We start from the raw sequence: 56,409 nt of genomic DNA, 5'->3' as shown, positions 1-56,409 counted from the left end.
GTTCTCATAATCCATTTCAATGCGCGGCCTGTCCATTGGCATGGGGAGGTGCGGGGCGCACCTTCGCGAGGGGCATGCCGCCGCCGCGCGGCACGGGAGGAGGTTGCATGCGCACGCAGGTCGCGATCATCGGAGCGGGGCCGGCCGGGCTGACGCTCGGCAGGATTCTCGAACGGGCGGGTGTGGACGCCGTCGTCATCGAGCGGCGCAGCGCCGATTACGTCCTCGGGCGCATCCGCGCCGGCGTTCTGGAGCAGGGCTCGGTGGATCTGCTCCGCCGCCTCGGGGTGGGCGAGCGCATGGACCGCGAGGGCAGCGCCCATGATGGGGCCGAACTCTCGTTCGATGGCGAACGGCTGCGCATCGATTTTCACGAACTCGTCGCGCGGCGCGTCACGGTCTATGGCCAGACGGAGGTGACGCGAGACCTGATGGAGGCCCGCGAAGCGTCCGGGGCGCTCACCGTCTATGGGGCCGAGGACGTCGCCCTGCACGATTTCGACGGCGAGCGACCGCGCGTCACCTACCGCAAGGATGGCGCGAGCCATGAAATCCGCTGCGACTTCATCGCCGGCTGCGACGGCTTTCACGGGGTATCGCGCGCCAGCGTGCCGCACGGCGCCCTCTCGGTTTTCGAACGGGTCTATCCCTTCGGCTGGCTCGGTGTCCTGGTGGACGAACCGCCCGTGGCCGAGGAACTGATCTATGCGCATCACCAGCGTGGTTTCGCGCTCTGCTCCATGCGCTCGCGGACGCGCTCGCGCTATTATGTGCAGGTGGGGATGGAGGAGAAGGTCGAGGCCTGGTCCGACGATCGCTTCTATGACGAATTGCGCCGGCGGCTGGACCCCGAGACGGCCGAACGGCTCCGAACCGGGCCCTCGATCGAGAAATCCATCGCGCCGCTTCGCTCCTTCGTGGCCGAACCCCTGCGCTTCGGCCGCCTGTTCCTCACCGGCGATGCGGCCCATATCGTGCCGCCGACCGGGGCCAAGGGGCTCAACATGGCGATCCACGATGTCGCGGTTCTGGGGGCGGCGCTCGAGGAATGCTGCGGGGAACGGTCCTCCGCCGGTATCGACGCCTACAGCGCGCGGGTGCTTCGAAACACCTGGCGCACGGAACGCTTCTCCTGGTGGATGACGCGGCTTTTGCACACCTACCACGACGAGGATGCCTTCACGCGCCGCATCCAGCGCGCCGATTTCGACTATCTTTGCGCATCGCGCGTCGCCCGCCAGTCACTCGCGGAGAACTACACCGGCTTCGTGCCGGATGCCGGCCAGGCCTGATAAGTCCTTCGACGGCCGGCGGATGTTTCCCGCAGGGCCTGGATTTCGATGGGGCACGGGGCCAGAAGCCTGCGGTGGCAGCGAAAGGGCGAACGGACGATGAACGGCCAATGGCGGACGCTCGAAACCCTGGCGGATGAGATCGCGGCGCGCGCGCAAGTCCAGCCTCGGCGCATCCTCGTCGCGCTCGCGGGGCCGCCGGGCGTCGGCAAGTCCACCTTCTCCGAGGCGCTTCGCGAGCGGCTGAACGTGTTTCGGGCCGATTGGGCCGAACTGCTGCCGATGGACGGCTTCCACTATGACGACGCGGTGCTGAACGCGCGCGGCCACCGGCCCCGCAAGGGCGCGCCGCACACTTTCGACGTCGAGGGCCTCGACATCATGCTCGCCCGGGTCAAGGCCGCCATGGGAGAGGTCGCCGTGCCGGTCTTCGACCGCGCACTGGAGATCGCGCGAGCAGGCGCCCGGATCGTCGGTCCCGCCTCGCGCATCGTGCTCGTGGAGGGCAACTACCTTCTTCTGGACGATCCGCGCTGGGCACCGTTGCGCACGCATTTCGACCTTACGGCGATGCTGGAGGCACCCTACGAGGAGATCGCCGCGCGCCTTCATGGCCGCTGGTCGGGGCTGGGTATCGAGGACGCCCGGGCCAAGCTCGAAGGCAACGATCTGCCGAACGTCCGCCTCGTGCTGGAACGAAGCGTCGAGCCCGATTTTCGCGTCGTGAACTCCTCCGGCTGAACGGCCGGACCGTGGGGGCGTCGGTTCCCTCGGCGCCTTAAGGGACCGTCGCTCATCGCGTGCATCGGCGTCGATGACGCGAGTTCTCCCGTCGTCGACCGGGACGGTCCGCGCCGAACCTGAGCGGCGAGGCTCCGGGGGGATGCTCAGCCGGCGGCCGTTCCGAAGGCCGACACGATCTCCAGCGTCGGTTCCACGGTGATCATCGCCGCCTCGCACGGCTCCTCCCTTTCGATGAGCTCGAAGCAGGCGCCGATCAGGCGGTCGACATCCTGGCGCATCATGGCGATCGGGACGGGAAGAGAAGCGGCGAACGGATCCCAGTCGAAGCAGGCGAGCGAGGTTCGCTGGCCCAGCTCCAGGCGGCGGCGCAAGACCGCCGCGAACCCTTCGCATGCGGTGATCGAATTGACGAAGATGCCGGGCGGGAAGCCATCGCCCTGTCGCGCCCAGCTCTCGATCAGGGCTTCCGCCGTTGCCGGCGAATAGCCGCATCGAAGAACGCGGCTCTCGTCGAGGGCGAAACCGGCCGTCGCCTCGCGGAATCCCGCGAGCCGCTCCTCGGTGGCGTACTCGCCGGAATTTCCGCCGACAAAAGCGATCTGCGAGGGGTCGCCGCCCCGTGCGCGCACCTCGTCCACGAGGATCGTGGTCAGCCTCCGGGCCCCGCCGCGATTGTCGGACACGACGGATGGCGCTTTCGAGCCCGGCAGGTCGAGGTTGACACAGGCGATCCCGGCCAGGGCGCAGAGCTCGTTCAGGATGTCCGGCCGGTCGACGCCGGCGACGATCACCATTTCCACCTGCTGGGCGAGAAGGGTTTCGATCACGAAGCGCTCCGTCGCCCTGTCGCGCTGGGTGGAAACCACGACGGGGCACAGCCCGCGCGAGCGCGCCTGCGCCTCGAACTCTTCCGCGAGCCCCGCGAAGAAGCGGTTCCGGTAATGAGGGATCGCCATTCCGGCGAGGCTCGAACGCGAAAGGCGCAGTCCCCTGGCGCGCTGGTTGGTCCGGTAGCCGAGCGCGTCCGCCGCCTCCCGGACCCGAGCCGCGGTATCGGAATTGATGCGATAACGCTGCCAGCTCCCGTTGAGCACGAGGCTGACCGTCGAGGCGGATGTGCCCGCCCGCTTGGCGATATCGTAGATGGTGGACCGTGCACGGTCCTCCCGCTTCCTCACACATCCTCCTCCGCGAGGCACGCCATCCTTGCGGCCGGCCGATATCGGTCTCGATGCCCGAAGCATCACCCGCTCGCGCCCGAGGGGTCCGAACCCGGTCCGGACCGGCGGACGGCAAACCGTTGCGATCCGACAGCCACCCGTTGACGCCACTGCTAAATGGATTTAGCATTTTCGGCAAGTCGGTTTGGGAGATGATGCCGACGGTCGACGGGAGGCCTGCCGCTGGTCCCCGCAAGGAACGGGAGGTCCTTCATGCGTGCATCAACGACCCGTCGCGCCCTTCTGGGCGCCGCATCCGCAGCTTTAATCCTGGTATCGGCGCCGATGGCGCTCGCTCAGAGCGCTGAAACCCCGACGATCGGCGTCGTCGCCAAGATCGGCGGCATTCCCTGGTTCAACGCGATGGAAGCCGGCATCCGGGAGAAGGCGGCCGAACTGGGCGTGAACGGCTTCATGGTCGGGCCGACCAGCGCCGATCCGGCGCTTCAGGTGCGCGCCGTCGAAGATCTCATCGCGCAGGGCGTCGACGTGATCGGCGTCGTCCCGAACGATGCGCAGGTGCTCGAGCCCGTGCTGCGGCGCGCGATGGAGGCCGGCATCCATGTCCTCACCCATGAATCCCCCGGCCAGCAGAATGTCGACTGGGACTTCGAGCTCGCGTCGGCCCAAGGGTTCGGAGAGGCCTACGGCCAGCGTCTTGCCGAGCTGATGGGCGGCGAAGGCAAGTACGCCGTCTTCGTCGGTTCACTCACCGTTCCGCTGCACAACGCTTGGGCGGACGCCGCGATCGCCTGGATCGAGGCGAACGAGCCGGACATGGAACTCGTCGGCGAGCGCTACGGTGTGGCCGAGGACGTCGATGCCTCGCGCCGCACGGCGCTCGACCTCATGCGGGCCCATCCGGACATCAAGGGTTTCCTGGGCTTCGGCAGCCAGGGGCCGATCGGCGCGGCGCGCGCCGTGGAAGAGCGCCGCCGCAGCGGCGAAGTGATCGTGCTCGGGCCATTCTCGCCCGGCCAGGGTCGCCAGCTCGTCCATGACGGCATCCTGACCGGCGGTTTCATGTGGAACCCCAAGCAGGCGGGCGAGGTCTTCGTCACGCTCGGCACGATGCTGGCGCGCGGTGAGGAGATCACCGCCGGCATGGAGATCGAGGGTCTCGGCGTCGTCGAGCCCGACGCCGAGAACCGCACGATCATCGTGGACCAGCTCGTCGAGATCAATCGCGAGACCGTGGACGATCTCGCCGCTCTCGGCCTCTGACGAGACATTCGACGGGCAGGCACCCCCTGCGGGTGCCCGCCTTTCTTCGCAAGAGGCGTGCGAGCGCCTTTGACCCGAAGGCCGGCCCATGTCCTCCGCCGTATCCCCGAACCGATCCGCAGACCGTCCGCTTCTGGAGCTGTCCCGCATCTCCAAGCGCTTCGGCGGCGTGCTCGCACTCAACGACGTCGCTTTCGAGGTGATGCCGGGCGAGGTGCTTTGCCTTGCCGGTGAGAACGGCTGCGGCAAGTCCACTCTCATCAAGACCATCAGCGGGGTGCATCAGCCCGAGCCCGGCGCGGTGATGCGCTTCGATGGCGAGGACATCTCCGGTCTCGATCCGGCCCGGGCCCGCGCACTGGGCATCCAGGTGATCTGGCAGGATCTTTCTCTCTTTCCCGAAATGAGTGTGGCCGAGAACATCGCCATAGAGCGCAATCTCGGCGGCGCGCCTCGCCTTGTCGACTACGGAGCGATGCGCCGCGCGGCGGCGGGCACGCTGGAGCGGCTCGGCGTCTTGCTCGACCTCGAGAGGCCGGTTCGCGAGTTGCCGATCGCGCAGCGTCAGCTCGTCGCCATCGCGCGGGCGCTGGTCGCGCAGGCACGGCTCGTCTTCATGGACGAGCCGACCGCCTCGCTCTCCCGCTCCGAGACCGATGCGTTGATCGAGATCGTGCGGCGCCTGTCCGCCGCAGGCATCGCCGTCGTCTTCGTCAGCCACCGCCTTGCCGAGGTTCTGGAGGTCTGCGAGCGGGTCACGGTGCTGCGCGACGGCCGCCTCGTCGGCACATTCCCGACCGCTGGCATGACACAGACGAAACTGACCGAGCTGATGACCGGCTCGACCTTCGACGACGCGCTCCGGGCCGATGCTTCGCGCGGCTTCGGAAAGCCGGTGCTGTCGCTCTCGAACCTCTCGCGCGGCGGGGAGTACGAGGACGTTTCCATGGAGATCCGCGCGGGCGAGATCGTCGGCCTCATCGGTCGGCTGGGCGCGGGGCGAACCGAACTCGCGCTTTCGATCTTCGGGATGCGCCGCCCGGACCGTGGGCGGATCGCGATCGAGGGGCGCGAGGTCTCCTTCCGCTCCAATCGCGACGCGATCCGGGCCGGCATCGCCTATGTCTCGGAGGACCGGCTGTCGCTCGGCCTCATCCAGCCGCAGTCGATCGCCGACAACACCGTCGTGACGGTCCTTGGAAAGCTGCGCGGGGCGTCCGGTCTTCTCTCCGCCTCCCGCCGCCGCGATCTGGTCGATGGATGGATCGAGCGCCTGCGGGTGAAGATCGGCCACCGGGAGGACGCCGTCTCGACGCTGTCGGGCGGCAACCAGCAGCGCATCGTGCTCGCCAAGTGGCTGGCGACCGAGCCGAAGCTCCTGATCCTCGATGCGCCGACGGTCGGGGTCGACGTGGGGGCGAAGGCGGGAATCTTCCGCATCGTCCACGAACTCGCCGATGCCGGCATGGCCATCCTCCTCATCACCGACGAGGCGAGCGAGGCCTACTTCAACGCCGACCGCGTGCTTCACATGCGGGACGGACGGGTGGTCGGGGAATACAGGCCGCAGCAGACAGAGGTCGACGCCATCGAGAGGGACGTCCATGCTTAAATCGATCGGCGCGACGGAGCGATGGCTGTTCGTCGTCATCGCCCTCATCTGCCTTTACCTGTCGATCGCGACCGACACTTTCCTGACGCTGGTCAATCTGTTCGACATCCTGAACTATTCGTCGGTGAACATCATCTTCGCCGCCGGCCTCCTGGTCGTGCTCATCGCGGGCGGAATCGACATCTCCTTCGCGGTGGCTGCCTCCGTGGTCCAGTATCTCGTCGCGATCACGCTGGCCGAGTGGGGCGGCGGCAATTGGGCGATCGGCATCTCGCTCGCGATCCTTTTCGGCGCGGCGCTCGGCTCCATCAATGCGGCGCTGATCTACCATTTCCGCATCATCTCGATCGTCGTCACCATCGCGACCTTCAACCTGTTCTTCGGGCTGCTGATGTTCTTCACCGGAGGCGTGTCGATCTACGACCTGCCGTCCTGGCTGTCGCGGCGCGTCATCCTGTTCGAGTACGAGACGGCGATCGGCTGGGCGGAGATCACGCTGCCGGTGCTTGCGATGGTGTTCGTCGTGTTCGCGACCTGGCTGCTGCTGCGGCGCCTTTCGATCGGGCGACAGCTCTTTGCCATGGGCGACAATCCGGAGGGCGCGCGGCGGCTCGGCATCCGCATCGGGGCCATGCACTATCTGGCTTACGGCTGGCTCGGCGCGTGTGCGGGCATCGCAGGGCTGATGCAGGCCCATTACGCCCGCGAGATCGTGCCGAACGCGCTCTACGGCCGTGAGCTGGAGGTGCTGGCCGCCGTCGTTCTGGGCGGCGCAAGGCTCGGGGGCGGGCGCGGCACGCTGCTCGGCGCCGTCCTCGGCCTCGTCCTCATCTCCATCACGCAGAACGGGCTCAATCTGCTCGGCGTCTCCCCTTACGCGTTCCGCATGATCGTGGGGGCGGTGATCCTTGTCGCGATCAGCCTGTCCTCCGAGACGATCGCGGGGCTGAAGGAACGCCTGCGCGATCGCAGGGCCGGCGCGGAGGCCGCACGATGAAACAGGTGGTATCGGCTCTCCTGGGGCGACCGGGCTCGCAGAAGCGCGCCGGCGGATCGGGCGTCGGCGAAGCCTTGAGCCTTATCGGCGTCCTCCTCGTGCTCGTTCTCTTGCTGGAGGGCCTGACAGGACGCTTCGTGTCGCAGGCCACCTTCACCTCGATCGCGTTCCAGCTCCCCGAACTCGGCCTCCTGACGCTCGCCATGCTCATTCCGATCATCTCGGGCGGGCTGAACCTGGCCATCACCTTCTCGGCCAACATCGCGGGGCTCGTCTTCGCCTGGGTGCTTCAATGGGGCGGCGGTCCTGCCGCCGGACCTGAAATCTTCGTGCTCGGCGTCCTCGCGGCCCTCCTGACGGGCGCGCTGATCGGTGGCTCGATGGGCCTCGTCATCGCCTATACCGGCGCGCACCCCATCCTCGTCTCGCTCGCCATGATGATCTTCCTGCGCGGGCTCGGCGAGTTTCTGACCCGCGGCGGCGACGTTTCCGGCTTCCCTCCCTATGTGGTGCAGTTGGGACAGGGTTCGGTGCTGGGCATTCCGATCCCGCTTCTGATCTTCATCCTGTGCGTCGCGATCTGGGCGGTGGTGCTTCGGCGCACGCGCCTGGGCTTCTCCACTTACATGCTCGGGTCCAACATCGAGGCGACGCGCTATTCGGGCGTGGACACACGCAGGATGGTGACGCTGATCTACACCCTCTCGGGGGTCATGTGCGCGGTGGCCGGCATCGTCATGCTCACACGCTTCAACTCCGTGCGCATCGGCCATGGGGAGTCCTACCTCCTGATCACGGTGCTGGCCTGCTTCCTCGGGCGCGTCGATCCGTTCGGCGGCTTCGGGCGCGTCCTGCCGGTGGTGATCGCGCTCGTCATCCTGCAGGTGATCGGTTCCGGCCTCAATCTTCTGGGCACCAACCAGCACCTCGCGACGGCGCTGTGGGGCGGCATCCTGATCCTGGTGATGGTGCTGCGATATGTGTGGGGCGAACTCGCCCTGGGCTCTTTCCTTCGCGCGGGCCGAACGCCTGCGCCGGCAACCAAGGGACCGAATCAATGAGTGTATCGGGTTTTGGCGTCCACACCGCGATGTGGGCGATGGAGTGGAACCGGCAGGCCGCAGAGTTCGCCATTCCCGAGGCGGTGAAGCACAAGATCGACTTCCTCGAGATCACCATGCTCGACCCGGACGGCGTCGACGCCGAGCACACGCGTTCGCTCCTGGAGCGCCATGAGGTCGAATGCGTCTGCTCGCTCGGCCTGCCGCTCGACAAGCTCCCGACGAACGACCCGGACGGCGCGCTCGACTTTCTGAAGATGGCGATCGAAAAGAGCCACGCGATCGGCGCCAGGGCCATGAGCGGCGTCATCTATGGCGCGATCGGCCAGCGCACCGGCGTCGGCCCGACCGAAGCCGAGATCGACGCCACCGCGCGGGTCGTCGGGAAGGCTGCCGCCTACGCCGCCGAGCGGGGCATGGGCTACGGCCTGGAAGCGGTGAACCGCTACGAGAACCATATCCTGAACACGGCGGCCCAGGCGGTGGCGATGGTCGAGAAGGTCGGCGCGCCGAACGTCTTCATCCATCTCGATACGTACCACATGAATATCGAGGAAAAGGGCATCGCCAACGGCGTGCTGATCGCCGGCGAGCACTTGAAGTACATCCACCTTTCGGCGAGCGATCGCGGCACGCCCGGCAACGACACGGTGGCGTGGGATGAGGTGTTCGCCGCGCTCGCGGCGATCGGTTTCAAGGGCGGCATGGCGATGGAGAGCTTCATCGAGGTTCCCCCGCAGATCGCTTCGGCCCTCTCCGTCTGGCGCCCGGTGGCGCCCTCCCGTGAAGAAGTGCTGGGCGTCGGCCTGCCCTTCCTGCGCTCCAAGGCCGCGCAGTACGGGCTGACGAAAAGCCCGTTCGCCTGACAGGCTCGCGGGCTGGAGGGGCAGCCGTCACCGGACCCTGGCACCTCCCGGAAACGCGCTTGCCGGAGACAATTCCGGCGCGGACGGGCATGGCAAGGTCCACGAGATCGGGGCCGGGTGGACCTGCGAACGTCTCGTTCGGCCCGGTGATCTCCGGGGCGCGGGCTCCGTGCGCGCATGGAAGGAAGAGGGAGCGCGCCCCGGGGTATGGGTAGCATCACGCAAGCGATGCCCTAGCTCGAATGCTGGGGAGGTCAACGCTTGCCGGATATGACACCATGCCAGACATCATAGCGCGCCTGAGCTGGCTCCCCGGCTGGGCGGTTGGAACGGGCCTCCTGCTGCTTGCCGCCGCTTTGGCCATCTCCGTCCACGGCCTGCTGCTGCGAGGCATCCGATCGCTGCTGAAACAGGATCAGGTCTTCGCGCATCGCCTTCTCTCCGAGACCAAGGTTCCCACCCGGTGGGCTCTCGTGAATTTCGCCCTGAGCGCCGCGCTGCCATTCGCGCCGTTCACCGTCTACACGAGCGACACCATCTCGCGGCTGCTGTCCGCCTCTTTCATCGCACTGGTCGGCTGGATCGCCCTCAAGGCGCTGGACGTCGCCGTGGGCCTGCATCTTCGGCGCTATCGCATGGACGTCGAAGACAATCTTCTGGCCCGAAAGCATATCACGCAGACGCGAATTCTCCGGCGGGCGGTGGCGCTCGTCATCATCGTCATAACCACGGCCGCGGCCCTGATGACGTTCGAATCCGTGCGCCAGTACGGCGTCAGCCTCCTCGCCGCCGGTGGCGCCGCGGGTGTCATCGTCGGCCTCGCGGCCCAGCCGGTTCTCTCGAACCTCTTTGCCGGCCTGCAACTGGCGCTGACCCAGCCGATCCGCATCGACGACGCCGTCATCGTGGAAGGGGAGTGGGGCACGATCGAGGAGATCACAGCGACCTATGTGGTCATCAAGATCTGGGACTGGCGCCGTTTGATCGTCCCGCTTCGATACTTCATCGAGCAGCCGTTCCAGAACTGGACCCGCGAGACGGCCTCGCTCATCGGCGTCGTCATGCTCTACCTGGACTATCGTGCCCCGGTGGATCGTATCCGGGCCAAGCTGAGCGAGATCGCCGAGGCGTCCCCATTATGGGATCGGCAGGTGGCGGGTCTTCAGATCGTCGAGACGACCGAGGCGACGATGCAGGTTCGCGTCCTCGTCAGCGCCCGCAACGCACCAACCGCTTTCGATCTCAGATGCGAAGTGCGCGAGAAGCTCATCTCCTTCATCCAGGCCGAGATGCCGGAGGCACTTCCGAGATCGCGAACGGATATCGACATCCAGCCAGGACAGCGGTCGGCCCCACCCGCGAAGCGGGAGACGATCCTCGTGGGCGCCTGAGCCGCGTCGTCGCCGCACCTCCCGCTTCGCATGGCTGGCACCGCCGCGCGCTGCCTTCCCCGCCATGGGGTGCCGAAGGTCGGGCCGGTGGTGCGGCGTTGCGAATGCCGGTCTCAATCGCCCTTGAAGCCCTTGCTCCAGGCGCGATGATCCGAACTCCCCTGCGCGTAGGGGTTGTCTTTCTTCTTCGCCCGCTTCTTGGCGGCGTCGCGGCCTTCTTTCCAAACGATCTGGTCATGCGTGAGGAGCGGGGTGGTGGTGGTGGTGGTGGACATTTCGATTTCGCCAATCCGGTTTCGTACGCTGTACCTACACGATAAATGACCCCGAAAGAGGGCAAGCGGCAAAATCGCCGGCTGCTCTGCAGGGGCTTCATCGACCGAGCGCTGAGCTATTCGGTCGCGTCTATGCCGTCTCGTCGTCTCCCGGCTGGGGCGGGGCGAGGGGGGTGAAGCGGCAGCGGTCGGGCTTGAGGTCGACGAGCGGGGTTCCGTCGAGGCAATCGAGCCCCTGGACGGTCAGCACCGGCCCCTCACGCTTCACCAGCTTGACGATGGAGGTGCCGATCGGGTTCGGCCGAACGGGCGAGCGCAGCGCGAAGGTGCCGCGCACCGTGCCGTCGCTCGCCGGGCTCTGGAGGACAAGATCGCGCCGCGAGAGGTGCAGCCAGTAAAGAACCTCCAGTTCCTCATAGGCATCGATCCCCTGAAGTGCGGTGACCCAGGGCTCGAAGATCTCGATATGGCAGGGCGGGCCGTCCTTGCGCCCCTGCCGGGGCGCCGCGCGCCGATGCGTCCAGGGCGTGCGGATGCGGCCGATGAAGGCAAGGCCCGCATCCGTTGCCGCGGGCGCCTCCACCGAGACTTCGCCCGCACGGATCTCGTTCTCGCGCACCATGGTCAGTCGACGGCGACGAGCACGTCGGAGGCCTTGATGACCGCGTAGGCTTGCTTGCCGACTTCGAGGCCGAGGTCGTCCACCGACTGGTTGGTGATCGAGGAGGTGACGATGGTGCCGTTGCCGATGTCGAGCTTCACATGGGCTGTGGTCGCGCCCTTCGTGACCTCGACCACCTTGCCCTCGATGAGGTTGCGAGCGCTGATCTTCATGAATCTCTTTCCTTCTCGTTTCGTGTGAGCGTCGGCACGCAGACGTGCCGTCCCGCGCCCTGCATATAGGCGATCGCCACCTCCACGCCGTAGAGGCCGCGCAGAGCCTCGGCTGTCACCACCTCCTGCGGCGACCCTGTCGCGAGCACCCGCCCGCCCTTCATCAGGGCAACGCGGTGGGCGCAGGCGAAGGCGTGGCCGGGATCGTGGGTGGACAGGACGATGGCAAGACCCGAGCGCGACAGGTCTGCGATTCGCTCGAGGACGCGCGCCTGATTGCCGAAATCGAGGCTGGCGGTCGGTTCGTCCATCACCAGCATGGCGGGCTCCTGCGCCAGGGCCCGGGCGATCAGCGCCATCTGCCGCTCGCCGCCCGACACTTCGGGAAAGAGACGGTCGGCCAGATGCGCGATTCCGAGCGTTTCCATCGCCGCGTCCGCTGCCTGGCGGTCGATGGCGGAAGGGGTGGCAAAGGTGTCGATGCGGCTGGCGCGGCCCATCAGCACCATCTCGCGCACCCGGAACGGAAAGGTCGCGCCGTGCGCCTGCGGCACATAGGCGACGCGCCGGGCGAACTCTGCGCGCGTGAAGGCCGCGACCTCCCGCCCTTCCAGAAGCAGCCGTCCGCCCCGCGGGGGCAGGAGGCCGAGAAGGGTCTTGAACAGGGTGGTCTTGCCGCACCCGTTCGGGCCCAGCAGCGCCAGCACCTCGCCGCGCGCGACGGACAGGGTCACGTCACGGCCGACCGGCGCGCCGCGATAGCCGAAGGCGAGGTCGGCGGCGGTGAGGAAGCTCATCGCCAGCCTGTCCGCGTCGTCGTGAGAAGCCACAGGAAGAAGGGCGCGCCGATGGCCGCCGTCAGGATGCCGAGCGGCACCTCGATCTCGGCTATGGTGCGCGCCAGCGTGTCGACCGCCACGAGATAGCCCCCGCCCAGCATCAGCGAGGCCGGCAGGAGGCGAGAGAAGTCCGGCCCGACGATCATGCGCGCGACATGCGGCACCAGCAGCCCGATCCAGCCGACGACCCCGGAGACGGAGACGGCGGCGGCCGTCATCAAGGTGGCGGCGGCGATGAGGAGGATGCGCAGGCGGCGCGTTTCCAGGCCGAGCGAGCGCGCCTCCTCGTCGTCGAGCGTCATCAGGTTCATGCGCCAGCGCAGCAGCACCAGCGGCATGAGGCCGAGCAGGATGGCCGGGAGGATGGACAGAAGATCGCCGCGCGTGACGCTCGCAAGGCTGCCGAGCAGCCAGAAGGTGATGGCGGGAAGCTGGTTGTAGGGATCGGCGAGAATCTTCACCAGCGAGATCAGCGCCCCCAGAAGCGCGCCGATGGCCACGCCCGCCAGAACGAGGACGAGGATGGGGTCGCGTCCCCGGATCGCGCTGCCGAGGAGGGCGACGAGCGTGACCGCCAGAAGCCCGCCCGCGAAGGCGAGCGCCTGGATCATCAGGGCGGACTGGGAGAGGAAGATGCCGAGCACCGCGCCGAGGCTCGCGCCCGCCGAGACGCCGAGAATGTCGGGCGAGACGAGCGGATTGCGGAAGAGGCCCTGATAGACGGCACCGGCCGTGGCCAGCGCCGCGCCGACCAGAAGGCCGGTGAGGACGCGCGGCAGGCGCACGTTCCATATCACCGTCTCGGCCGTGGCGCTCGCCCCGCTTTCCGTGCCCGTCAGGGGCGCGAGGAGGATGCGCGCGATCTCCTCCGGCGAGACCTCGTAGCGGCCGGTCCCGAGCGCCAAGAACAGGAGCGCCGCCAGCACGAGGAGGCCGAGAGGAGCGCCGCGCCGGGGAATGGCGAGGCTGGCCGCCGCGGCTCGACGCGCTCCGTTCACTGTGCATCCGCAAGAAGCGTGTCGAGCTGCTCTTCGGTGAGATCGACCCGGTAGAAGAGGCGGTAGAATTCGGCCGTCTCGCCGCGAAGGTCATCCTCGAAGCGATCGGGATAGAGAACCGATGCGAGCCAGGAGACGCCGATGAGGCGGTTGATGCCGGGCGGGGCGTCGAACCAGCCGAAGGGTAGTGCCGGAGCCCGGAAGACGCGCCCGTTCTCCACCGCCGCGATGCCGGCCCAGAGGGGATTGGCCGCCAAGGAGGCGTGGAAGGCGGGGTCGAGCGTCAGGATCACGTCCGGATCCCACGCAAGCACCTGCTCCACCGAAACGCCGGCGAGCCCGCCAGAGCCGGCCGACCGCGCGACGTTCACCGCGCCGACGGCCTCCAGGACCTCGGTGTTGATGGAGTTCGCGACGCCGGTTTCCAGCCCTTCGGGGCCGCGTCCGTAATAGACGCGCGGGCGCTCGTCCTGCGGAACCTGCGCCAGAAGGGCGTCGAGCCGGGCGAGGGCCTCGCGCCCGTAGGCGGCCAGTTGCTCGGCCCGCTCCTCCTGCCCAAGAAGGTCGCCCGCCTTCTCGATCGTCTCCACCGTGCCCTCGAAGCGCCCCTCGATCAGCACGTAGGGAATGCCGGTCTGCTCCTGCACGCGGTCGGCGAGCGAGGCGTAGGTCTCGTCCACCGTGCCGACATCGAGGATGATGTCCGGGCGCATGGCGAGGGCCGCCTCCACATTGGCCGTTCCGCCGCGCCCCGTCAGGCGTCCATGGGCGGGCAGGTCGCGATAAGGCTCGGCGAGGAAGGCCCTGGCCTCCTCCGAAGGAGCTGTGACCCAGCCCGCCATCTTGTCCGGCGCCAGGGAATAGAGGAGGACCGCCGCGGGCGGTCCCGCCGCCATCACGCGTTCCACCCGCCCGGGAATCTCGACCATGCGCCCGGCATCGTCGGTGAAGATGCGCGTCTGGGCGAGCGCGGGAACTAAGAGCGCGATGGTGACGAGGAGCGTGAGAAGGCCACGCCGGAGAATCAACATGCCGTTCGCCCATGCAAACTCGATATGTATGAACGACCATATCGGACTATGCGGCCAGCACAATATGGTTCCTGCGATCGAACCTCATCCTATGTCCGTTTCCGGCGGATCGGCGGCAGGCTCGAGGCGTGTCATCCCGTGATGGCGGGCGGGGGGCTTTCCTTGCGTCGGTCGGCGCCGGGCGGGGGGCTTCCCCGCCCGGCGCCACGGCTTCAGAACGGGCTGTCGGGGAAGTAGAAGTTCTCCGCGTTCTCCGGCGTGATCCGCTGCGAGGCGATGATGAAGCGGCCCGAAACCGGCGACGAGGAGACCAGGCCGAGCGCGGTCAGTTCGATCGCGGTCGAGATCTGCGCCGGAGGATAGGTGACGTTGACCGGAAGCTGGGGGTCGCCGTCCATCATGCGCTGGATGACCTCCTTCATGCCCGCGCCGCCGACCACCCACATCTCGTCCTGGCGCCCGGCCTGCGCGATCGCCTCCAGCGCGCCGATCGCCATGTCGTCGTCGGCCGCCCAGACGGCGTCGATCTCGGGGAAGCGGGACAGGTAGTCCTGCATCACGTTGAAGGCGTCGTCTCGGCTCCAGTTGCCGTGCTGCATGTCGAGCACCTCGATGCCCGAGCCTTCGATCGCGGCCTGGAAGGCTTCCACGCGCTCGTTGTCCAGCGTCGTGGGAATGCCGCGCAGGACGACGATCTTGTCGCCCTCACCGAGGGCCTCGGCGAAGTACTCGCCCGCCACCCGCCCGAAGCCTGTGTTGTCTCCGGCCACATAGAGGTCCTCTATGCCCTCTTCGGACAGGCCGCGGTCGACCACCGTCACCCAGATGTCCTGCTCGGCGACCGACTGCACGGGCGCCGTCAGCGGTTCGCTTTCGAAGGGCAGCACGACGAGCGCGTCGATGTCGCGCGTGGCAACCATGTCCTCGATGTCGTTGACCATCGTGGAGGCGTCGCCGGCGGTCGACAGGACGAACTCGATGTTCGGATAGGTCCGGCCGAGGCGCGCGATCGTGTCCTGCGCATGCCAGTTCAACCCGCCCATGAAGCCGTGGGTGGCCGAGGGAATGGCGACGCCAATGGTGTAGCTTTCGTCCTCCTGCGCGGTGGCCGGCATGATGACGGCAGCGCCGGCCAACATCGTCGATGCTGCGATCGCGCTCAGGAATGTTCTGCGTTTCATGGTCTTCCTCCCTTTTTTGTCTTCACCGCCTCGAGGTGGCTTTCGAATCCCGCTGGAGCACTACGGCGAGAATGACGATCACGCCCTGGATCGCGCCGTTCAGATACGGGCTCACGATCGAGGCGAGGTTCAGGATGTTGCCGATGAGGCTGAGGATCAGCACGCCGACCACGGTTCCCCAGACGCGCCCGAAGCCGCCCTTCAGCACCGTGCCGCCGATGATCACGGCTGCGATGGCCTCCAGTTCCCAAAGGACGCCCGTCGAGCCGGAAGCCGAGCCGAGACGCGGCACGTACATGATGGTCGCGATGCCGACGAGGACGCCGAGCAGCACGAAGGTCGCCATCCGCACCCGGTCGACATTGACCGCCGAGTAGCGCGCGACCTGCTCGCTGGCGCCCAGCGCTGCACAATGCCGGCCGAAGGCGGTCCGGCGCATCAGCACCTCCCCGATGATCGCGACGAGCGCGAACACGATGATCGGCCAGGCGACGCCGAACAGCCCGTCATAATAGACCGGGCGGTAGAGGGTGCGCGCCGCCGAATCCAGCGAGAGCGTTCCCCCATCGGCGAGCCAGGTGACGAGCGAGCGATAGATGCCCATCGAGCCGAGCGTGACGATGAAGGCCTCGATCCTCACCTTGGCGATGAGGGCGCCGTTGACCACGCCCGCGGCGAAGCCCGTCAGCAGCGCCACCGCCATGCCGGCGAGAACGAGAGGCACGCCGACCCCCATCACCGGCACCAGGGCGTTCATCGCCAGGATCATGGTGCCCGCCACGAAGGCCGCCATCGCGCCGACGGAAAGATCGATGCCCCCGGCCGTGATCACGAAGGTCATGCCGACCGCGATGATGCCGATGAAGGCGGAGCGGGCGAGCACGTTGGTGACGTTGCCGTAGGACAGGAAGTTCGGGTTCAGCCACGCCCCGAGCGCGACGAGAAGCACGAGGGCCAGAATGGGGCCGAGCACGTGCAGATTGATGCTGTGCCGGCGCGCCTGGACGCGCCCGGGCGATGCGGCTTCGCTCATGACGCCAGGGCCTCCCGGTTGCCGATGCCCATCGCGAGCCTCACGATGGCGCTTTCGTTGACATCTTCACCCTCCACCTCGCCGGCGATGCGCCCGGCGGCCATCACGACGACCCGCCCGGCAAGCCCGATCACCTCGGCGAGCTCGGACGAAACGACGATGACGCTCTTGCCGCTGTCGGCCAGCTTGCGGATGAAGCCGTAGATCTGCTGCTTGGTGCCGATGTCGATGCCGCGCGTCGGCTCGTCGATGATGACGATGTCCGGCTCGGCGAGCATGATCTTGGCGAGTAGCAGCTTCTGCTGGTTGCCGCCCGAAAGCTGGCCGGCGGCCACCGTGCGGTCGCCGGTGCGGATGTCGAACTCGCGCACGGCGCGGTCCAGCGCGGCCTCCTCGGCCTTCGTGTCGATCAGAGCGCGCGGGGAAAAGCGGTCGAGCGCGAGCAGCGTCAGGTTCTCGCGCAGAGTCTTGCCGAGGAGAAGGCCCTTCTCCTTGCGGTCCTCGGTCAGGTAGACGAGGCCGGCCTGCCGCGCGGCCATCACCGAGCCGCGCTTCACCGCCCTGCCGCCGACGCGCACCTCGCCGCTGGAGGGACGCAGGCCCACCACGCCCTCCATCAGCTCGGTGCGCCCCGAGCCGACGAGGCCGGCAAAGCCCAGTACCTCGCCGCCGCGCAGCGTGAAGTTCGCGGGAGCGACGAGGCCCTCGACCTGAAGGTTGCGCACCTCCAGGACCGGGGGGCCGGCGCCGTCCCGCCTGGGCGGAAACAGGTCGGAAAGCTCGCGCCCGACCATCGCCTCGGCCATGGCGTCCTCACCGATGCCGGCCGGCGCCTCGAGGACCTTGCGCCCGTCGCGAAGCACCGTGACGCGGTCGGCGATGCGCGCCACCTCGTCGAGCTTGTGGGAGGTGTAGAGGATCGCGGTGCCCTCGCCGCGCAGGCGCTCGATCAGCTTCAGCAGCGTATCGGTCTCGCGCGCGGTGAGGACGGCGGTCGGCTCGTCCATGATGAGCACGCGCGCATCGCGCCCGAGCGCCTTGGCGATCTCGACCATCTGCCGGTTCGGCACCGAGATATCGCCCACCCTCGCGCGCGGATCGACCATGCAGTCGAGCCGGCGGAGAAGCGCGCGGCTTTCGTTCTCCATCGCGCGGCGGGCCAGAAAGGGTCCGCGTCTCAGTTCGCGGCCGAGAAAGATGTTCTCCTCGACGGAAAGCTGCGGCGCGAGATTGAATTCCTGGTGGATCAGGACGATGCCCCGATCCTCCGCGTCGCGCGAGGACGCGAACCCGGCCGGCTGCCCGTCGAGGAGCACGCGGCCCTCGGACGGCATGAGATAGCCGCCGAGAATCTTCATCGTCGTCGATTTTCCGGCACCGTTCTCGCCGATCAGGGCGTGGACCTCGCCCGCCCGCAGGTCGAAATCGATGTCGAACAGCACCTGGACCGGCCCGAACCGGCGCGAGACCTTCTCGATGGCAAGGACCGGAACATTCATGGCGTCACCCGGGCGGCGTCGCGGCGCGGGGATCGCAGCCCTGCGTCGAAGAACGCCATGCCCGCCAGCCACTCGGCCAGCCCCGGCACCATCCGGCCGACGGCGGTCGCGCGGGGCGGGAGGCGCGGCTCATGACCCGAGCCCCAGAAGCGCGCGGTTGGCGCTCGCATCGGTTCCGGCGGCGGCGAAGTCGTCGAAGGCGTGCTCCGTCACGCGGATGATGTGGTCGCGCACGAAACGCGCGCCCTCCCGGGCGCCGTCCTCGGGATGCTTCAGCGCGCACTCCCATTCCACCACCGCCCAGCCGTCGAAATCGGCCGCCGTCAGCTTGGAGAAGACAGCGCCGAAATCGACCTGCCCGTCGCCGGGGCTGCGGAAGCGGCCCGCGCGGTTCACCCAGGGCTGATAGCCCCCATAGACGCCCTGTCGCCCGGTTGGCCGGAACTCGGCATCCTTGACGTGGAACATGCGGATGCGGTCCGCATAGATGTCGATATGTTCCAGGTAGTCGAGCGCCTGGAGCACGTAGTGCGAGGGGTCGTAGAGCATGTTGCAGCGGGCATGGCCGCCCACGCGCTCCAGGAACATCTCGAACGTCGTCCCGTCGTGCAGATCCTCCGCCGGGTGGATCTCGAAGCAGACGTCGACGCCGCATTCATCCGCAAGATCGAGGATGGGACGCCAGCGCGCCGCAAGCTCGTCGAAGGCCGCCTCCACAAGACCGGCCGGCCGCTGCGGCCACGGATAGAGATAGGGCCAGGCGAGGGAGCCCGAGAACGTCGCCATGGCCGAGAGCCCGAGGTTCCGCGAGGCGAGAAGCGTTTTCCTGACCTGATCCGTCGCAAAGGCCTGCCGCGCCCTCGGGTCTCCCCGCACATGCGGCGGCGCAAGGCCGTCCATCAGAAGATCATAGGCCGGGTGCACGGCCATGAGCTGGCCCTGGACATGGCAAGACAGCTCGGTGACGGTGATGCCGTTCTCGCCGGCCTGTCCCTTGAAGCTGTCGCAGTAATCCCTGGACGCGGCGGCGGCTTCCAGGTCGAAGAGGCGGGCCGCGCCGCTGGGAACCTGGACGCCGACATAGCCGCAATCGGCGGCCCAGCGCGTGATCGCCGGCCAGTTGTCGAAAGGCGCCGCATCGCTGACGAACTGCGCAAGAAACAGAGCCGGGCCTTTTATGGTCCGCATTGATCCTCCCGGCAGCCTCCCGCCGCCCGCAAGCGATGTAATCGTTTGCAAGCGGAGGCTAGCGTCATCTGTAATCGTTTACAAGATGCTCCCGGCCGGCCATGATCGGGCGCGACATCGCAGGGGGGGAGGGGTTGCGCAAACCTGCTACGATTCAGGACATCGCGCGTGCGGCCGGGGTGTCGACGGCCACGGTAAGCCGGGCGCTGTCGCACCCCGAGCGCGTGGCCGAGGCCACCCGCTCGCTGGTGCTCGATGCCGTGCGCCGCTCCGGCTACAGGGTGAACCGAACGGCGCGCAATCTGCGCCGGCGCCGCAGCGGCAGCATTCTCGCGCTCGTTCCGAACCTCGCCAATCCCTTCTTCTCCGAGATCCTGTCGGGCCTGTCGAGCGTTCTGGCCGAATCGGGCCACGGGCTTCTGGTGGGCGACACCCATATCGGCCCCCATCCGGCCGCGCGGCTGAACGACTATCTCGCCGCCGGTATGGCGGACGGCGTGGTGATCTTCGACAGCCGGCTGCCCGACGGCATGGTGTTCGAGGGAGCCCGGCCCCCCATGGTGCTGGCCTGCGAATGGTCCCGGCCGAACCTTCCGTCCGTGCGGGTGGACAATGAAGGCGGCGCCGCGCTGGCCATCCGCCATCTCCTGCGGCGCGGCCATCGCGCGATCGGGCACCTGACGGGGCCATCGGGCAACGTTCTGACAGAAAGCCGCCTCGCGGGGACGAGGCAGGCCTTGTCGGAGGCCGGGCTGAAGCTCGCGCCCGACCATCTGTTCCCCGGCGATTTCGGGCTGGGATCCGGCGCGAGCGCCGCCGAGCGCTGGCTCGCGCTGCGCGACCGGCCCACCGCCGTCTTCTGTGCCTCGGACGAAATGGCATGCGGCTTCATGGGGGCCTTGCGGCATGCCGGCATCGACGTGCCGGGCGCGGTGTCCGTGGTCGGCTTCGACGATATCGAGGTGAGCGCCCATCTGGTGCCGGCGCTGACGACGATCCGCCAGCCCCGCCGCCTGATCGGCGAGCGCGCGGCGCGGCTCCTGCTCGCAATGATCGAGGCGGGAAGCTCTCAGGCGCCGGCCGAATTGCTGCCGGTGCAACTCATCGAGCGCCAGAGCGTGGCTCCCCCGGCAACGACACCCCTGGATGGCTGACTGGACTACGGCACCTCGTCCGCCACGCCGATCACCGCGATGCAGTCGCCGGCCTTGACCAGTCCGGGGAAGTGACGGGCCGCGAGGATGCCGTCCATCTTGGCCCTGAACTCGAAGGGCGCCAGACCCGTGCGCTCGATGCTCCAGGCGCGGCCGATGGGCTGGCCCTTGCGAACGGCCTCGCCGAGATCGACCAGAGGCTCCATCATCGCGTCCATCTCGGAGAAGGTGAAGCAGTCGTCGCCCGGCATGTCGAGCCAGCGGCTTCGGGTGGGCTCGACATCGCCCTTCAGGATGCCCGCATGACGCAGGAGGTTGGAGACGCCCCGCTTGGCGATGCCGGCCGTGCGCGCGCTGGCCGTGCCGCCGCCGCCGAGCTCGGTGGTGACGAAGACCTTGCCCATCTCCTCGGCGGTCGTATCGAACATGCCGACAGCGTCGATCTCCAGCATCTTCACCGACCAGGGCGCGCCGAAGGCGGCGACGGCGGCGAAGGCGGCCGCCTCCTGGCGCTTGTCGCGAAGGATATGCGCGGCGGCGAAGGGCACGAAGTCGAGCGTGCGGCCACCCGAATGGAAATCGAGCACGATGTCTGCCAGCGGCAGGAGGTGGCGTGTCACATAGTCCGCGATCTTCTCGGTCGGGTTGCCGAAGGGCCGGCCGGGAAAGGAACGGTTGAGATTGCCCCTGTCGATCGGCGAGGTGCGCCTGCCGGCGCGAAAGGCGGGATAGTTCAGCGCCGGCACGATGACGACGCGCCCCGTGATCTCCTCGACCGACAGCCGCCGGGCGAGGTCGAACAGCGCGATGGGCCCCTCGTATTCGTCGCCATGGTTGCCGCCGGTGAGGAGCGCGGTCGGCCCTTGCCCGTTCCTGGCCACCGTGATGGGGATCAGGATCGACCCCCAGGCGGAATCGTCGCGGCTGTAGGGAAGGCGCAGGAAGCCGTGCTGGATGCCCTCGGCTTCGAAATCCACCGTCGGGACGATGGGGGAGGGAGACAGGACCGGATCGTGCTTCACGGCCTCAGTCCTTCACGAAAAGCTGGCGCGGCACCTCGGCCAGCATCTCGACGCCGGTTTCGGTCACCGCGATGGATTCGGTGATCTCCAGTCCCATGCCCTCCAGCCACAGGCCGGTCATGAAGTGGAACGTCATGCCGGGTTTCAATTCCGTCCTGTCGCCGGGGCGAAGGCTCATGGTGCGTTCGCCCCAGTCCGGCGGATAGGAGAGGCCGATGGGATAGCCGGTGCGGTTGTCCTTCACGATCCCGTATCTCTTCAGGACGGCGAAGAAGGCGTTGGCGATATCTTCGCAGCTATTGCCGGGCCTGGCCGCGGCGAGCCCGGCTTCCATGCCCTCCAGCGTGGCCTTTTCCGCATCGAGGAAAGCCTGCGTCGGCTTGCCGAGGAAGACGGTGCGCGACAACGGGCAGTGATAGCGCTTGTAGCAGCCTGCGATCTCGAAGAACGTGCCCTCGCCGCGCCGCATGGGCCTGTCGTCCCATGTCAGGTGAGGGGCCGAGGCGTCCGCGCCCGAGGGCAAAAGCGGGACGATCGCCGGATAGTCGCCGCCATGGCCATCCACGCCGCGCGTTCCAGCGTCGTAGATTTCCGCCACGAGGTCGCATTTGCGCATTCCCGGCTCGACCTTGTCGAAAATACGCTGGTGCATGGCGCCGACGATCCGTCCCGCTATGCGCATGTAGTCCAGTTCCTGCGCGCTCTTCACCGCGCGCTGCCAGTTGACGAGCGCCGTCGCGTCCACGAACCGCGCATTGGGCAGGTGTGTCCGGAGCGAACGATAAGCGGCGGCCGAGAAGTAATAATTGTCCATCTCGACGCCGATGGAGAACTTTTCCCACCCGCGCTCCCCGATCACCTGCGAGAGATAGTCCATCGGGTGGCGCTCGGTGGACTGCACGTAGTGGTCGGCATAGGGAACGATGTTGTCGTGGCTCAGATAGGCGGTGCGCCGCGCGCCGTTGGCGTCCTGCCCGCGCCCGAACCAGACGGGCTCGCCCTCCGGCGGCACGATCACCCCCTGATGGACGTAGAAGGACCAGCCGTCATAGCCGGTGAGCCAGGCCATGTTGGACGGATCGGAGACGTAGAGCAGGTCGATGCCCCTGGCCTCCATCGCCCGCCGCGTCTTGGCCAGCCGCTCGGCATATTCGGCGCGCGTGAAGTTCAGTCTGGGCTCGGTCATGAAGGCACCCGTTGGATGGACTGGCTTTGAAAGGTGGTGCCGGCGCCGGCGGCGCGGGCACGCGAAAAGGCGAGCGTGGCGATGGCGGTGTCCTGCACGCCGGTGCCGGTGAGGTCGGCGAGGGTCAGCGCCTCTGCGTCGGGCCGGCCGGGGGCCTTGCCGGCGAGGATCTCGCCGAGTTCGGGGAACGCGGCGTCTGGGCTGACGAGGCCGGTCTCGATGGCGTGGTGAAGCTCCCCGAGAAGCCGCGTCTGTGTCCATCGGTCGGCCACGTAGAACGCCCTGGCCAGCAGCACGGGGTCGATTTCGTTCTTGTGTTCGGCGTCCGAGCCCATGGCGGTGACGTGCGTGCCGGGCGACAGCCATCCGTCGCGCAGGATGGGCGTTGCGGAGGGCGTCGTCGTCACCACGATGTCGGCATGCTTCGCCGCCTGCGCCGGATCGTCGAGGGCGAGGATCTCGATCCCGAGCTCGCCGGCAAGCTCACGCGCCGCCAGTGCGGCCTTCTCCCTGTCCCGCGCCCAGATGCGCGCCTGCCGGATGGGGCGCACCAGCGTCAGCGCCTTCAGTTGCAGGCGCGCCTGCACGCCGGCGCCGAAGATCGCGGCGATGCTCGAATCCTCGCGCGACAGGTGCCGGGCCGCGACGGCCCCGGCGGCTGCGGTGCGGATGTCCGTCAGATAGCCGTTGTCGAGAAGCAGCGCCTCCACGAGGCCGGTCCTGGCCGACAGGAGCACCATCAGGCCGTTCACGCTCGGCAGGCCGAGCCTCGGATTGTCGAAGAAGCCGGGACTGATCTTGACCGCGAAGCTGTCCACGCCCGGCACATAGGCCGTCTTCACGTCCACCTCGCCGCGATGCTCGGGGATGTCGAGCCGCAGGATGGGCGGCATGGCGACGGCCTGCGTGGCAAGCGCCGAAAAGGCGCTCTCGACGGTGGCGATGGCCTCGAGGTCCAGCGGCACGAGCGGGCGCAGGTCCCCTTCGGTCAGGATCAGCATGACGCCTCCTCCAGCGAGTTCGCGCCGCACGCGATGCGCCGGTGCAGGCCCATGTCGATGTTGCGGCCGGAAAGAAGAGCCACGGTCGGCCCGTCCGGGCGGACCTTGCGGGCGAGAAGCGCGGCGATGCCGACCGCCGCCGCGCCCTCCACGATCTCGCGCTCGCGCGCATAGGTGTGGCGAATGCCGGCCGCGATCTCCGCCTCCGACAGCAGCAGCACCTCGTCCACGAGATCGCGCACCATCGTGTAGGTCCAGCCGTTGGACAGCCCGATTCCGCCGCCGAGGGAATCGGCCAGCGTCGGCAGTTCCCCGACCGCGACCGGGCGTCCGGCATCGAGGCTGGCGGCCATCGCGGCGCCGCGCGCCATGGAGATGCCGACGACGCGCACGCCCGGCTTGCGGCCCTTCACCGCCGCCGCGATGCCGGCGATCAGCCCGCCGCCGGACAAGGGCACCAGAACCGTGTCCACATCCGGCACGTCCTCAAGGATTTCGAGGCCGATCGTGCCCTGCCCGGCGATGATGCCGGGATCGTCGAAGGGCGGCACGCCGGCCATACCTTCGGAAACGAGGCGGTCGACTTCTCTCTGCGCCTCGTCCTGGCTGCGGCCGACGATGCGGATCGTCGCGCCGAGTGCGGCGATGGCCTCCACCTTGTTCGCGGGCACCAGGGAGGACATGCAAATCGTGCAGGGCACGCCCTCCCGCGCGGCGGCAAAGGCGAGCGCGCGGCCATGATTGCCGGTGGAGGCGGCCGCGACGCCTGTGGCGCGTTTTTCAGGAGAGAGCAGCATCAAGGCGTTGGTCGCCCCGCGCAGCTTGAAGGCGCCGGTCGCCTGATGATGTTCGAGCTTCAGATGCACCGGCGCGCCGGCAAGCTCGGACAGGCTGGGCGAAGGCTCCATGGCCGTGCGGCGAACGCGGCCGGCAATGCGCGCGCTCGCCGCTTCGATGTCGCGGAGCGGCACGATGCCCATGATCGTCAGGCCGCCCCGGCCATGGGCAGGGTCATCAGCCGGCCGGCATCCGCGATCTCCGGCACGACGCCGCAATGATGCAGACAGGCCCAGGCGGTCGCCTGGTTGGACGTGACCACAGGCTTGCCGATCCGCTCTTCGATGCGGGCCGCGACGGCGGCGGAGCGCAGCGCGGTGCAGGAAATGAACAGGGCGTCTGCGGCGGGATCGAACGCGTCCATGGCCGCCTCGACAAGCGTATCGTGCGAAAGGCGGGCCATGTCGCGGTCGTCTTCGAGGCCGAGACAGACGAAGCGCGAGATGTCGAAGCCCTGGCGCTCGAAATAATCGCCCATCGGCGCGCTCGTCCCGGCCGTGTAGGGCGTCAGCATGGCGATACGCCGTGCCCCGAGCGCCCGGAGGCCGGCGACGGCGGCCTTCGGCGGCGTGACGACGGGGACGCCGGGCTTGGCCAGCCCGATCGCGGCTTCCACCGCCTCGTCGCCGATGACCACGGAGGCCGACGTGCAGGAGAAGCACACGACGTCCAGTTCCTCCTCCGGCAGGAGCAGGGCTGCGGCTCCTTGGAGGCGCGGCTGCATCGCCCGCAGGTTCTCCGGCGTCACCGGGTTGGCGTAGGGAATGCGCGTCGCGAAGACCCCGATGCGCGGGCCGGCCACCATCCGGGCGAAATCGGCCTCGGTGGTATGGTCCGTGGCCAGAAGGATCAGCCCGACGCGCTTTTCGATGGCGCGGGCTTCGAAGGAAAGCGGCACGCAGGAGGGGTGAAGCTGCGCCACGGGAGCGGTCTTACGCGATGCGGCCATAGCGGCGCTCCAGCGCGCGCACGCCAAGGACGGAGACGAGGGAGATGACGAGGAAGAAGACGCCGACCAGCGTCAGCGGCTCGATATAGCGGTAGTTGAAATTGGCGATGGAGCGCGCCTGGTTCATCAGCTCCAGAACGGTGATGGCCGAGAGCAGCGGCGTTTCCTTGAACATGGCGATGAGGTAGTTCGCGAGAGCCGGGATCATGGGCGCGAGGGCCTGCGGCAGGACGATGTGCCGCCATGTCTGGCCGGTGGTCATGTTGCAGGCCTTCGCCGCCTCCCACTGGCCGCGCGAGACGTTCTCGATGCCGGCGCGATAGACCTCCGCCGTGTAGGTTGCGTAATGGATGCCGAGCCCGATGACGCCCGCCACCAGCGGCGAGAGGGTGATGCCGATGTCGGGCAGCACGTAGAAGAGGAAATAAAGCTGCACGAGGAGCGGCGTGCCGCGAATGAACTCGGCGAGGAAGCCGATGGGGCGCGACACCAGCCGGTTCCTCGAACGCCGCAGGATGGCGATGGCAAGGCCCACCACGGCGGCGACGGCAAAGCTGAGGATCGCGGCGAGGATGGTGATCCTCACCCCTTGCAGGAGCGTCGGCATGATCTGCCAGACGAAGGCCCAGTCCCATTCCATGACCTGTAGCCTCCCTTACGCCCGCACGCCGTCGAGACCGCGCGTCATGCGCCTCTCAATGAGGCGGATGAGGCCGGAGATGACCGAGGCCATCGCGAAGTAGAGGACGAGGATCGTCAGGAACGGCATCAGCGTGTCCCCGGTCTGGGCGCGCACCACCTGCGCCTGGAAGGTCATGTCGCCGAGAGAGATCAGGGAGACGATGGCGGTGGCCTTCAGCAACTCGATGGCGTTGTTGCCGAAGGTCGGCAGCATCACCACCACCGCCTGCGGCAGGAGGATGTGGCGCATGGCCTGGAAGCGCGTCAGGTTGAGCGCGACGCAGGCCTCGCGCTGGTCGCGGCCGATGGAGCGCACCGCGCCGCGCACCACTTCCGCGCCGTAGGCCCCGACATTGAGGCCGAGCGCGAGGACGCCGGCCTGGAGCGGCGAGAGCGTGACACCGAGAAGCGGCAGGACGTAATAGGCCCAGAAGAGCTGGACGAAGATCGAGGTGCCGCGAAAGAACTCGATATAGGCCACCGCCAGCGCGCGCACGCCCCTGAAGCGCGAGACGCGCGCCAGCCCGGCGGCGAAGGCGACGACCAGCGCGAGGGCGCAGCCGTAGACGGTGAGTTGCACCGTCACGAGCGCGCCTTCGAGGATCAGCCAGAGATAGCCGGAGGTCATGCCTGTCGAAGCTTTCGTGTCGCGAAGCCGGGGAAAGGGCCGGGCGCGTTCCTTCGCGTCCGGCAGCGTGGAAGCCGCTTATTCCTGCGCGCAGAGCGCCTCGCGGTTGGAGGAGATCGCCGCCTGTGCCGAGAAGCCGTAGGGCTCGACGATCCGCGCGAACTCGCCCGATTCCTTCAGCGCCGCAAGCTCGCGGTCGAATGCGTCGCGAAGGCTGGTCTGGTCGCGGCGGAATGCGGCGCCGTCGCAATAGATCGGAGCGCCCTGAACGGGAGCCACGACCTCCAGGCTTTCGTCGCCGGCCTGTTGCGCCAACGCGTTGATCGACAGGACGGGCAGCGAATAGACGTCGATGCGCCCTTGCTGGAGCATGGTCAGGCCGCTTTGCGGGTCCGGCACCACGACGACGCGGTCGCGCGGCACGCCGGCTTCCAGCGCGAGGCGCTCTTCCGTGCCGCCGCCCGGCGCGCCGATGCGCGCTTCCGGGTTGTTGGCGATGTCGGCGAAGCTCTGGAGGCCGAGCGGATTGCCGGCTTTCAGGAGGAAGGCTTCCGCGTCGCACAGGATCGGCTCGGAATAGGCGACGGCCGCGCAGCGCTGGGGCTGCATGAAGAGGCCGGCGGTCACGGCGTCGAAGCGCCTTGCCTGAAGGCCGGGGATCATCGCCCCATATTCGGAGATCGAGGCGACGACGTCGTCGATGCCCAGGCGCTGGAAGACGGCGCGGGCGACGTCGGGACCGGCGCCTGAAACGCTGCCGTCCGCGTCGACGGCCGTGTAGGGCGGTTCGTTGGCGATGGCGATGCGGGCAAAGCCCTGGTCGCGCAAGGCCTGGACCTCGGCCGGGACCTCGGCCTCCTGCGCGGTTGCGGGGGCGGCGAGGCAGGCGGCGACGAGCGCGCCGGCGAGGATATGGCGGTGGATCATGTTCGCTCCTGTCGTTTCTGTCCGAATGGTCTTTTCGAGGGCCTCATCGCCGCCCGTCAGAGATGGCCGGCGCCCACGACCTTGCGCAGGAAGTTCCGGGTGCGCTCCTGCCTGGGACTGGTGAAGATCTGCGAGGGCGGGCCCTCCTCCACGATCCGCCCCCGGTCGAAGAACAGGACGCGGTCGGCGAAGTCCCTGGCAAAGCCCATCTCATGGGTGACGAGCAGCATGGTCATGTCCGTCTCGCGGCCCAGCATGCGCATGACGTTCAGCACCTCCTCCACCAGCTCGGGATCGAGCGCGGAGGTCACTTCGTCGAACAGCATGATCTTCGGGCGCAGGGCGAGCGCGCGGGCGATCGCCACGCGCTGCTTCTGCCCGCCGGAAAGCTGTGCGGGCATGGCCTGCGCCTTGTCGGCCATGCCGACCATGTCGAGAAGCTCCATCGCCCGCTCCCGCGCGTCGGCGCGCGTCACTCCTTGCGTCAGGATCGGCGCCAGCGTGACGTTGTCGAGCACGCATTTGTGGGGGAAGAGGTTGAAGTGCTGGAAGACCATGCCGATCTTGGCGCGCATCCGGTGCAGATGCGTCTCGTCGGCCGGCTCTTCGCGCCTACCCTTGCGCATATGGAACAGCCCCTCGCCATCGACCGCGATGTGCCCGCCCGTGAGGTTCTCCAGTGTCATGAGGACGCGCAGGATGGTGGTCTTGCCGGAGCCCGACGGGCCGATCAGGGCGAGCTTCTCGCCCGGCAGGACATCGAAGGAGAGATCGTCGAGCACGGTCAGCTCGCCGAAGCGCTTGGTGACACGGTCGAGCTGGATGATCGGCTGGGCCACGCTCCCTCCTGGGTTCAGGGCCATTCGTGGACCAACGATGTCGCCGGGCTTAAATCATGTCAATCGGCAAAATAAAACCATGACAATTTTGCCAAAGCAGGCATAAAAACTGGGCAGGTGCGCCTAGATCGCCAGCAGAAGCGGTTCAGGGGGGGCCTTCACGAGATGAGCCACGACGCGCAGGCCGGCGCGCAGTTCGTCCTCGCTGGTGGAGCCGAGCGAGATGCGCACGGCGGGCTGATGGGCCGGTCCGGTCTGGAAGGACTGGCCCGGCGCGACGGCCACGCCCCGCAGGCGCGCCTGCGCCATGAACAGGCTTTCCTCGCACTCGCTGGCCAGGGGCAGCCAGACATGCAGCGCTTCCGGGTGGGCACGATGGGCGATGCCGGACAGCATGTCGCGCGCCAGCGCGTGGCGCGAGCGCAGCGCATGGCGTTGCCATCTGACGAGATCCATCGCCGTGCCGTCGCTCACCCAGCGCGTGGCGATCTCCGCGATCATGGGGGTCGCGATCCAGTTCGTCACCAGATGGCGGTTCATCACCGCCGGCAGCATCTTGTCGGGCACGGCGAGGTAGCCGGTGCGCAGGCCCGGAAGGACCGTCTTGGTGAAGCTGGTGATGTAGAGCGTGCGCTCCGGCGCCAGCGCCGCGATGGGCGGCGGCCGGTTTTCCACCAGCGGGCCCAGAACGTCGTCCTCGATGATCGCGATGTCGTGCCGCCGTGCCACCGCGACGATCTCCTCGCGCCGCCGCAGGCTCATCAGGGTGGCGGTGGGGTTGATGACGGAGGGCTGCACGAAGAGCGCGCGCAGCATCTCGGCGCGGCAGGCATGATCCAGCGCGTCCGGGACGATGCCTTCTTCGTCGAGCTCGATGCCGACGAGCTTCAGGCCGAGATAGGCGGCGAGCGGAATGAGAGTATGGCAACCGATCGCTTCCGTCGCCACCGCCGAGCCGGCCGGGGCGGTGGAGAGCAGCGCCGTCGTCATGGCCGCCGTCGCCCCGTTGGTCAGGCAGATGTTGGAGGCCTGCGCCTCCAGCCCGCACTGTTTCAGCCATTCCACCGCCACCGCCCGGTGGCGCGGGAAGATGACGTTCGGCCGGAAGGACAAGGCGGCGCTCGCCGGCAGGTTCTCCGACAGCTCCATCAACGCCTTGCGCATCCGGTCCAGATGCAGCGTCTCGCAGACCGGCTTGAGGATCGACAGGTCGATGATCTCGCCCAGCCTCTCGGGCAGGTAGGGCAGCGAGCCTTCGGAGCGGGCGGTGCGCACGAAGGTTCCGCGCCCCGTCTCCCCGGACAGAAGGCCGCGCCGGATCAGTTCCTCATAGGCCCGACTGACGGTCTGGACGGAGATGGACAGCGAATCGGCCAGCGCCCGGTGCGGGGGCAGCCGCGCGCCTTGCACGAGCTTGCCATCCTCGATGGCGCGGGCGATCTGGTCCGCCAGGGAGAGATAGACCGGGCGTTTCAGGGTGGCCGGATCGAGAAACCACATTGTCATGATCGCACTTTTCCTGAAATCATGACAATCGACAACGAAAATCGCATTCCGCCCCCAGGGCGGCCGGACGGGGCCATGTCCTCCATCAAGCTCGACGCCTTCGATCTGAAGATCCTCGCCGCCATCCAGAACGAGGGCCGGATCACCAAGCTCGCTCTCGCCGAAAGGGTGGGCCTGTCGCCCACGCCGTGCTGGATGCGGCTCAAAAAGCTGGAGGATGCCGGGATCGTGCGGGGCTACGGCGCGCGGCTCGACATGCGGCTCGTCACGCCGCTCACGGCGGTGATGGTGGAGGTGACGCTCGGCAGCCACCGCCATGTCGATTTCGAGCGTTTCGAGCGGGTCGTGCGCGAAGCGCCGCAGGTGGTCGCCTGCTGGGCGCTGGGCGGGGGCGTCGATTACATCCTCAAGATCGTGGCGCGCGACATCGACGCCTATCAGCGGCTCATCGACGGCTGGCTGGAGCGCGAGATCGGGATCGCGCGCTACTTCACCTATATCGTCACCCGCACGGTGAAGGAGGAGCCCGAGCCGCCCGTATCGATGCTCATGGGCGCTTGCGAAGAGAGATAATCTCCGCCGAGGGCCGTCCTTTCGGAGAAACGGTCCTCGCCGCCGCGAAGGAATGGACCAAGCCTCCGGCCGAACGCCCGTAAGCTCCTCTCGTCGCCGACCTCGAGAGGAGCTTGTCATGAATGCGCAGGTCGCCCGGCTTGAGACGCATCCGGCCATGACAAGGCTCGCCGACTCCCGCCTCCTGCGAGAGCAGGCCTATGTGAACGGCCGCTGGACGCGCGGCCAAGAGGCCCGCAGCTTCGCCGTGCGGGACCCGGCGAACGGGCAGGCCGTCGCCTTCGTGGCCGATCTGGGGGCCGGCGAGACGAGCGCGGCGATCGACGCCGCCAGCACCGCCTTTGCGAAATGGAGCCGCCTTCTGCCGCAGGAGCGCGGGGCGTTCCTGAAGCGATGGCACGCCCTCATTCTCGAAGCACGGGAGGACCTCGCCCTCCTGATGGTGCTGGAGCAAGGCAAGCCGCTGGCCGAGGCGCGCGGCGAGATCGACTATGCCGCATCCTTCGTGGAGTTCTATGCCGAAGAAGCCAGGCGCGTTACCGTCGAGAGCGTGGCGAGCCATCTGCCGGGCGCTCATATGCAGGTCAGCCGCGTGCCGCTGGGCGTCGTCGGTCTCGTGACGCCCTGGAACTTCCCGGCCGCCATGCTGACGCGCAAGGCGGCGGCCGCGCTCGCCGCCGGCTGCACCGCTGTTGCCCATCCCTCCTCCGAGACGCCGCTGTCGGCGCTCGCGCTCGCCGCTCTCGCGGATCGGGCCGGCCTTCCCGCCGGTATCTTCAACGTCGTCACCGGCAAGGCCGCCACCATTGTCGGCCGGCTTTGCGAGGACCCCCGCGTGCGCGCCATGAGCTTTACCGGATCCACCGGGATCGGCCGGCTGATCGCCGCGCAATCGGCGCCCACCGTCAAGCGGCTGGTGATGGAGCTCGGCGGCCATGCGCCGCTCCTCGTCTTCGCCGACGCCGACCTGCAAAAGGCGGTCGATATCGCGATGGACGCCAAGTTCGCCACCTCCGGGCAGGACTGCCTCGCCGCCAACCGCATCTATGTCGAACGGCCGGTCTACGAAGCCTTCCTGCGCGCCTATGCCGCGCGGATCGAGGCGCTGAGGGTCGGCAACGGGCTCGACGCGGGCACCGAGATCGGTCCCCTGATGCACGAACGCGCCGTGGCAAAGGTGGACGCGCAGGTGAAGGACGCCGTCTCGCGCGGCGCCCGGCTCCTCGTCGGCGGCTCGCGTCACGAGGCCGGCGCTCTCTTCTATCGCCCCACGCTCCTTGCCGACGTGCCGGACGATGCGCTGATCATGCGCGAGGAGACCTTCGGGCCCGTCGCGGCCCTTGCGCCCTTCGACACCGAGGAGGAGGTGACGGCCCGCGCCAACGACACCGAATACGGCCTTGCGGCCTATCTCGTGACGAGCGACGCCGCACGCATCGCGCGGATCAGCGCCGCGCTCGACTACGGCATGGTGGCGGTGAACCGGGTGAAGATCACCGGCGCGCCGGTGCCCTTCGGCGGGGTCAAGCAGTCCGGCCTCGGGCGCGAGGGCTCGCGCCACGGCCTCGAGGCCTTCACCGACCTCAAATATGTCTGCCTCGACGCAGCCTGACCATCAAATCCCACAGAAGGAGCCGTCTGATGCTCGACCGTTCGAACGAACTGAACGCCTATGACCGCGACCATTTCTTCCATCCCTCGACCCATATGGGCCAGCACGCGCGCGGCGAGAGCCCGACGCGCATCATCGAGGGCGGTGAGGGCGTCACCATCGTCGACCGGGACGGACGCGAGAGCATCGACGCCTTCGCCGGGCTCTACTGCGTGAACGTCGGCTACGGGCGCACGGAGATCGCCGAGGCCATCGCGGCGCAGGCGCACAAGCTGGCCTATTACCACGCCTATGCCGGCCACGGCTCGGAGGTCTCGATCCGCCTCGCCAGGATGATCATCGATCGCGCGCCGGAAGGCATGAGCCGGGTCTATTTTGGCCTCTCGGGCTCGGATGCCAACGAGACCAACATCAAGCTCATCTGGTACTACAACAATGTTCTCGGGCGGCCCGAGAAGAAGAAGATCATCTCGCGCTGGCGCGGCTATCACGGTTCGGGCGTGATGACCGGCTCGCTCACCGGCCTCCAGCTCTTCCACAACGCCTTCGATTTGCCGCGCGCGCCGATCCTGCACACCGAGGCGCCCTATTACTTCCGCCGGGCCGACCGCTCGCAGTCGGAAGAGGAATTCTCCGCCTTCTGCGCGGGCAAGCTGGAGGAGATGATCCTGGAGGAAGGGCCGGAGACGGTTGCCGCCTTCATCGGCGAGCCGGTGCTCGGAACGGGGGGCATCGTGCCGCCGCCGGCCGGCTATTGGGAGAAGATCCAGGCGGTCCTGACGAAATACGACGTGCTGCTCGTCGCCGACGAGGTGGTGACGGGCTTCGGCCGTCTCGGCTCCATGTTCGGCTCGGATCATTACGGCATGAAGCCGGACCTCATCACCATCGCCAAGGGGCTCACCTCGGCCTATGCCCCGCTTTCGGGCACCATCGTCTCGGAGAAGATGTGGCAGGGGCTGGTGAAGGGCTCCGACGATCTGGGCGTCATCGGCCACGGCTGGACCTATTCGGCCCATCCGCTGTGCGCGGCCGCGGGCGTTGCCAATCTCGAACTCATCGACAAGCTCGGCCTCGTTGAAAACGCAAGGGAGGTGGGTGCGCATTTCCGTTCCCGCCTGACGCAGGCGCTGGCCGACCACCGCCATGTCGGCGAGGTGCGCGGCGAGGGGCTCCTGGCCGCCGTCGAGTTCGTCGAGGACAAGGACGACCGGGCCTTCTTCGATGCCGGGCGCAAGGTCGGCCCGCAACTGGCCAGCGCGCTCCTGGAGCGCGGCGTCATCGCCCGCGCCATGCCGCAGGGCGACATCCTCGGCTTCGCACCGCCCCTGTGTCTGACAAGGGAGGAAGCCGACACCATCGTCGAACGCACCGCGGCAGCGGTGAAAGCCGTCACGCAGGCGTTGTGACGCAGGCCTTGGGAGCGGGGGCGGATTGCCGAAGTCCATTGCCGGCCACGGCCTGGATATAGCGGCCCCTGTGCTTCGAGGGCACAGCGCCGGCAGGCGGGGCAGGGGCTCTTCGCCAAGCGCCTGGCCCGGAAGGGACACATCGGAACACCTCGCCCCGGCCCGCTTCCCGTCAGAAAAGCAGGATCAGATGCGGGCCGAAGAGGGAGAACTGCATCCAGCCGATGCCCCGGATGAGGGGGACCAGGAGGAGGAAGAACGAGGAGTCCAGGACCGTCCGGGCCCATATGGCGGGGTCTACCCTGATCTCGCCTGCGTTCGTCCAGAGGCGCGGGTTCGGGAGGAAGCGGGGGACCGATGCGCGATATGTCTCGAAACGCCTGCCGTGCGCCTCGCCGAGCGCCGCTTCCTCCCGATGGACCACCGGCAGGAAGATCGCCCAGGCGGCCGCCAGCAGCACCAGTATGATGGCGAAGCTGCCCGTCTGGGCGCCGAGGCCGGCGAGGGCCATGAAGGAGAAGAAGTAGAGCGGGTTGCGCGTCACCGAATAGGGGCCGGTGGCGACCAGGTCGCGGGTCTTCCGGCCACCGATATAAAGGATGCTCCACGCCCGTCCGAGGATGGCGACGAAGATCAGGAGAACGCCGATATCCTCCATCGACCGGCGCTGCCAGGAGCCGGGCTCCCAGGGGCCGGTCGCCAGCAGGAGAAGCGGCGATAGAAAGAGGATCGCGAGGCGGATTCTCAGCTTCCGGCGGGACTGCGTCGCGGCAAGGCTTCGTCGCAGGGCGGTCTGGGACATTCGTTCGTTTCTCCAGGCGCGGCGTGAACGGGGACGAAGCGTCCCGATGCCTCCTGGATAGATCGCGGAAGGGGCCTGCGAGGCTTTGTTCTATGTCGATATGTTAACGCCCGGTCCGTGAGCCTGCGCGCGCGCCGGGAGGAACCGGCGGGCGCCTACCGCACAGGCAGCAGCAGACGCACGATCAGGCCGCGCGGCTGGCGGTCGTGGAACTCCATCGTCCCGCCATGGGCCTTCACGATGTCGGCGACGATGGACAAGCCGAGGCCGAAGCCTCGGCCCGAACCGGCACCGCGCGCCGCGTCGAGCTTGAAGAACGGCTCCATCACGAGGGCTCGCTTCTCGGGTGGAATCCCCGGTCCGTCGTCGGCGACGTCGATCCTGATGATTTTGTCGGAGCGATCGAGCGACACGACGGCTGTCCGGCCGAACTTCACCGCGTTGTCGCAAAGATTGGTGACGGCCCTGGCCAGCGAGTTGGGCTTGCACATGCCGATGACGCGCTCCGGCCCCTCGTAGCGGACATCGAAGCCGACATCGGCGAAGTCGGATTCGATGGTTCGCAGAAGGCTGGTGATATCGACCCGTTCCTCGCCCTCGCCCTGCGCGTCGAGGCGCAGATAGTCGAGCGTCTCGGCGACGAGGGCGTCGATGCGGTCGATGTCGGCGATCATGGCCCGGCGCGGCTCCTCGTCCAGGCGCTCCGCCCTCAGGCGAAGGCGCGTCAGCGGCGTGCGCAGATCGTGGCTGACGCTGCGCAACATGCGCATGCGCATGTCGACCATGCTGCGGATCCGCCTTCGCATCCCGTTCAGCGCGCGCGCCAGCTTCACGACCTCGATGGTGCCCTTCTCCTCGATATCGCGCTCCGCCGCGACCCCGTCGGTGCGGTCGAGTTCCGCGACGATGCGGTCGATCGGGCGGGCGATGGCCCGCGCGGCATAGAAGGAGAGGAGGACGAGGAGGGTCAGGATCGAGAGGATGTAGTAGGTAAAGGGAGTGGTGAAGTCGTCGGTCTCGATCGCCTCGGGGAGATCGCGCACGATCAGGAGCGACTGTGGGTCGATTGGTAGCGCGATCGCCCTGCGGCCGTCGATCACGATCCACTGCCCGCCGGGAGAGAGACGGGCGTCGGGGGGGAACAGCCAGGCGACCCAGCGGTCCACGAGGCGCGGGGCGGGAGAAGAGGCGATCATGGACTGGAGCGCGTCCGGATCGACCAATGAGAGGTCGAGACCGGTCCGGGAAGCGCGTTCGAGCAGCCAGGCCCGCTCCTGCGCATTCGCCTCCGACATGAGCTCGGCGACCATCACGGCACGATCAGCGATCGTGTCGATGTCCTCGACGGGAAACAGCGCGTCCTGCACGAGGTCGGCGTAATCGCCGATCGTCACGACAGTGACGACGGCGAGGAGAATGACGAAGAACATCTGGCTGCGGATCGTCGCCGGCATGAGCCATCGCGGGAAGGCCATCAGAGCGGCTCCACGGCCGCCGCGAACATGTATCCGGCCAGGCGCACCGTGGTCAGCAAGGTCGGCTGCGAGGGATCGGCCTCGATCTTCTGGCGCAGCCGGCTGATATGCACGTCGATGCTCCGCTCGATAGGCCCGGCGAGGCCGGCATGGGTCATCGACAGGAGCTGCTCACGCGAGAGAATGCGGCCGGGATTGCGGCACAGCGCCAGGAGGAGGTCGAATTCGGTGGTCGTCATCGATACGCGCGCGCCCTGCGGGTCGCGGACCTGCCGACGCTGCGGGTCGATGGTCCATCCGTCGAAGCGAAGCGGGCGCAGTTGGCCCTCGTGCTCAGGAGCGTAGGCGGCCCGTCGCAACAGGCTGCGGATGCGGGCGATGAGCTCGCGGGTGCTGAAGGGCTTCGTCACATAGTCGTCCGCACCGAGCTCCAGGCCGAGCACGCGGTCGATCTCCTCCTGCTGCGCCGTCAGCATGAGGATCGGAATGGTCCGCGAAGCGCGCAGCCGCCGGCAGATCGAAAACCCGTCCTCCCCCGGCAGCATCACGTCGAGCACGACCAGATCGAAGGAGGCGCGGCGCATCCAGGCGTCCATCTGCGCGCCGTCGCCCGCGATCTCGGCCTTCATGCCCGCATCCCCCAGCGTCGAGGCGATCATGCGGGCGATCTCCGGATCGTCCTCGACGATCAGGATGGAGGGCCGGTCGCCGTCGCGCTTCTGCGGTTGCGTGGGTTGCATCGTCCGTCCAGGTCGGTTGAAGTGATCGAGCGAACCGCCGCCGCCGGATTCGCTCATGCGGCCGTCCCAGGCGGGGCCGGATGGTCGCGGGGTGCGGGCAGAGGCGTATCCTCCCGGCGCCGCCCCACGGTAAGGGCCCCCGCCTTCCCCGCCAAGTCCCCGAGAAGGCAGTGAAGCGCCGGCACCACCACGAGGGACAGGAGCGTGGAGACGATCAGGCCCCCGATCACCGCGATCGCCATCGGGGAGCGGATGCTGCCGCCATCGCCGATGCCCAGAGCCGCGGGAACCATGCCCGCCGACATGGCGAGCGTCGTCATGATGATGGGGCGCGCCCGCTCGATGCCCGCCGCGATGGAGGCGTCGCGGCGCGACATGCCCTTCCTCTCGTGCTCCACGGCGAAGTCGACGAGCATGATCGCGTTCTTGGTGACGATGCCCATCAGCATCAGGATGCCGATGACGACGGGGAGCGATACGGCGGTGCCGGTCGCCATGAGCGCGAGGACGACGCCGCCCGCCGACAGCGGCAGGGTGGCCAGGATCGTCACCGGTGTGAGCAGGCTGTTGAACAGGAGGATCAGGACGATCAGCACCAGCGTGATGCCCGCGCCCATCGCCACGCCGAAGCTGGCGAAGACATCCCCTTGCGTATCGGAATCGCCGCTGGCGACGACGCTGACGCCGGCCGGGACGGCCCCGACGGACGGCAGGCTCCAGAGCGCGCGCAGACCTTCGCCCGCCGTCATGCCCGCCACCGTGTCGAAGCCGATGTCGATGAGGCGCTGCCGGTCGAAGCGCTCGATCTGCGAGACGCGGTTGCCGATCTCGATCTCGGCGACCTGCGAGAGCGGAACGACACCGCCGCTGACCGTGGGGACCAGAAGGGAGCCCAGCGTGTCCATGTCGTCGCGCGCCGCCTGGTTGAGTTGAAGGCGGATCGGTATCCGACGCTCCCCCTCCCGGAAGTCTGCCAGATCGCGCGCGGCGGCTCCGATGGTCGAGACCCGGACGGTCTCGGCGATCCCGGCGGTGGTCACGCCCATGTCGGCCATGCGCTCCGGCCGGGGGCGGATCCTGAGCTCGGGCCTGGCCGCCGTCTCGCTCGAGCTCTCCCCCACAGCAAAGGGCGCGGAGGACAATTCCGCCATGATCATCGCAGCCGCCTCGCTGGCGGCCGGGCCGTCCCGGCTGAGGACGGACACGGACACATCGCGTCCGCCCCGGCTGTTCAAGAGTTCGAAGCGGATGTCGGGCACGCCCCGCAGGAGATCGGCGACGAGGGCCTCGACCTGCCATACGGTCTGCGTGCGCTCCCCCTTCGGCCGCAGGACGACCAGAACGGCCGCGCGCCGTATCTCACGGCGGCCCGTCGCGTCGATGCCGCCCCTGACGAAGACCTGCGCCACGTTGTCCAGCGCGCGGACCTCCTGCGAGATCGCGTTCGAGACGAGCCTCGTCTCGTCGAGCGTAGAGCCAGGCGGCAACTCCACGGAAATCTGGATCTTGCCATTGTCGTCCGGGGGCAGGAATTCGGTCGGCAGCCCGCGCGCCGCGAGGATCGAGACGGCGAACAGGACGATGGCCACGGCCACGGTGGTTCCCGGCCAGCCGACCGCCAGGCGGACCAGCCGGCCATAGGCCCGGCCCGCCATGCCGGGCGGGCGATGGATCTCCGGGCGCATGCGCATCAGACGAGCCGCGAGCAGCGGGGTGATCAGCCGGGCGGCCAGAAGCGAGAAGAAGACGGCGATGGCGACGGTGAGGCCGAATTCGCGGAAATACTGCCCGACCACGCCGCCCATGAAGCCGACCGGCACGAACACCGCGATGATGGTGGCGGAGATGGCGATCACCGCCATGCCGATCTCGTCGGAGGCGTCGATCGCAGCCTCGCGCGCCGTCTTTCCCATCGCCCCGTGGCGAGCGATGTTCTCGATCTCGACGATGGCGTCGTCCACGAGGATGCCCGCCACCAGCGTGATGCCGAGCAGGCTGATGATGTTGAGGGAGAAGCCGAGAAGGTCCATCGCCCAGAAGGTCGGGATCGCGGCCAGCGGCAGGGCGGCGGCGGCCACCAATGTGGCCCGCCAGTCCCGCAGGAACAGGAAGACCACGGCCATGGCGAGGAACGCGCCCTCGATCAGCATGTTCATCGCCGCGTCGTAGTTTCCGAGCGTATAGGTCACGCTGTCGTCGATCAGGGAAAACTGCGCGCCGGGATGGTCGCGGGAAAGCTCCTCCAGCGCTACGGCAACGGCTTGCGCTACCCCGACATCGCTTGCCCCGCGCGCCCGGAACACGGAGAAGCCGACCACCTCCCGCTCGTCGAGAGCCGCGAACCCGTCCGGCTCGGCGTGGGTGTCGGCGATCGAGCCGAGATCGGCGAGGCTGGCCGTCGAGCCGTTCGCCAGCACGATGTCGATGGCCGCGAGTTCATCGAGCGAGGTGACAGCACCGAGCGTGGAAAGGGCGCGGTCGATGCCCCCGGCCCGCGTCGTTCCCCCGCTGGCGTCGATGGCCAGCCCGCCGAGCTGCGCGTTGACCTGCGAGGCGGTGATGCCCAGAGCCAGCAGGCGATCGGGGTCGAGCCGCACCTGTATCTCGCGGCTCACGCCGCCCGTGCGCTCGATCTGCCCGATGCCGGAAAGGCCGCGCAGCTTGCGCATCACCACGTCGTCCACGAAGAATGACAGTTCCTCGCGCGTCATGGCGCGGTCGCTGACGGCGTAGGTGACCACCGCCCCGCTTTCGACGTCGACGCGGCCGATGATGGGCTCGTCGATGCTGACGGGCAGATCGGAGCGGATGGTGGAGACCGCGTCGCGCACATCCGCCACCGCCCTGTCGATCGGCACGCCGAGCTCGAACTCGACGGTGGTCGTCGATTCCCCCTCGCCGATGGACGAGCTGAGCTCCCTGATCCCCACGAGATTCGCGACCGCGTCCTCGACAGCTTGCGTGATGGCGGTCTCGATCTCCTGCGGCGAGGCGCCCGTATCCGTGATCGTGACCGTGACCACCGGGACGTCGATGTTCGGAAAGTAAGTGATCGGCAGGCTGCGGAAGCTCAGAAGCCCGAGCCCCAGAAGAACGACGAAGAGGAGGATCGAGGGAAGCGGGTTGCGGATGGCCCAGGCGGAGACGTTCATCGGTCCGCCGCCAGTGTCAGCAGGGCACTCTCGAGGGAGACCTCGGGAATGGCGTAGGCGGCCAGGACCGGGGCGATCCGGTCGCCCTCTCCGAGGAAGCTGCCCGCCTTCAGCACCACCGTCTCTCCCGCCTCGACGCCGGATCTGACCTCCACCAGCCCGGCGGCGCGCAGGCCAACCTCGACCGGCCTGCGCGCGACGACGCCGTCCCGAACGGTCTGCACGAAAACCTCGTCGGTGTGGATCTGCACGGCCGACGCCGGCAGGAAGACCCCGCTTCGCATCGCGACCTCCACGTCGCCGCGCGCGAAGGCCCCGACGGGCAGGTCGATGCCCTCCGGCAGCGTCACACGCAGGCGGCCGAGCCGGCTGCCCCCTTGCAGGATCGGCAGGCGAAGCCGGACGGTGCCGTCGAGCGGGCCGTCCTGCCCGGCCACGGTCACGCGGACCTTCTGCCCGACCCGCATCCGGGCGAAGCTCTGCTCCGAGACCTCGGCGTCGAATTCGAAGATCCCGTCCTGCGCGATGGTGAAGAGCGCCTCGCCACCGCTGGCGGCAACGGCCCCGACAGATGCGTTGCGCTGGAGGATGAGGCCCGATTGCGACGCGCGGATTTTCGTGAATTCGAGCTGCGCCTCGATCCGGGCGAGGTCGGCCTCGACGACCTTGCGTTCGGCCTCTGCGCTCGTCAGGGCCTGATGCGCGGCGCTGAGGGCTGTCCCGGCGCGCCTCATCGCGGTGGTCCGCGCCTCCAGCGTTTCGGCCGGCACGACGCCTCTCTCCTGCAGCCTGCCGCTGCGCTCCCTGTCCGCCTGGGCCTGGGCGAGGGCGATGGTCGCATCCTCGATCTGGTTGCGCGCCTGGGCGATGGCGGCATCGGCGTGCGCGAGCCGGGCCGATGTCCCGTCCCGCTCGACCAGCAGCATCGTGTCGTCGAGGCGAGCCAGAACGTCGCCCGCCCTCACGGTGTCGCCGGCCTCCGCTTCGATCGAGACGATGCGCAGGTCGGTGAGGTCGGACCCGACCAAGACAAGCTCACGCGCGACGACGCTTCCCGTCAGCCTCGCCGTTTCGGCGACCGCCCCGCCCTGCGCCGTCACGACACTGACCGCCTGCGCGAGGGACGCGGTGTCCGCACCGGCGGCATGAGCGCCTCCGGGAATCAGCGCGACGAAAGCGGCGGCCAAAAGGACCAGCTTCCATCCCCGATGATCCGGCCGGGGCCCGCCCCGGCGGGGGGAGAGCGGCGGCCGATCGGCGCATCGGCTCCATTCCGGCGAACGGAATTCGAAAGGCGAAGCGCCATGGCGACGTTCGGGAAAAGCAGGCATCGGCAGGCTCCAGAGCTTGCGATCGGCACGCGAGGACGAGGTGCGGCCGCTTCCTCAAGACCGGTCCCGTTCTAAGGGCGCGCCAGCGTATGCGGGTGTTGATCTGTTATGTTGTGTTGCGAAGGCCGGCCGGGCGAGCGCGCGGGGGAATTCACTGCCGTTTTCGGCTCCGGACGGCTGCGCGGCCCGGACGGCGCGACCCCACGCGACGCCGCGTTAACAAACCGAAACACAACAACACGTCCGCCGAGCCTGCCCCGTGACAGAAACCGGATCGCGGCTCTCGCCGGGCCTTCGAGGCGAGCGATGGCCAATCACGTCGTCCCGGAGTCATCATGTTCCTTTTTTCGCGTAGCACCGGTCATCCTGCGAATGCGGCAATCCTGGTTGCGGCCGGCCTGGCGGCCACGACAATCCGGGCGGCAGCCGCCGACGTGACATATGCCGAGCCGCCCTTCGAGGTGCCGTCTTACGAGGTTCAGCAGGCCGAGACCTTCCGGAACTGGACGCTCGTCATCGGCGCCGGCGCGCGCTACAGGCCGGAATACGAGGGAAGCGACGACCTGGAGGTCAGTCCCATCCCCTTCTTCCTGTTCACCTACGACGACTGGCTGAAGATCGATCCCACGGGCCTCGAGATCACCGCCTTCCGGTATGAAGGCTTCTCCGTATCCGCTCTCGTCGGCTATGAATCGGGGCGGAACGAGGACGACCACGACAGGCTCCGGGGCCTCGGCGACATCGACTTCGCGGCGACCCTCGGCGGCCGGGCGGCCTACGAATTCGGCCCCCTGGAAGCCTATGCGACGATCGAACAGACGATCGGCGGCAGCGAAAGCCTTCTGGGCAAGACCGGCCTCTCGCTCACGGCGCCTGTCAGCCAGCGGCTCATTCTCGGCGCCAAGGCCGAGGCGACGATCGCGGACGACAATCACATGCAGGCCTATTTCGGCGTGGACGCCATCCAGGCGGCGGCGTCCGGCCTGCCCGAATATCAGGCCGAAGCCGGACTGAAGCGCGTCGACATATCCACATCGGCGACGTACCTCTTCAACGAGAACTGGCTCGTCCGCGGCGAGGTGGGCGTCGGCTTCCTGACGGGCGACGCCGCCGACAGCCCGATCGTCGAAGACGACCTCCAGCCCTCCGCCTCGCTCTTTCTCGGGTACAAGTTCTGATGGCCGACCGGTTCGATCTGGCGCATATCGATCGATTCTGACGTCGCCTGAGTATCCAACGGGCCGGCAGATGCCGAACAGGGCGGTGCTTCGGGCCTTCCTTGAAAAAGGGAAGGCCTTGTCGCCGGCGTGAAACCGCCGCGCATCGGCCGTGGCGGATTCGTCTGGGCGAGGCCCCTCCGGATCGCCGGTGCCGATCGAACGATGGTGCGTTGCCGGTTCCGCCGGCCGCCCGACACAGCGCTTCGCATCGAGTTTGCGCCAGATCGCGAATGAGCGTGGTCGCTCCGACCATCGCCGGTCGTTCGTCCTTTGCGATTACGGCACGAAGGATGGAGATGCGTTCAGCGTCTCGGAGATTTCGTCGGCACCAAGCGGGGCCTTGGCCCTGCGCTTGCGAGCGGGCGCGCTCGCGAAACCTTCGGCGGGATCAGCGGCGATCAGCGGCCGCCCCCGGCATGAGCCTGGCTTGGGCCAATGTCGGCAAGGGGGAGGTACTCCATCTGATCGCGAGGGTCATGCCGCCCTGCGTCCTGCCGGCCGCCTTCCTCCTCAACTGGTCAGAGGACCTGCACGAGAAGTGCATCAAGCTCCGGGCCGTCGGGCTTTGTGATCCCGGGAAGGCTGGTCTGACCGGCTGAGAGCGCGATTTCTGGCGAGTTCGCCCCGTGAGGGAGCCGCAGCCCGCTGGACATTCAGGCATGAAGGATTGACCTTCGCAAATATGTCTGACAGGTTGGCGAATGGCATTAGACATGTGGGAGGCATGGCTATGAAATACGACTCGCTTCTTCGCTCGGCGCGGGCTTTCGGGCTTGCAGGCGCGTTTATGGCCTGGGCGGCCGTCCTGTCTGGTCCGGCCTTCGCGCAGACGCCCCCCAATCAGTTGGTCGTCGGGTTCAGCATGACCAACGTGCTCACGCTCGATCCGCATGCGATCACCGGACGGGAAACGGTCCAGGTGCTGGCGAACGTCTATGACGGTCTTGTCGCGCTCGATCCGGTGGAGCGCTCGCAAGCGCGGCCGAACCTCGCGGAGAGCTGGGACATCGCCGAGGACGGCATGTCGATCACGTTCCACCTGCGCGAGGGAGCTCTGTTCGCCTCCGGCAACCCGGTGACCTCCGACGACGTCGTGTGGTCTCTGAAGCGCCTGATGGCGCTCAATATGGCCCAATCCTCGTTCCTCAAGACACATGGCTTTACTGCGGAGAACGCAGAGGCGAGCTTTTCCGCGCCGGACGAGCGCACCGTGGTCGTGACGCTGCCGCGCCCTGTCGATCCGCAGATCATCGTGGCCACTCTCGGCATTGTCGGGCCAGGCTCCGTCCTCGACCGCGCGCTTGTCGAGGAGAACGCGTCGGGAAACGATCTCGGCTCGGCCTGGCTGGCCCTGAACTCCGCAGGCTCCGGCGCCTACACCATGCAGGACTGGCGTTCCAACGAGCGGGTGATCCTGACCGCGAACGAGAACTATTGGGGCGAGGCGCCCCTGATGCAGCGCATCATCTGGCGGCACATTCCCGAATCGCAGAGCCAGCGCCTGATGCTGGAAAGGGGCGATCTCGATATCGCGTTCCAACTGTCGCCGGCGGATTTGAGCGCGCTCGAGGCCAACGACGAGGTGCGCGTCGAGTCCGTGCCCTCGACCGGCTTCTACTATCTCGCCGTGTCCATGAAGGACGAGCGCTTCGCCAAGGCGCAGGTGCGGGAGGCCCTGCGTCATCTCATCGACTACGAAGGTCTGAACGCGGCGATCCTGCCCTATTTCGGCCGGACCCATCAGCGGCCGATCAACTCCGGCTTCCTCGGGCTTCTACCGGACCCCGGTTATGCATTCGACCCCAAAAAGGCAAAGGGGCTGCTCGCCGAGGCCGGCTATCCGGACGGCTTCTCCGTCACCCTCCGGGCGGTCGCCGACGAGCCTTTCCTCAATCTCGCGACCGCGATCCAGTCGAGCCTCGCACAGGGAGGCATTCGAGCGAGCGTCGTGACCGGCTCGGGCGACCAGGTCTATGGCGCGATGCGCGAACGCAATTTCGAGCTCGTGGTCGGTCGCGGCGGCGGGGGGCAGAACCCGCACCCGGACTCGAACCTTCGCGCGCTCCTCTACAACCCGGACAATTCGGACGAAGCACAGCTCACGAACTTCCAGGGCTGGCGCACCTCGTTCTACGACGAGGAACTCAACCGCATGATCGACGAGGCCGTGGTCGAGACCGACCCGGAGCGCCAGGTCGATCTCTATGCGGCGATTCAGAACCGGCTCGAGGAGGTCGTCCCCTCGATCCAGCCCTTCTCGGAGGTCATCACCTCGGTGGCCGCGCGAGCCGACATAACCGGCCTAGTCGTCAACCCGTCCTGGTCGACCGATCTCGGACGCGTGGGCAAGGAGCGCTGACGTCCGCCTCGCGTCGGCCGCCCCATGGCTGAGGCAGCTTTCCATCACCCAAGGCGTCCTCCCCGATGATCCAGAATCTCCGCCTTCCCGGCCTGTCTCGCCAGGCCGTCGCCATCGCGATCACGCTTCTCGGGCTGCTCGTCCTCACCTTCGTGATCGGCCGGATGATGCCGGCTGACCCGGTCCGCGCGATCGTGGGGGAGGAGGCGACCCGCGATACCTATCAGCGCGTCTACCTCCAACTCGGCCTCGACCGCCCGCTCTACGAGCAGTTCTTCCTCTATGTAGGGGACGTCCTGACGGGCGATTTCGGAACGTCGATCCGCACGGGGCGTCCGGTGATCGAGGATATCCTCTACGTTCTGCCGGCCACGATCGAGCTTGCTACTTTTGCGATCCTGTTCGGCGCCGGGCTCGGCATTCCCCTCGGCGTGATCGCGGCCGTCAATCGCGACAAGCTGCTCGACCAGGTCATCCGCATCTTCAGTCTGCTCGGCCACTCCATGCCGATCTTCTGGACCGGCATGATCGGGCTGCTCGTTCTCTACGCTCATCTGGGATGGGTCGGCGGCGGCGGCAGGATGAGCGACTACTATATCGGCCTCGTCGACGAGCGGACCGGTTTCCTCCTCATCGACGCGGCGCTCGCGCGCGACTGGGAGGTCTTCCGCGACGCGCTCAATCATCTCGTGCTGCCGGCCTCGATCCTCGGCTACTCCTCGGCCGCCTACATCACTCGCATGACGCGCTCTTTCATGCTCGACCAGATCGGGCAGGAATACGTCACCACCGCGCGGGTGAAGGGGCTATCGGCCCGCCAGACCATCTGGAAGCACGCCTTCGTCAACATCCGCGTGCAGCTCGTCACGATCGTCGCGCTCGCCTACGGCTCGCTGCTCGAAGGCGCGGTCCTGATCGAGACCGTGTTCGCCTGGCCGGGCTTCGGCCAGTACCTGACCAACAACCTCCTCATCGGCGACATGAGCGCGGTGATGACCTGCGTTCTGATCATCGGGGTCATCTTCATCACGCTGAACCTCGTCTCCGACGCGCTCTACCGAATCTTCGACCCGAGGACGCGATGACCGTGGAAACCCTGACCATGTCCACAGCGAGCCGGCGGCGCTACCCTGCCCTGCACAGCCTGCGAAACATCCTCGTCTTCCTTCTGGGCAAGCCGATCTCGTGCTTCGGCCTTGTCGTGATCGGCCTTCTGCTGGTTATCGCACTCTTCGCGCCGCTTCTTGCCACGCACGACCCCTATGCGCAGAACCTCGCGAACACGCTGGCGGCGCCTGGCGCGGCGAACTTCTTCGGAACGGACGAACTGGGCCGCGACATCTACAGCCGCCTCGTCTACGGCACGCGCATCACGCTCACCATCATCACCCTCGTCACGGCGGTGGTCGGCCCCATCGGTCTGATCGTCGGCACCACCGCCGGTTACTTCGGCGGCCTCGTCGATACGGTGATGATGCGCGTCACCGACATCTTTCTGAGTTTCCCCGGCCTCATCCTGGCGCTGGCCTTCGTGGCCGCGCTCGGCCCCAGCCTGAACAACGCGATCATCGCCATCGCGCTCACGTCCTGGCCGCCCATCGCGCGGCTGGCGCGCGCGGAGACGCTGACCTTCCGCTCCGCCGACTATGTTGCGGCGGCGCGTCTTCAGGGCGCCTCGCCCCTGCGCATCATCGCCAAGAGCATCGTGCCGATGTGCCTTCCCTCGGTGATCATCCGCCTGACGCTGAACATGGCGACGGTGATCCTGACGGCGGCCGGGCTTGGCTTCCTGGGCCTGGGCGCGCAGCCGCCCCTGCCGGAATGGGGCGCGATGATCGCGACTGGGCGGCGCTACATGATCGATTCCTGGTGGCTGGTCACTTTTCCCGGCCTTGCGATCCTCATGGTGAGCCTTGCCTTCAACCTCGTCGGCGACGGTTTGCGCGATGCGCTCGACCCCAAGCAGATGAACCGGAGATAAGCCGATGAGCGACACGATCCTCGACGTCGCCAATCTCTCCGTGCGCTACCGGGGAAGCGACGCGCCGGCGGTGCGCAACGTCTCGTTCGCGCTCGGGCGCGAGCGGCTCGGCATCGTCGGCGAGTCCGGCTCCGGTAAGTCGACCGTCGGACGCGCACTCCTGCGCCTTCTGCCGAGCGCGGAGGTGACGGCGGACCGGCTCCAGTTGCAGGAACTCGACCTTCTGAAGTTTTCCGAGCGCGAGATGCTGCGGGTTCGCGGCCGCCGCATGTCGATGATCCTGCAGGACCCGAAATTCTCGCTGAACCCCATCCGTCGTGTCGGCGACCAGGTGGCCGAGGCCTTCCAGGTTCATTTCCGCTCGTCGCGCAAGGAAGCGAAGGCGAAGGCGCTCGCCATGCTGGGGGCGGTGCATATCCGCGACCCCGAGCGGGTCTATGCTCTCTATCCGCATGAGGTCTCGGGCGGCATGGGCCAGCGTGTCATGATCGCAATGATGCTGATGTCCGAGCCGGGCGTCGTCATCGCCGACGAGCCGACCTCGGCGCTCGACATCACCGTCCGCCTGCAAGTGCTCGGTATCCTGGATGAGTTGGTGCGCGAGCGCGGCATCGGGCTCATCATGATCAGCCACGATCTCAATCTCGTGCGCAATTTCTGCGACCGCGTCCTGATCATGTATGCCGGCCAGGTCGTCGAGAGCCTGCCGGCTTCCAGGCTCGGCGAGGCCGAGCATCCGTATACGCGCGGCCTTCTGGCGGCCCAGCCGCGCATCGGCGGCAACCGTGAGCCTCTGAAGGTTCTGGAACGCCGCCCCGAATGGAAGCGGCCGCTGGAGGAGATGCGGGCATGAAGGAGGTCGCCGTTCGTGGACTGACGATCAGCCTTGGAGAGGGCGCTCGCGCCGTCCGCATCCTGAAGGACATCTCCTTCACGGTCGCGGCGGGGGAATGCTTCGGGCTCGTCGGTGAGTCGGGATCGGGCAAGTCGTCGATCCTGCGATGCCTGTCGCTGCTGATGCGCCAGTGGACCGGTGAGGTCGCGATCGGCGGCCGCAACGTTCGTGAAATCCCGACGGTGGAACGCTGCCGCATGTTGCAAATGGTCTTCCAGGACCCGTACGGCTCGCTCCATCCACGCCAGTCCGTCCGTACTGTGCTGATGGAGCCGCTGCGCATCCACGGGCTCGACCGGCAGGAGGCGCGGGCCGAGCGGGCCATCACCGAGGTCGGATTGCCGGCGGAGTTCCTCGACCGCTATCCGCACGAACTTTCCGGTGGCCAGCGCCAGCGCGTCGCAATCGCCCGTGCGCTCATCCTCGAGCCGGATGTGCTCCTCCTCGACGAGCCGACCTCCGCGCTCGACGTCTCGGTGCAGGCGGAGATCCTGAATCTTCTCTCCGAGCTGAAGGCGCGCCGGAACCTCACCTACATCCTCGTCAGCCACGATCTCGCGGTGGTCGACCACATGTGCGACCGGCTGGCGGTGATGGAGCGGGGCGAGGTGCTTGAGATCCTCGATCGCTCCAAGCTCGTTTCGAACGGGGCGACGCACCCTTACGCGCGCCAGTTGATCGAGGCGAGCCTGGAGTACGACCGTGTCGCCTGAACCCGCTTGAAAACCGGGAACGAAGATGGCCGCCCCGGTTCTTCCGGGCGGCCATCTCGACATGCAGGGCGTTGGACCCTCAGGCGACCCGGTTGTTCTCGATGAAGTCGAAGTCGATGTCCTCGCCGAGGCCCGGCCGGTCCGGCACATGGACATAGCCGTCCTCGTCCATCGGGTCGGAAAGGGACTTCAGATAGTCGAATCCGTCGTCATACTCGAGGAACGGGTGCAGCAGTCCCCGCTCGTACCAACGGCAGTTCTTCGACGTGGCGGTCACGACCAGGTTGGGCGCGCCGTTGCCGTGAACCTCGCAATCCATTCCGAAGGCCTCGGAGAGGCGCATGGTCTTGAGCGCCGGGGTGATGCCGCCGACATCGTGGACCCCCGTGCGAAGGATGTCGCAGGCGCCCTGCTTGATCCACTCGGCGCGGTTCCAGAACTTGCCCGCGGCACTCTCCGGGCCGACGACCGGAATGTCGAGGTTCTCGGCAAGCCAGGCATAGGAGGAGATGGACTGCTCGTCCATCGGCTCCTCGATCCAGTCGAAGCCGAGCTTCTCCAGGCCCCGGCCGAGCTCCAGCGCATCGACGCGCGAGTACCAGTGGAAGGCGTCGATCATGAGGTGGATGTCGGGCCCGACCGCCTCGCGAACGGCCGCGCAGGCCTTTATGTCCATTTTCACGTCCGGCGCCCAGGAGACCGGCGGCATCCAGGTGTGCAGCTTGATGCCCTTGTAGCCGCGCGCGACGAGCTTTTCGGCGAAACGCCCGTAGTCCGCGGGCGTGGCGAGCCCGCCCTGGATTTCGTCACCGCACATGATGGAGCCGTAGGCCCGGACCTTGTCGCGATAGGCGCCGATCAGCTTGTGCACCGGCTGGTTCAGGGTCCGGCCGGCAAGATCCCAGAGGGCGCAGTCGACGATCGCCAGTGTCCGGTCGGTGAGCTGCGCCGCGCTTCCGCGCTGCCAGTGGGCGAGGTCGTGCCAGAGCCGTTCGCGGTCCCGGGCGTCCTCGCCGATCAGCACCTTCTTCACGAATTTTTCGATCAGATGCGGGCGCACGATCTCTGGAGGCGAGAAGCAGTGCCCCTCGTGCCCGTCCTCGCTGCGGACGGTCAGGATCGACAGCGGGACCTGATGCTCGGGACCGGGATGTGCATGGCCGGCGCTGTCGGCGTGGCGGCGCGTCTTCGTCAGGAATGTCCTGACGCTCACGTCGGTGATGATCATGGGCAGGTCTTTCACAACGTCTGGGTCAGCGGATGGGCGGGAAGCCGAAGAGTTCCCGTGGATTGTCGACGAGGGCCCTTCGGCGGCCTTCCTCGTCCGGGAACCAGCTCAGGACGGTGTCGGTCAGCGCCCTGTCGTCGGGATAGTCCTCGGTGGTCTTGGCCAGGTTGTGCGGCCAGTTGGTGCCCCATACGATGCGCTCGGGCGCATGGGAGGCCAGAGTCCGTGCAACGGCCGCGACGTCTTCATAGTGCGGAGCGCCCGAGCGGCTGGACTCGTAGACGCCGGCGAACTTGAACCAGCATCGGCCGGTGTCCATCAGCCGCCGCACCGCGGCGATCTGGGGCCCGTCCGGCGTGGCTCCGCCGAAGAACTTGCCGTGATGATCGAGCACCCAGCGCGAGCGCAGGGAGGCGAGGCGGCTTTCGTGATCGAGAATGCTCGAGCCGTCGAACTGGAGGGCGAGCATCCAACCGTGATCGGCGGCGAGCCGATCGACGGCTTCCAGATCCGCAAGGCCGACCGCGCCACCGGGAAGGTCCATGATGCGGGCGCCGACGACCCCCTCGTCCGTCAGGGAGCGCATCCGTGCGGTGTCGGTGTCGGGCCCGATCACGGCGACGCCGCGGGCGATGTCTCCCATCGCCTCAAGGCAGGCAATGAGGTTGGCGTTGTTGCGCTGGTGGGCGTTGCCCTGCGTGATGACCACTTGGTCGATGCCGAGCCAGTCCATGACCTTCCGATAGGCCTCGGGGCCCGGAAGGTCGCCGCCGGGCAAGGGGGGGCCGCCCGGTTCGGCCTCGAAGCCCGGCAGATACATGTGCATCTGCGTGTCGACGGTCCCGCGCGGCAGGCGCGTCAGGGGAGGCTCGCCGGTCAACGTGCGTTCAATCATGGGTCGTTCCTCATGCGGTATTCGGTCAGGGCGGCGCGGTCGATCTCGATGCCGAGGCCGGGCCCGTCCGGGATCGCGACGACACCGTGATCGTGTTCCACAGGATGCGTGACGACCGCCTGCCGGAACGGATTGTCGGTTCGGTCGAACTCGAGAATGGGCTCCAGCGGCTCGCGCCGTTGGGGCGAGGGGATCATCGCGGCCATGAACTGCAGGGCGGCTGCGATCTGGACGGCGGTCCCCCAGACATGCGGGACCACGCGAACCCCGTGCAGCGAGGAAAGATCGGCAACCCGTCGTGCCTCGGTGAAACCGCCGACGCCGCAGATATCGGGCTGGACGATGTCGACGGCGCGTGTCTCGATCGCCTCGCGGTGCCCCCAGCGCGTGTGCCACGTCTCGCCGCCCGCGACCGGCAGCGGCTGGCCGGCCCGAACCGCGCGGTAGGCGCCAAGCTGCTCGGGCTCGACCGGCTCTTCGAACCAATCGATCCCATAGGCTTCGGCCCGGCGGCCGAAGGCGACCGCCTCCATGACATCGTAACCGTGATTGGCATCGACCATCAGGCGGATATCGTCGCCGACAGCCTCGCGCACAGCCCGGATGACCCGCAGGTCCTCCTCGACGCCGAAGCCGATCTTGATCTTGGCGGCATGGAAGCCCGCGTCCCGGTGGCCCGCGACCTCGACGGCGTTGTCCTCTACGCGGTCCACGCCGTCCCTGCGAAAGGAGCCCGTGGCATAGGCCCGCACGCTCTCTCGGACACGGCCGCCCAGAAGGGTCGAGATCGACACGCCGAAGTGCTTGCCCTTGATGTCCCACAGCGCCACGTCGATGCCCGAGAGCGCGGTCACCGTCAGCCCTCGCTGCCCCTGGTCGCGGAAGGCGTCGTAGAGGCAAGACCAGAGAAGTTCGGTCCTCAGCGGGTCCTCACCGATCAGGAGCGGCGCGTAGGCGGCCACCATCGCCGCGTTGGGCCGCGCGGGGCCGAGGCATTCGCCCCAGCCCGTCGTTCCATCGTCGCAAACGATCTCGACGAGGACATTCGCGCGCTTTTCGAAGCGCATGCTCGCGCTCTCGAAGGCAATGCCGAGCCGATGTTCGAGGAGATGCGTGCGGACGCGCTCGATCCGCATGGGCGCTCAGCGCTTCCAGGGCGCGATCAGGTCGCGCATCATATCCTCTTCCTCGCCGGTCAGGTCGGACAGCGGAGCGCGGACGGGGCCGGCTTCGAAGCCCTGAAGACGCACGCCGGCCTTGATGGCGGAGACGGCGTAGCCCTTGCGGCGATTGCGGATCGCCATGAAAGGGTAGAAGAAATCGTTCAGGATCTCCTCGCAGCGGGCGCGCTCGCCGGCGCGCAGCGCATTGTAGAATTCGATTGCCAGGTCGGGCACGAAGTTGAAGACCGCGGAGGAATAGGTGGTGAAACCGGCGCCGAGATAGGCCTCCGCGAACAGCTCCGCCGTCGGCATGCCGCCCAGATAGGTCAGGCGGTCGCCCATCTTGGCGGTGATCTGGCGCACGAGACCGATGTCGCCGGAGCCATCCTTGAAGCCAACCAGGTTGGGGCAGGTCTCGCAGAGGCGCGCCAGCGTGTCCGGCTGCAGAATCGCATTGTCGCGATTGTAGACCATCACGCCCATGCCGGTCGCATCGCAGACGCGCTTCACGTGATCGAGAAGGCCTTCCTGCGGAGCGTCGATGAGATAGTGGGGCAGAAGAAGGATGCCGTCGCCGCCGGCCTTCTCGACCGCGCGGGCGATGCCGACCGCAAGCTCGGTCCCGTAGCCGCAGCCCGAGACGATGGGCGTGCCGCCCGCCGACTCCTTGGCGGCCCTGACGATGGTCGGGATTTCGGCCGGATCGAGGGAGAAGAATTCGCCGGTGCCACCTGCCGCGAAGAGCACCGACGCTCCGAAGCCGGACAACCACTCGACGTGGCGTCGGTAGGGCTCGGGGTTGAAGCGGTACTCATCGTCGAAGGCCGTCACGGGGAAGGAGAGCAGCCCTGCGCCCAGTGCGATCTTTAGTTCCTCAGGCGACATGTCGATGATCCCAGCGCGATGTTCGATCGCCAACCCGTAGCAACCCAACAGACATGAGTCAACAACATGTATGATAGGTTAGGCGCGACTGCGCAGAAGGTTGCGATAGCGCCGCGCGCTTCCCTGCAGGTGGATACGCATCGCCTCTCGCGCGGCCTCGACATCGCCGTGGATGATGGACCCGACGATCGCTTCGTGCTCGCTCTGAAGCCGTTCCATGTTCACCGCGCCCTCGTTTCCCGGCGAGGAGGACGGCAGCTGCGTCCGGGGGATGATGCCGATGCCCATCATCGTCAGGAATTCCCCGAAGCGCGGATTGTTGGTTGCCTCGGCGATCGCGCGGTGAAGCGCAAAATCCGCCTCGGCCGTCGGCTGGCCGGCGCGCACGCAGTCCTCGATGGCCCGATGGCGGCTGAGGATATCCTCCTCCTGCACCGGCGAGCGCCGCTGGGCGGCAAGGCCGGCCGCTTCGATCTCGACAGGTGCGCGCAACTCCAGGATTTCGAGAATCGAGGAGATTTTCGCATAGTCGATATTCTGGAAGGGAAGGGCGGGTGGCGCCTCGACCAGCCGCACGAAGACGCCGGCGCCCTGCCGTGCCTCGACCAGCCGGTCAGCCCGAAGGGCGGCGATCGCCTCGCGAACGACGGTGCGGCTGACCCCGTGCTCCTGCGTGAGCTTCGCCTCGCTGGGGAGTTTCTCTCCCGGCTGGAACGCGCCCGCGGCGATCGCCTCCCGCAGCGCCTCGCTGATCTTCTCGACGAGCGTCCCGCCGCCTCGGTTGGAGCGCGTTCCGCTTGTCGGTTGAGTGTCCATCGAGCAAGGCTCTCCATAATAGGCGATTTCCAGTGGAAGTCTAACAACGGACGGGTCGCGGTGCAATTGGCTTTCAGTTCACATCATATAGGTTGACCAATAATGTCATATATGTATGTGTCGCGGTGCGAGCGGATGATCGGCTGGAGGAGTGGGACGTGCGCAGAATTCTGATCACCGGCGCGGCGGGCGGCCTCGGGCGTGTTTTGCGAACCCGCCTTCGGGCGGAGGGTCTGTTGCTTCGCCTGTCGGACGTCGCGGAGATAGGTGAGCCCGTTCCGGGGGAAGAGATCGTGCGGTGTGACCTTGCCGACGCAAAGGCCGTTGATCGTCTCGTGGATGGGTGCGACGCGATCATCCATCTGGGCGGAATCTCCCTCGAGGACCGGTTCTCGCGCATACTCGACGCGAACATCCTCGGTCTCTTCAATCTCTACGAGGCCGCCCGTGCGCATGGGCACCCCCGGATATTCTTCGCCAGCTCCAACCATACGATCGGTTTCTATCGGCAGGACGAGCGGCTCGATGCCGGTATGCCGATGCGCCCGGACGGGCTCTACGGCGTGTCGAAATGCTTCGGCGAGGCGCTTGCGCGAATGTATTTCGACAAGTTCGGCCAGGAGACCGCCATTGTGCGCATCGGCTCATGCTTCGAAAGGCCGCGCAATCATCGCATGTTGTCGAGCTGGCTCAGCTACGACGATTTGACTTCGCTCGTGACCTGCGTGCTGCGCGCGCCGCTCCTCGGCTGCCCGGTGATCTGGGGAGTGTCCGATAACGACCGCAGTTGGTGGGACAACTCCGCCATCGCCTATCTCGGATGGCGACCGAAGGATAACGCGGAAGCCTTCCGGGACGAGATCGAGCGGATGGAGGAGCGACCCGCGCCCGACACCCCGCTTGCAATCTGGCAGGGCGGCCCATTCACGCAGGACCCGATCGTCCCGGAAGCGTGATCTCGCCTGCGTGCAACGAAAGAAAAACATGACCCTGACCGGCAATCTGATCATCGGCGCCTCGTCGCGCCACGGCGCAAACGGCTCGTTCCAGGCAGTTGCGGCATCCAGCGGGCGCGAAATGGAGCCGAGCTTCGGGGGCGCTTCGCCGGCCGATCTCGATGAGGCGTGCGGGCTGGCCGAAGCGGCCTTCCGGCCCTATCGCGCCGCTGCACCGGAGGCGCGCGCGGCCTTTCTCGAAGAGATCGCCGGGAACATCCTTGAACTCGGCGACGAACTCGTCTTGCGCTGTATGGAGGAGAGCGGGCTGCCGCGCGGCCGGGTCGAGGGCGAACGGGGCCGCACCGTCGGCCAGCTTCGCCTCTTCGCCGAGGTCGTGCGCAAGGGGGCCTATCTCGACCGCCGCCACGACGAGGCGCTGCCCGATCGCCAGCCTGCGCCGCGCCCCGACCTTAAGCTGACCCATCTGCCGCTCGGTCCGGTGGCCGTGTTCGGGGCGTCGAACTTCCCGCTCGCCTTCTCGGTGGCGGGCGGCGACACGGCCTCCGCGCTCGCCGCCGGCTGTCCGGTCATCGTCAAGGCGCATTCGGCCCATCCCGGCACGTCTGAACTCGTCGGGCGCGCGGTCCAGAAGGCGGTCGCCGATTGCGCGATGCCCGAGGGTACCTTCTCGCTTCTTTTCGCCGCGGGCCGTTCGATCGGCGAGGCGCTGGTCGCCGACCCGCGCATCAAGGCCGTCGGCTTCACCGGCTCACGCCAGGGCGGTGTCGCGCTCATGGCGATCGCCGCCCGACGCGAGGTGCCGATTCCGGTCTATGCCGAGATGAGCTCGATCAACCCGGTGATCCTGTTTCCCGGCGCGCTGGCCGAGCGCGGCGAGGCGATCGGCAAGGCATTCATCGCGTCGCTGACGCTCGGAGCCGGTCAGTTCTGCACCAACCCGGGCCTGATCCTCGCCGTGGAAGGCGCCGGCCTCGACGGCTTCGTCATGGGCGCGAAGGCCGCGCTCGGCGAGGCCGCTGCACAGACCATGCTGACGCCCGGCATCCACCGAGCCTACTGCTCCGGCATCGAGGCGCTCGAAGGCAATCCGAAGGCGCAAAAGCTCGCCGAAGGCCTGGCCGGCGAGGAGCATCAGGGCCGTGCGGCCCTTTTCTCGACCCTCGGTGCGGATTTCCTGGCCGAGGAGAGCCTCGCGGACGAGGTGTTCGGCCCGTCCTCGCTTCTTGTTCGATGCCGGAACGAGGCCGAGCTGCGCAAGGTGGTGGACCATCTGGAAGGGCAGCTTACGATCGCGATCCATATCGCCGAAGGCGACATCGATGCAGCCAGGGCTCTCATGCCCGTTCTGGAGGAGAAGGCGGGCCGCATCCTCGCGAACGGGTTCGGCACGGGCGTTGAAGTGGCGCACGCCATGGTCCATGGCGGCCCATACCCCGCAACCTCGGACGGGCGTTCCACCTCCGTCGGAACGCTCGCCATCGCCCGCTTTCTGCGCCCCGTCTCATATCAGGACCTGCCGGACGCTCTATCCGACGAAACGTGGTGCCTTGGGAGATAGGCGGAACTGGAAAAATGCGATGCTGCCGGCTGCCGGCTCCCGATGAAAATGGCCGGGCCTGCGAGGCTTGCAGACCCGGCGTCGTTCCGTGTGGCCCAGCCGTGAGCTCTCCTAAGGAACAGCGCTGACGACCTTCAGGTGAGCGATTCGCCGTTGATTGCGCGGTCGGGAGCTAGATAGCCCACGGCGGCCTCTCTCTCGCGGAACGCTTTGGCCCGCCGGACTCCCGGGCGGGCCGCTTCAACTCCTGTTTCGTCCAGGCGTCGGTCGTGGGTCGTCACCGGGCGGGGCGGGCGGTCGCGGGACGCCTGTGCCGCATGTGCGCGCCATGGCTCGATCGAACGGCGGCAGCGTCGGCATGGAATTCTCCCAGGCGGCGCCGGCAGGGGAAGGGAGCCGCTTTACAGGGGCAGGTTGGCCAGCACATCGGAGTAGGGGCGCAGATGCTCGTCGATCACCGCGCGGGCGGTCACGGCGTCATGGCGCTCCAGCGCGTCCAGCAGCCGGTCGTGTTCGCTGTCGATGCGGGGCGCGCGTTCAGGATTGGCAAGCATCGCGGCCACCGCCACCCTTTGCTGGCGCACCTGAAGCGAAGCGTAAAGCTCGGCGAGCGTGTTGTTGCGCATGG

At 67.6% G+C, this 56,409-nt stretch carries 53 protein-coding genes (1 of these 53 cut by a window edge); 21 read left to right on the top strand and 32 right to left on the bottom strand.

What is annotated here, in order from left to right:
* Nucleotides 1-107: 107 nt before the first annotated feature.
* Nucleotides 108-1,292 carry a 4-hydroxybenzoate 3-monooxygenase gene (gene pobA / locus J7654_RS04190; RefSeq protein WP_209738503.1) on the top strand — a complete coding sequence of 395 codons (1,185 nt, stop codon included), beginning with the start codon at nt 108-110 and terminating at the stop codon, nt 1,290-1,292.
* Between the two features lie 99 nt (nt 1,293-1,391).
* Nucleotides 1,392-2,033 (top strand): nucleoside/nucleotide kinase family protein, encoded by a 642-nt coding sequence (locus J7654_RS04185; protein ID WP_209738500.1) that lies wholly within the window; start codon nt 1,392-1,394, stop codon nt 2,031-2,033.
* 146 nt (nt 2,034-2,179) lie between these two features.
* Here the strand turns inward: J7654_RS04185 and J7654_RS04180 are convergent, their stop codons facing one another.
* On the bottom strand, nt 2,180-3,214 hold the full coding sequence (locus J7654_RS04180; RefSeq protein WP_209738498.1) for a substrate-binding domain-containing protein: 1,035 nt from the start codon (nt 3,212-3,214) through the stop codon (nt 2,180-2,182).
* A gap of 255 nt (nt 3,215-3,469) precedes the next feature.
* On the opposite strand from J7654_RS04180, the gene J7654_RS04175 reads away from it, so the two are divergent.
* The 6 genes from J7654_RS04175 (at nt 3,470) to J7654_RS04150 (ending at nt 10,407) form a co-directional block, all read left to right on the top strand.
* Nucleotides 3,470-4,480, top strand: coding sequence for a substrate-binding domain-containing protein (locus tag J7654_RS04175; RefSeq protein ID WP_209738496.1), 1,011 nt, complete (start codon nt 3,470-3,472; stop codon nt 4,478-4,480).
* Nucleotides 4,481-4,568: 88 nt separating this feature from the next.
* Nucleotides 4,569-6,092 carry a sugar ABC transporter ATP-binding protein gene (locus J7654_RS04170; RefSeq protein WP_209738494.1) on the top strand — a complete coding sequence of 508 codons (1,524 nt, stop codon included), beginning with the start codon at nt 4,569-4,571 and terminating at the stop codon, nt 6,090-6,092.
* Nucleotides 6,085-7,089 (top strand): ABC transporter permease, encoded by a 1,005-nt coding sequence (locus J7654_RS04165; RefSeq protein ID WP_209738492.1) that lies wholly within the window; start codon nt 6,085-6,087, stop codon nt 7,087-7,089. The genes J7654_RS04170 and J7654_RS04165 overlap by 8 nt, the downstream gene beginning before the upstream one ends.
* Nucleotides 7,086-8,150, top strand: coding sequence for an ABC transporter permease (locus tag J7654_RS04160; RefSeq protein WP_209738490.1), 1,065 nt, complete (start codon nt 7,086-7,088; stop codon nt 8,148-8,150). The genes J7654_RS04165 and J7654_RS04160 overlap by 4 nt, the downstream gene beginning before the upstream one ends.
* Complete coding sequence (locus J7654_RS04155) at nt 8,147-9,016, top strand: sugar phosphate isomerase/epimerase family protein (RefSeq protein WP_209738488.1); 870 nt, start codon at nt 8,147-8,149, stop codon at nt 9,014-9,016. Before J7654_RS04160 ends, J7654_RS04155 begins: the two co-directional genes overlap by 4 nt.
* 278 nt (nt 9,017-9,294) lie before the next feature.
* Nucleotides 9,295-10,407: a mechanosensitive ion channel family protein gene (locus J7654_RS04150; RefSeq protein WP_209738486.1), complete on the top strand. Its 1,113-nt coding sequence runs from the start codon at nt 9,295-9,297 to the stop codon at nt 10,405-10,407.
* 113 nt (nt 10,408-10,520) lie between these two features.
* Here the strand turns inward: J7654_RS04150 and J7654_RS04145 are convergent, their stop codons facing one another.
* The 10 genes from J7654_RS04145 to J7654_RS04100 all read right to left on the bottom strand — a co-directional run bounded on the left by J7654_RS04145 (nt 10,521) and on the right by J7654_RS04100 (nt 19,285).
* A complete protein-coding gene (locus J7654_RS04145) occupies nt 10,521-10,682 on the bottom strand; it encodes a hypothetical protein (protein ID WP_209738484.1) in 162 nt (53 codons plus the stop codon).
* Nucleotides 10,683-10,812: 130 nt separating this feature from the next.
* Complete coding sequence (gene tsaA, locus J7654_RS04140; protein WP_209738482.1) at nt 10,813-11,304, bottom strand: tRNA (N6-threonylcarbamoyladenosine(37)-N6)-methyltransferase TrmO; 492 nt, start codon at nt 11,302-11,304, stop codon at nt 10,813-10,815.
* A 2-nt stretch (nt 11,305-11,306) separates the two neighbouring features.
* Nucleotides 11,307-11,516 (bottom strand): TOBE domain-containing protein, encoded by a 210-nt coding sequence (locus J7654_RS04135; RefSeq protein ID WP_209738480.1) that lies wholly within the window; start codon nt 11,514-11,516, stop codon nt 11,307-11,309.
* Nucleotides 11,513-12,313: an ABC transporter ATP-binding protein gene (locus tag J7654_RS04130; RefSeq protein WP_209738478.1), complete on the bottom strand. Its 801-nt coding sequence runs from the start codon at nt 12,311-12,313 to the stop codon at nt 11,513-11,515. Before J7654_RS04130 ends, J7654_RS04135 begins: the two co-directional genes overlap by 4 nt.
* A complete protein-coding gene (locus J7654_RS04125) occupies nt 12,310-13,353 on the bottom strand; it encodes a FecCD family ABC transporter permease (protein WP_209738476.1) in 1,044 nt (347 codons plus the stop codon). The genes J7654_RS04130 and J7654_RS04125 overlap by 4 nt, the downstream gene beginning before the upstream one ends.
* Nucleotides 13,350-14,384: an iron ABC transporter substrate-binding protein gene (locus J7654_RS04120; RefSeq protein WP_209738474.1), complete on the bottom strand. Its 1,035-nt coding sequence runs from the start codon at nt 14,382-14,384 to the stop codon at nt 13,350-13,352. The genes J7654_RS04125 and J7654_RS04120 overlap by 4 nt, the downstream gene beginning before the upstream one ends.
* Nucleotides 14,385-14,596: 212 nt before the next feature.
* Nucleotides 14,597-15,565 (bottom strand): ABC transporter substrate-binding protein, encoded by a 969-nt coding sequence (locus tag J7654_RS04115; protein ID WP_209738472.1) that lies wholly within the window; start codon nt 15,563-15,565, stop codon nt 14,597-14,599.
* Between the two features lie 22 nt (nt 15,566-15,587).
* A complete protein-coding gene (locus J7654_RS04110; RefSeq protein ID WP_209738470.1) occupies nt 15,588-16,598 on the bottom strand; it encodes an ABC transporter permease in 1,011 nt (336 codons plus the stop codon).
* Nucleotides 16,595-18,097 (bottom strand): sugar ABC transporter ATP-binding protein, encoded by a 1,503-nt coding sequence (locus J7654_RS04105; RefSeq protein WP_209738467.1) that lies wholly within the window; start codon nt 18,095-18,097, stop codon nt 16,595-16,597. The genes J7654_RS04110 and J7654_RS04105 overlap by 4 nt, the downstream gene beginning before the upstream one ends.
* A 129-nt stretch (nt 18,098-18,226) precedes the next feature.
* A complete protein-coding gene (locus J7654_RS04100; protein WP_209738465.1) occupies nt 18,227-19,285 on the bottom strand; it encodes a sugar phosphate isomerase/epimerase family protein in 1,059 nt (352 codons plus the stop codon).
* A gap of 134 nt (nt 19,286-19,419) precedes the next feature.
* On the opposite strand from J7654_RS04100, the gene J7654_RS04095 reads away from it, so the two are divergent.
* Entirely contained in the window at nt 19,420-20,439 is a 1,020-nt protein-coding gene (locus J7654_RS04095) for a LacI family DNA-binding transcriptional regulator (RefSeq protein WP_245195630.1), read from the top strand.
* 5 nt (nt 20,440-20,444) lie between these two features.
* Here J7654_RS04095 and doeB read toward each other — a convergent pair whose 3' ends face one another.
* The 10 genes from doeB to ehuR form a co-directional block, all read right to left on the bottom strand.
* Nucleotides 20,445-21,461, bottom strand: a complete 1,017-nt coding sequence (doeB, locus tag J7654_RS04090; protein ID WP_245195629.1) for a N(2)-acetyl-L-2,4-diaminobutanoate deacetylase DoeB — start codon at nt 21,459-21,461, stop codon at nt 20,445-20,447.
* Between the two features lie 4 nt (nt 21,462-21,465).
* Entirely contained in the window at nt 21,466-22,647 is a 1,182-nt protein-coding gene (doeA, locus tag J7654_RS04085; RefSeq protein WP_209738461.1) for an ectoine hydrolase DoeA, read from the bottom strand.
* Nucleotides 22,644-23,648: an ectoine utilization protein EutC gene (gene eutC / locus J7654_RS04080; protein WP_209738459.1), complete on the bottom strand. Its 1,005-nt coding sequence runs from the start codon at nt 23,646-23,648 to the stop codon at nt 22,644-22,646. Before eutC ends, doeA begins: the two co-directional genes overlap by 4 nt.
* Nucleotides 23,642-24,628, bottom strand: a complete 987-nt coding sequence (gene eutB / locus J7654_RS04075; protein ID WP_209738457.1) for a hydroxyectoine utilization dehydratase EutB — start codon at nt 24,626-24,628, stop codon at nt 23,642-23,644. The genes eutC and eutB overlap by 7 nt, the downstream gene beginning before the upstream one ends.
* Nucleotides 24,629-24,633: 5 nt before the next feature.
* Entirely contained in the window at nt 24,634-25,434 is an 801-nt protein-coding gene (gene eutA, locus J7654_RS04070; RefSeq protein ID WP_209738455.1) for an ectoine utilization protein EutA, read from the bottom strand.
* Entirely contained in the window at nt 25,418-26,074 is a 657-nt protein-coding gene (gene ehuD / locus J7654_RS04065) for an ectoine/hydroxyectoine ABC transporter permease subunit EhuD (protein WP_209738453.1), read from the bottom strand. Before ehuD ends, eutA begins: the two co-directional genes overlap by 17 nt.
* Before the next feature lie 15 nt (nt 26,075-26,089).
* The gene (gene ehuC / locus J7654_RS04060; RefSeq protein ID WP_209738451.1) at nt 26,090-26,743 is read right to left on the bottom strand and encodes an ectoine/hydroxyectoine ABC transporter permease subunit EhuC; all 654 of its coding nucleotides are present in this window, start codon (nt 26,741-26,743) and stop codon (nt 26,090-26,092) included.
* 78 nt (nt 26,744-26,821) lie between these two features.
* The gene (gene ehuB / locus J7654_RS04055; protein ID WP_209738449.1) at nt 26,822-27,670 is read right to left on the bottom strand and encodes an ectoine/hydroxyectoine ABC transporter substrate-binding protein EhuB; all 849 of its coding nucleotides are present in this window, start codon (nt 27,668-27,670) and stop codon (nt 26,822-26,824) included.
* 56 nt (nt 27,671-27,726) lie between these two features.
* Complete coding sequence (ehuA, locus tag J7654_RS04050) at nt 27,727-28,509, bottom strand: ectoine/hydroxyectoine ABC transporter ATP-binding protein EhuA (protein ID WP_280842356.1); 783 nt, start codon at nt 28,507-28,509, stop codon at nt 27,727-27,729.
* A gap of 123 nt (nt 28,510-28,632) precedes the next feature.
* Nucleotides 28,633-30,015, bottom strand: a complete 1,383-nt coding sequence (gene ehuR / locus J7654_RS04045) for a MocR-like ectoine utilization transcription factor EhuR (RefSeq protein WP_209738447.1) — start codon at nt 30,013-30,015, stop codon at nt 28,633-28,635.
* A gap of 75 nt (nt 30,016-30,090) precedes the next feature.
* Here ehuR and J7654_RS04040 point away from each other — a divergent pair, with 75 nt between their 5' ends.
* The 3 genes from J7654_RS04040 (at nt 30,091) to J7654_RS04030 (ending at nt 33,609) form a co-directional block, all read left to right on the top strand.
* Nucleotides 30,091-30,588 carry an Lrp/AsnC family transcriptional regulator gene (locus J7654_RS04040; protein ID WP_209738445.1) on the top strand — a complete coding sequence of 166 codons (498 nt, stop codon included), beginning with the start codon at nt 30,091-30,093 and terminating at the stop codon, nt 30,586-30,588.
* Nucleotides 30,589-30,706: 118 nt separating this feature from the next.
* Entirely contained in the window at nt 30,707-32,200 is a 1,494-nt protein-coding gene (locus J7654_RS04035; RefSeq protein ID WP_209738444.1) for an NAD-dependent succinate-semialdehyde dehydrogenase, read from the top strand.
* 29 nt (nt 32,201-32,229) lie between these two features.
* Nucleotides 32,230-33,609 (top strand): aspartate aminotransferase family protein, encoded by a 1,380-nt coding sequence (locus tag J7654_RS04030; RefSeq protein WP_209738442.1) that lies wholly within the window; start codon nt 32,230-32,232, stop codon nt 33,607-33,609.
* A gap of 172 nt (nt 33,610-33,781) precedes the next feature.
* Here J7654_RS04030 and J7654_RS04025 read toward each other — a convergent pair whose 3' ends face one another.
* The 5 genes from J7654_RS04025 to J7654_RS04005 all read right to left on the bottom strand — a co-directional run bounded on the left by J7654_RS04025 (nt 33,782) and on the right by J7654_RS04005 (nt 40,965).
* Nucleotides 33,782-34,411, bottom strand: coding sequence for a methyltransferase family protein (locus J7654_RS04025; RefSeq protein WP_209738440.1), 630 nt, complete (start codon nt 34,409-34,411; stop codon nt 33,782-33,784).
* A gap of 155 nt (nt 34,412-34,566) precedes the next feature.
* Complete coding sequence (locus J7654_RS04020) at nt 34,567-35,886, bottom strand: sensor histidine kinase (protein WP_209738438.1); 1,320 nt, start codon at nt 35,884-35,886, stop codon at nt 34,567-34,569.
* Nucleotides 35,886-36,626 (bottom strand): response regulator transcription factor, encoded by a 741-nt coding sequence (locus J7654_RS04015; protein ID WP_209740188.1) that lies wholly within the window; start codon nt 36,624-36,626, stop codon nt 35,886-35,888. The genes J7654_RS04020 and J7654_RS04015 overlap by 1 nt, the downstream gene beginning before the upstream one ends.
* Before the next feature lie 53 nt (nt 36,627-36,679).
* On the bottom strand, nt 36,680-39,778 hold the full coding sequence (locus tag J7654_RS04010) for an efflux RND transporter permease subunit (protein WP_209738436.1): 3,099 nt from the start codon (nt 39,776-39,778) through the stop codon (nt 36,680-36,682).
* A complete protein-coding gene (locus tag J7654_RS04005) occupies nt 39,775-40,965 on the bottom strand; it encodes an efflux RND transporter periplasmic adaptor subunit (RefSeq protein ID WP_209738434.1) in 1,191 nt (396 codons plus the stop codon). Before J7654_RS04005 ends, J7654_RS04010 begins: the two co-directional genes overlap by 4 nt.
* 479 nt (nt 40,966-41,444) lie before the next feature.
* On the opposite strand from J7654_RS04005, the gene J7654_RS04000 reads away from it, so the two are divergent.
* From J7654_RS04000 to J7654_RS03970, 7 genes are all read left to right on the top strand, one after another.
* Complete coding sequence (locus tag J7654_RS04000) at nt 41,445-42,287, top strand: MipA/OmpV family protein (protein ID WP_209738431.1); 843 nt, start codon at nt 41,445-41,447, stop codon at nt 42,285-42,287.
* A gap of 458 nt (nt 42,288-42,745) precedes the next feature.
* Entirely contained in the window at nt 42,746-42,928 is a 183-nt protein-coding gene (locus J7654_RS03995; protein ID WP_209738429.1) for a hypothetical protein, read from the top strand.
* Between the two features lie 188 nt (nt 42,929-43,116).
* Nucleotides 43,117-44,688, top strand: coding sequence for an ABC transporter substrate-binding protein (locus tag J7654_RS03990; RefSeq protein WP_245195628.1), 1,572 nt, complete (start codon nt 43,117-43,119; stop codon nt 44,686-44,688).
* Between the two features lie 65 nt (nt 44,689-44,753).
* The gene (locus J7654_RS03985; protein ID WP_209738418.1) at nt 44,754-45,773 is read left to right on the top strand and encodes an ABC transporter permease; all 1,020 of its coding nucleotides are present in this window, start codon (nt 44,754-44,756) and stop codon (nt 45,771-45,773) included.
* Nucleotides 45,770-46,669, top strand: coding sequence for an ABC transporter permease (locus tag J7654_RS03980; protein ID WP_377946398.1), 900 nt, complete (start codon nt 45,770-45,772; stop codon nt 46,667-46,669). The genes J7654_RS03985 and J7654_RS03980 overlap by 4 nt, the downstream gene beginning before the upstream one ends.
* 4 nt (nt 46,670-46,673) lie before the next feature.
* Complete coding sequence (locus J7654_RS03975) at nt 46,674-47,522, top strand: ABC transporter ATP-binding protein (RefSeq protein ID WP_209738416.1); 849 nt, start codon at nt 46,674-46,676, stop codon at nt 47,520-47,522.
* Nucleotides 47,519-48,277 carry an ABC transporter ATP-binding protein gene (locus J7654_RS03970; protein ID WP_209738414.1) on the top strand — a complete coding sequence of 253 codons (759 nt, stop codon included), beginning with the start codon at nt 47,519-47,521 and terminating at the stop codon, nt 48,275-48,277. The genes J7654_RS03975 and J7654_RS03970 overlap by 4 nt, the downstream gene beginning before the upstream one ends.
* 79 nt (nt 48,278-48,356) lie before the next feature.
* Here J7654_RS03970 and J7654_RS03965 read toward each other — a convergent pair whose 3' ends face one another.
* The 5 genes from J7654_RS03965 to J7654_RS03945 all read right to left on the bottom strand — a co-directional run bounded on the left by J7654_RS03965 (nt 48,357) and on the right by J7654_RS03945 (nt 53,330).
* The gene (locus J7654_RS03965) at nt 48,357-49,505 is read right to left on the bottom strand and encodes a mandelate racemase family protein (protein ID WP_209738411.1); all 1,149 of its coding nucleotides are present in this window, start codon (nt 49,503-49,505) and stop codon (nt 48,357-48,359) included.
* Between the two features lie 25 nt (nt 49,506-49,530).
* The gene (locus tag J7654_RS03960; protein WP_209738409.1) at nt 49,531-50,400 is read right to left on the bottom strand and encodes an amidohydrolase family protein; all 870 of its coding nucleotides are present in this window, start codon (nt 50,398-50,400) and stop codon (nt 49,531-49,533) included.
* Nucleotides 50,397-51,536, bottom strand: a complete 1,140-nt coding sequence (locus tag J7654_RS03955) for a mandelate racemase/muconate lactonizing enzyme family protein (protein ID WP_209738407.1) — start codon at nt 51,534-51,536, stop codon at nt 50,397-50,399. Before J7654_RS03955 ends, J7654_RS03960 begins: the two co-directional genes overlap by 4 nt.
* Nucleotides 51,537-51,542: 6 nt before the next feature.
* Nucleotides 51,543-52,448 carry a 5-dehydro-4-deoxyglucarate dehydratase gene (kdgD, locus tag J7654_RS03950; protein ID WP_209738405.1) on the bottom strand — a complete coding sequence of 302 codons (906 nt, stop codon included), beginning with the start codon at nt 52,446-52,448 and terminating at the stop codon, nt 51,543-51,545.
* Nucleotides 52,449-52,526: 78 nt separating this feature from the next.
* Complete coding sequence (locus J7654_RS03945; RefSeq protein ID WP_342451432.1) at nt 52,527-53,330, bottom strand: FadR/GntR family transcriptional regulator; 804 nt, start codon at nt 53,328-53,330, stop codon at nt 52,527-52,529.
* 92 nt (nt 53,331-53,422) lie between these two features.
* Here J7654_RS03945 and J7654_RS03940 point away from each other — a divergent pair, with 92 nt between their 5' ends.
* Entirely contained in the window at nt 53,423-54,220 is a 798-nt protein-coding gene (locus tag J7654_RS03940; protein ID WP_209738403.1) for an NAD-dependent epimerase/dehydratase family protein, read from the top strand.
* Between the two features lie 28 nt (nt 54,221-54,248).
* Nucleotides 54,249-55,781, top strand: a complete 1,533-nt coding sequence (locus J7654_RS03935) for an aldehyde dehydrogenase (NADP(+)) (RefSeq protein WP_209738401.1) — start codon at nt 54,249-54,251, stop codon at nt 55,779-55,781.
* A 401-nt stretch (nt 55,782-56,182) separates the two neighbouring features.
* Here the strand turns inward: J7654_RS03935 and J7654_RS03930 are convergent, their stop codons facing one another.
* Nucleotides 56,183-56,409 carry the 3' portion of a GntR family transcriptional regulator gene (locus tag J7654_RS03930; protein WP_209738399.1) on the bottom strand. Its footprint extends 415 nt past the window's final position, so 227 of the gene's 642 nt are visible here — the last part of the coding sequence; its start codon lies off the right edge, out of view; the stop codon is at nt 56,183-56,185.

It is taken from the genome of Aureimonas populi, assembly GCF_017815515.1.
GTDB lineage: Bacteria > Pseudomonadota > Alphaproteobacteria > Rhizobiales > Rhizobiaceae > Aureimonas > Aureimonas populi.
This window is presented reverse-complemented; position numbering and strand designations above follow the sequence as displayed.

Coding starts and splice junctions, on each gene's coding strand:
- J7654_RS04105 (WP_209738467.1), bottom strand. CDS start 18,097: ATGAATGTTCCGGTCCTTGCCATCGAGAAGGTCTCGCGCCGGTTCGGG.
- J7654_RS04020 (WP_209738438.1), bottom strand. CDS start 35,886: ATGGCCTTCCCGCGATGGCTCATGCCGGCGACGATCCGCAGCCAGATG.
- pobA (WP_209738503.1), top strand. CDS start 108: ATGCGCACGCAGGTCGCGATCATCGGAGCGGGGCCGGCCGGGCTGACG.
- eutA (WP_209738455.1), bottom strand. CDS start 25,434: ATGGCCGCATCGCGTAAGACCGCTCCCGTGGCGCAGCTTCACCCCTCC.
- J7654_RS03960 (WP_209738409.1), bottom strand. CDS start 50,400: ATGATTGAACGCACGTTGACCGGCGAGCCTCCCCTGACGCGCCTGCCG.
- J7654_RS04110 (WP_209738470.1), bottom strand. CDS start 16,598: ATGAGCGAAGCCGCATCGCCCGGGCGCGTCCAGGCGCGCCGGCACAGC.
- eutB (WP_209738457.1), bottom strand. CDS start 24,628: ATGGGCATCGTGCCGCTCCGCGACATCGAAGCGGCGAGCGCGCGCATT.
- ehuB (WP_209738449.1), bottom strand. CDS start 27,670: ATGATCCACCGCCATATCCTCGCCGGCGCGCTCGTCGCCGCCTGCCTC.
- J7654_RS04100 (WP_209738465.1), bottom strand. CDS start 19,285: ATGCGGACCATAAAAGGCCCGGCTCTGTTTCTTGCGCAGTTCGTCAGC.
- J7654_RS04135 (WP_209738480.1), bottom strand. CDS start 11,516: ATGAAGATCAGCGCTCGCAACCTCATCGAGGGCAAGGTGGTCGAGGTC.
- J7654_RS03970 (WP_209738414.1), top strand. CDS start 47,519: ATGAAGGAGGTCGCCGTTCGTGGACTGACGATCAGCCTTGGAGAGGGC.
- ehuR (WP_209738447.1), bottom strand. CDS start 30,015: ATGACAATGTGGTTTCTCGATCCGGCCACCCTGAAACGCCCGGTCTAT.
- J7654_RS04130 (WP_209738478.1), bottom strand. CDS start 12,313: ATGAGCTTCCTCACCGCCGCCGACCTCGCCTTCGGCTATCGCGGCGCG.
- J7654_RS04015 (WP_209740188.1), bottom strand. CDS start 36,626: ATGCAACCCACGCAACCGCAGAAGCGCGACGGCGACCGGCCCTCCATC.
- J7654_RS03955 (WP_209738407.1), bottom strand. CDS start 51,536: ATGCGGATCGAGCGCGTCCGCACGCATCTCCTCGAACATCGGCTCGGC.
- J7654_RS03985 (WP_209738418.1), top strand. CDS start 44,754: ATGATCCAGAATCTCCGCCTTCCCGGCCTGTCTCGCCAGGCCGTCGCC.
- J7654_RS04185 (WP_209738500.1), top strand. CDS start 1,392: ATGAACGGCCAATGGCGGACGCTCGAAACCCTGGCGGATGAGATCGCG.
- kdgD (WP_209738405.1), bottom strand. CDS start 52,448: ATGTCGCCTGAGGAACTAAAGATCGCACTGGGCGCAGGGCTGCTCTCC.
- ehuC (WP_209738451.1), bottom strand. CDS start 26,743: ATGACCTCCGGCTATCTCTGGCTGATCCTCGAAGGCGCGCTCGTGACG.
- J7654_RS04035 (WP_209738444.1), top strand. CDS start 30,707: ATGAATGCGCAGGTCGCCCGGCTTGAGACGCATCCGGCCATGACAAGG.
- J7654_RS04165 (WP_209738492.1), top strand. CDS start 6,085: ATGCTTAAATCGATCGGCGCGACGGAGCGATGGCTGTTCGTCGTCATC.
- doeA (WP_209738461.1), bottom strand. CDS start 22,647: ATGACCGAGCCCAGACTGAACTTCACGCGCGCCGAATATGCCGAGCGG.
- J7654_RS04145 (WP_209738484.1), bottom strand. CDS start 10,682: ATGTCCACCACCACCACCACCACCCCGCTCCTCACGCATGACCAGATC.
- tsaA (WP_209738482.1), bottom strand. CDS start 11,304: ATGGTGCGCGAGAACGAGATCCGTGCGGGCGAAGTCTCGGTGGAGGCG.
- J7654_RS03965 (WP_209738411.1), bottom strand. CDS start 49,505: ATGATCATCACCGACGTGAGCGTCAGGACATTCCTGACGAAGACGCGC.
- J7654_RS04175 (WP_209738496.1), top strand. CDS start 3,470: ATGCGTGCATCAACGACCCGTCGCGCCCTTCTGGGCGCCGCATCCGCA.
- J7654_RS04000 (WP_209738431.1), top strand. CDS start 41,445: ATGTTCCTTTTTTCGCGTAGCACCGGTCATCCTGCGAATGCGGCAATC.
- J7654_RS04115 (WP_209738472.1), bottom strand. CDS start 15,565: ATGAAACGCAGAACATTCCTGAGCGCGATCGCAGCATCGACGATGTTG.
- J7654_RS04120 (WP_209738474.1), bottom strand. CDS start 14,384: ATGTTGATTCTCCGGCGTGGCCTTCTCACGCTCCTCGTCACCATCGCG.
- J7654_RS03935 (WP_209738401.1), top strand. CDS start 54,249: ATGACCCTGACCGGCAATCTGATCATCGGCGCCTCGTCGCGCCACGGC.
- J7654_RS03975 (WP_209738416.1), top strand. CDS start 46,674: ATGAGCGACACGATCCTCGACGTCGCCAATCTCTCCGTGCGCTACCGG.
- J7654_RS04155 (WP_209738488.1), top strand. CDS start 8,147: ATGAGTGTATCGGGTTTTGGCGTCCACACCGCGATGTGGGCGATGGAG.
- J7654_RS03995 (WP_209738429.1), top strand. CDS start 42,746: ATGAGCCTGGCTTGGGCCAATGTCGGCAAGGGGGAGGTACTCCATCTG.
- J7654_RS04025 (WP_209738440.1), bottom strand. CDS start 34,411: ATGTCCCAGACCGCCCTGCGACGAAGCCTTGCCGCGACGCAGTCCCGC.
- J7654_RS03990 (WP_245195628.1), top strand. CDS start 43,117: ATGGCCTGGGCGGCCGTCCTGTCTGGTCCGGCCTTCGCGCAGACGCCC.
- J7654_RS04040 (WP_209738445.1), top strand. CDS start 30,091: ATGTCCTCCATCAAGCTCGACGCCTTCGATCTGAAGATCCTCGCCGCC.
- J7654_RS04150 (WP_209738486.1), top strand. CDS start 9,295: ATGCCAGACATCATAGCGCGCCTGAGCTGGCTCCCCGGCTGGGCGGTT.
- J7654_RS03980 (WP_377946398.1), top strand. CDS start 45,770: ATGACCGTGGAAACCCTGACCATGTCCACAGCGAGCCGGCGGCGCTAC.
- ehuD (WP_209738453.1), bottom strand. CDS start 26,074: ATGGAATGGGACTGGGCCTTCGTCTGGCAGATCATGCCGACGCTCCTG.
- J7654_RS04030 (WP_209738442.1), top strand. CDS start 32,230: ATGCTCGACCGTTCGAACGAACTGAACGCCTATGACCGCGACCATTTC.
- J7654_RS04170 (WP_209738494.1), top strand. CDS start 4,569: ATGTCCTCCGCCGTATCCCCGAACCGATCCGCAGACCGTCCGCTTCTG.
- J7654_RS04010 (WP_209738436.1), bottom strand. CDS start 39,778: ATGAACGTCTCCGCCTGGGCCATCCGCAACCCGCTTCCCTCGATCCTC.
- eutC (WP_209738459.1), bottom strand. CDS start 23,648: ATGCTGATCCTGACCGAAGGGGACCTGCGCCCGCTCGTGCCGCTGGAC.
- J7654_RS04160 (WP_209738490.1), top strand. CDS start 7,086: ATGAAACAGGTGGTATCGGCTCTCCTGGGGCGACCGGGCTCGCAGAAG.